General features: G+C 49.9%; 38 protein-coding genes, 1 other RNA gene and 5 pseudogenes (2 of these 44 running past the window's edge). 4 read left to right on the forward strand and 40 right to left on the reverse strand.

Annotation, left to right across the window (positions count from 1 at the left end; all coding sequences use genetic code 11):
- A protein-coding gene (locus tag V2546_RS02590; protein WP_329751488.1) for a tyrosine-type recombinase/integrase crosses the window boundary here: on the forward strand, positions 1-666 show its 3' portion. It extends 570 nt beyond the left edge of the window; the window shows 666 of its 1,236 coding nt (coding positions 571-1,236); the start codon falls outside the window, past its left edge; its stop codon occupies positions 664-666.
- A gap of 26 nt (positions 667-692) precedes the next feature.
- Here the strand turns inward: V2546_RS02590 and ssrA are convergent.
- Together ssrA and V2546_RS02600 are read right to left on the reverse strand one after the other, a co-directional pair.
- Positions 693-1,036: a transfer-messenger RNA gene (gene ssrA, locus V2546_RS02595) on the reverse strand.
- 341 nt (positions 1,037-1,377) lie between these two features.
- Entirely contained in the window at positions 1,378-2,523 is a 1,146-nt protein-coding gene (locus tag V2546_RS02600; RefSeq protein ID WP_118529667.1) for an iron-containing alcohol dehydrogenase, read from the reverse strand.
- A gap of 773 nt (positions 2,524-3,296) precedes the next feature.
- Between V2546_RS02600 and V2546_RS02605 the strand changes: the two genes are divergently transcribed.
- Positions 3,297-4,172, forward strand: coding sequence for a phosphoribosylaminoimidazolesuccinocarboxamide synthase (locus tag V2546_RS02605; RefSeq protein ID WP_329751490.1), 876 nt, complete (start codon positions 3,297-3,299; stop codon positions 4,170-4,172).
- A 157-nt stretch (positions 4,173-4,329) separates the two neighbouring features.
- On the opposite strand, the gene V2546_RS02610 is transcribed toward V2546_RS02605, so the two are convergent.
- The 16 genes and pseudogenes from V2546_RS02610 to V2546_RS02685 form a co-directional block, all read right to left on the reverse strand.
- Positions 4,330-5,421, reverse strand: a complete 1,092-nt coding sequence (locus V2546_RS02610) for a M42 family metallopeptidase (protein WP_117504016.1) — start codon at positions 5,419-5,421, stop codon at positions 4,330-4,332.
- A gap of 81 nt (positions 5,422-5,502) precedes the next feature.
- On the reverse strand, positions 5,503-6,351 hold the full coding sequence (locus V2546_RS02615; RefSeq protein WP_329751491.1) for a response regulator: 849 nt from the start codon (positions 6,349-6,351) through the stop codon (positions 5,503-5,505).
- 40 nt (positions 6,352-6,391) lie between these two features.
- Positions 6,392-8,119: a sensor histidine kinase gene (locus tag V2546_RS02620; protein WP_329751492.1), complete on the reverse strand. Its 1,728-nt coding sequence runs from the start codon at positions 8,117-8,119 to the stop codon at positions 6,392-6,394.
- On the reverse strand, positions 8,116-9,150 hold the full coding sequence (locus V2546_RS02625) for an ABC transporter substrate-binding protein (protein ID WP_329751493.1): 1,035 nt from the start codon (positions 9,148-9,150) through the stop codon (positions 8,116-8,118). The genes V2546_RS02620 and V2546_RS02625 overlap by 4 nt, the downstream gene beginning before the upstream one ends.
- A gap of 263 nt (positions 9,151-9,413) precedes the next feature.
- Complete coding sequence (hgdB, locus tag V2546_RS02630) at positions 9,414-10,565, reverse strand: (R)-2-hydroxyglutaryl-CoA dehydratase subunit beta (RefSeq protein ID WP_118529658.1); 1,152 nt, start codon at positions 10,563-10,565, stop codon at positions 9,414-9,416.
- A gap of 3 nt (positions 10,566-10,568) precedes the next feature.
- Positions 10,569-12,011 (reverse strand): (R)-2-hydroxyglutaryl-CoA dehydratase subunit alpha, encoded by a 1,443-nt coding sequence (gene hgdA / locus V2546_RS02635; protein ID WP_118529657.1) that lies wholly within the window; start codon positions 12,009-12,011, stop codon positions 10,569-10,571.
- 146 nt (positions 12,012-12,157) lie between these two features.
- Positions 12,158-12,949: a (R)-2-hydroxyglutaryl-CoA dehydratase activase HgdC gene (hgdC, locus tag V2546_RS02640; RefSeq protein ID WP_118529656.1), complete on the reverse strand. Its 792-nt coding sequence runs from the start codon at positions 12,947-12,949 to the stop codon at positions 12,158-12,160.
- A gap of 124 nt (positions 12,950-13,073) precedes the next feature.
- Positions 13,074-14,843: an acyl-CoA carboxylase subunit beta gene (locus V2546_RS02645; protein WP_118529655.1), complete on the reverse strand. Its 1,770-nt coding sequence runs from the start codon at positions 14,841-14,843 to the stop codon at positions 13,074-13,076.
- A 93-nt stretch (positions 14,844-14,936) separates the two neighbouring features.
- Positions 14,937-15,746 carry a glutaconate CoA-transferase subunit B gene (gene gctB, locus V2546_RS02650; protein ID WP_329751494.1) on the reverse strand — a complete coding sequence of 270 codons (810 nt, stop codon included), beginning with the start codon at positions 15,744-15,746 and terminating at the stop codon, positions 14,937-14,939.
- Between the two features lie 21 nt (positions 15,747-15,767).
- Positions 15,768-16,868, reverse strand: a complete 1,101-nt coding sequence (locus tag V2546_RS02655; RefSeq protein ID WP_486463549.1) for a CoA transferase subunit A — start codon at positions 16,866-16,868, stop codon at positions 15,768-15,770.
- Positions 16,869-17,013: 145 nt separating this feature from the next.
- The gene (locus V2546_RS02660; RefSeq protein WP_182426733.1) at positions 17,014-18,156 is read right to left on the reverse strand and encodes a sodium ion-translocating decarboxylase subunit beta; all 1,143 of its coding nucleotides are present in this window, start codon (positions 18,154-18,156) and stop codon (positions 17,014-17,016) included.
- Between the two features lie 16 nt (positions 18,157-18,172).
- Positions 18,173-18,610 (reverse strand): acyl-CoA carboxylase biotin carboxyl carrier protein subunit, encoded by a 438-nt coding sequence (locus V2546_RS02665; RefSeq protein ID WP_118322455.1) that lies wholly within the window; start codon positions 18,608-18,610, stop codon positions 18,173-18,175.
- 82 nt (positions 18,611-18,692) lie between these two features.
- On the reverse strand, positions 18,693-18,974 hold the full coding sequence (locus tag V2546_RS02670) for an OadG family protein (RefSeq protein WP_118322395.1): 282 nt from the start codon (positions 18,972-18,974) through the stop codon (positions 18,693-18,695).
- Between the two features lie 471 nt (positions 18,975-19,445).
- A pseudogene (locus V2546_RS02675) lies at positions 19,446-19,709 on the reverse strand (SDR family oxidoreductase); the annotation flags it as partial.
- A gap of 119 nt (positions 19,710-19,828) precedes the next feature.
- Positions 19,829-20,665: pseudogene (kduI, locus tag V2546_RS02680) on the reverse strand (5-dehydro-4-deoxy-D-glucuronate isomerase).
- A 109-nt stretch (positions 20,666-20,774) separates the two neighbouring features.
- Positions 20,775-21,974, reverse strand: a complete 1,200-nt coding sequence (locus V2546_RS02685) for an MFS transporter (protein WP_118529651.1) — start codon at positions 21,972-21,974, stop codon at positions 20,775-20,777.
- Positions 21,975-22,345: 371 nt separating this feature from the next.
- Between V2546_RS02685 and V2546_RS02690 the strand changes: the two genes are divergently transcribed.
- On the forward strand, positions 22,346-23,281 hold the full coding sequence (locus tag V2546_RS02690) for a ketopantoate reductase family protein (protein WP_118529650.1): 936 nt from the start codon (positions 22,346-22,348) through the stop codon (positions 23,279-23,281).
- A gap of 250 nt (positions 23,282-23,531) precedes the next feature.
- Positions 23,532-26,267: a heavy metal translocating P-type ATPase gene (locus V2546_RS02695; protein ID WP_329751495.1), complete on the forward strand. Its 2,736-nt coding sequence runs from the start codon at positions 23,532-23,534 to the stop codon at positions 26,265-26,267.
- 189 nt (positions 26,268-26,456) lie between these two features.
- Here V2546_RS02695 and V2546_RS02700 read toward each other — a convergent pair whose 3' ends face one another.
- The 22 genes and pseudogenes from V2546_RS02700 to V2546_RS02805 all read right to left on the reverse strand — a co-directional run.
- Positions 26,457-26,723, reverse strand: coding sequence for a coiled-coil domain-containing protein (locus V2546_RS02700; protein WP_243022216.1), 267 nt, complete (start codon positions 26,721-26,723; stop codon positions 26,457-26,459).
- Between the two features lie 199 nt (positions 26,724-26,922).
- Positions 26,923-27,930: a galactose/methyl galactoside ABC transporter permease MglC gene (locus V2546_RS02705; RefSeq protein ID WP_118529647.1), complete on the reverse strand. Its 1,008-nt coding sequence runs from the start codon at positions 27,928-27,930 to the stop codon at positions 26,923-26,925.
- A 19-nt stretch (positions 27,931-27,949) separates the two neighbouring features.
- Positions 27,950-29,482: a sugar ABC transporter ATP-binding protein gene (locus V2546_RS02710; protein WP_118529646.1), complete on the reverse strand. Its 1,533-nt coding sequence runs from the start codon at positions 29,480-29,482 to the stop codon at positions 27,950-27,952.
- A gap of 117 nt (positions 29,483-29,599) precedes the next feature.
- Positions 29,600-30,718 (reverse strand): galactose ABC transporter substrate-binding protein, encoded by a 1,119-nt coding sequence (locus V2546_RS02715; protein ID WP_118529645.1) that lies wholly within the window; start codon positions 30,716-30,718, stop codon positions 29,600-29,602.
- 247 nt (positions 30,719-30,965) lie between these two features.
- Entirely contained in the window at positions 30,966-31,979 is a 1,014-nt protein-coding gene (locus tag V2546_RS02720; RefSeq protein ID WP_182426732.1) for a galactose ABC transporter substrate-binding protein, read from the reverse strand.
- 12 nt (positions 31,980-31,991) lie between these two features.
- The gene (locus V2546_RS02725) at positions 31,992-32,963 is read right to left on the reverse strand and encodes a substrate-binding domain-containing protein (protein WP_142410453.1); all 972 of its coding nucleotides are present in this window, start codon (positions 32,961-32,963) and stop codon (positions 31,992-31,994) included.
- Positions 32,953-34,752 carry a sensor histidine kinase gene (locus tag V2546_RS02730; RefSeq protein WP_329751496.1) on the reverse strand — a complete coding sequence of 600 codons (1,800 nt, stop codon included), beginning with the start codon at positions 34,750-34,752 and terminating at the stop codon, positions 32,953-32,955. Before V2546_RS02730 ends, V2546_RS02725 begins: the two co-directional genes overlap by 11 nt.
- 31 nt (positions 34,753-34,783) lie before the next feature.
- Positions 34,784-36,430, reverse strand: a complete 1,647-nt coding sequence (locus V2546_RS02735) for a response regulator (RefSeq protein WP_118529642.1) — start codon at positions 36,428-36,430, stop codon at positions 34,784-34,786.
- A gap of 139 nt (positions 36,431-36,569) precedes the next feature.
- Positions 36,570-37,130 (reverse strand): annotated as a pseudogene (locus V2546_RS02740) (site-specific integrase); the annotation flags it as partial.
- A gap of 217 nt (positions 37,131-37,347) precedes the next feature.
- Positions 37,348-37,911 (reverse strand): annotated as a pseudogene (locus tag V2546_RS02745) (type I restriction endonuclease); the annotation flags it as partial.
- Positions 37,883-38,485 (reverse strand): annotated as a pseudogene (locus V2546_RS02750) (restriction endonuclease subunit S); the annotation flags it as partial. The pseudogenes V2546_RS02745 and V2546_RS02750, both read right to left, overlap by 29 nt.
- Positions 38,486-38,527: 42 nt before the next feature.
- On the reverse strand, positions 38,528-39,019 hold the full coding sequence (gene ybiA, locus V2546_RS02755; protein ID WP_329751497.1) for a riboflavin biosynthesis intermediates N-glycosidase: 492 nt from the start codon (positions 39,017-39,019) through the stop codon (positions 38,528-38,530).
- Complete coding sequence (locus V2546_RS02760; RefSeq protein ID WP_182428279.1) at positions 39,019-39,435, reverse strand: hypothetical protein; 417 nt, start codon at positions 39,433-39,435, stop codon at positions 39,019-39,021. Before V2546_RS02760 ends, ybiA begins: the two co-directional genes overlap by 1 nt.
- Positions 39,436-39,440: 5 nt before the next feature.
- The gene (locus V2546_RS02765; protein WP_329751498.1) at positions 39,441-39,842 is read right to left on the reverse strand and encodes a DUF3990 domain-containing protein; all 402 of its coding nucleotides are present in this window, start codon (positions 39,840-39,842) and stop codon (positions 39,441-39,443) included.
- 124 nt (positions 39,843-39,966) lie between these two features.
- Positions 39,967-47,685, reverse strand: coding sequence for a Cna B-type domain-containing protein (locus tag V2546_RS02770; protein WP_329751499.1), 7,719 nt, complete (start codon positions 47,683-47,685; stop codon positions 39,967-39,969).
- Positions 47,678-49,474 carry a hypothetical protein gene (locus V2546_RS02775; RefSeq protein ID WP_329751500.1) on the reverse strand — a complete coding sequence of 599 codons (1,797 nt, stop codon included), beginning with the start codon at positions 49,472-49,474 and terminating at the stop codon, positions 47,678-47,680. Before V2546_RS02775 ends, V2546_RS02770 begins: the two co-directional genes overlap by 8 nt.
- Before the next feature lie 465 nt (positions 49,475-49,939).
- Positions 49,940-50,881 (reverse strand): translation elongation factor Ts, encoded by a 942-nt coding sequence (gene tsf, locus V2546_RS02780; RefSeq protein WP_118297872.1) that lies wholly within the window; start codon positions 50,879-50,881, stop codon positions 49,940-49,942.
- A 101-nt stretch (positions 50,882-50,982) separates the two neighbouring features.
- Positions 50,983-51,708: a 30S ribosomal protein S2 gene (rpsB, locus tag V2546_RS02785; RefSeq protein ID WP_147557269.1), complete on the reverse strand. Its 726-nt coding sequence runs from the start codon at positions 51,706-51,708 to the stop codon at positions 50,983-50,985.
- 526 nt (positions 51,709-52,234) lie between these two features.
- Positions 52,235-53,017: a GTP-sensing pleiotropic transcriptional regulator CodY gene (codY, locus tag V2546_RS02790; RefSeq protein ID WP_118296924.1), complete on the reverse strand. Its 783-nt coding sequence runs from the start codon at positions 53,015-53,017 to the stop codon at positions 52,235-52,237.
- Positions 53,018-53,414: 397 nt separating this feature from the next.
- Positions 53,415-55,517, reverse strand: coding sequence for a type I DNA topoisomerase (topA, locus tag V2546_RS02795; RefSeq protein WP_329751502.1), 2,103 nt, complete (start codon positions 55,515-55,517; stop codon positions 53,415-53,417).
- Positions 55,518-55,538: 21 nt separating this feature from the next.
- Positions 55,539-56,672, reverse strand: coding sequence for a DNA-processing protein DprA (gene dprA / locus V2546_RS02800; protein ID WP_243022214.1), 1,134 nt, complete (start codon positions 56,670-56,672; stop codon positions 55,539-55,541).
- Positions 56,673-56,721: 49 nt separating this feature from the next.
- Positions 56,722-57,671, reverse strand: partial view of a YifB family Mg chelatase-like AAA ATPase gene (locus tag V2546_RS02805; protein WP_329751503.1) — the 3' portion only. Its footprint extends 586 nt past the window's final position; 950 of the gene's 1,536 nt are visible here — the last part of the coding sequence; the start codon falls outside the window, past its right edge; its stop codon occupies positions 56,722-56,724.

Consider the following 57,671-nt stretch of genomic DNA (forward strand, 5'->3'; position numbering starts at 1 on the left):
GCAAAAACTGTGCTGGAAATCATTAAAGATACGGAAATCGAACTGCCGTGTCTCCTGGCCTGCTGGCTCAGCTACTCTATGTCTGAGATCCGTGGAATCCGTGTTCGAGATATCTCTAACGGGTACATTACCCTGGACCGTGTTATCGTTGACATCGGACAGACTCCAACGGTAAAGGAAAGCGGTAAAGCGGAAGCCCGTCTGCGTAAGCATCACATCCCGAATTATATTCAGGCATTGATCGACAAGAATATCTCTGGGAAGAAACCAGATGATCCTTTGATCACCCTGAGCGGACATGCAATTTACATGCGTTGGGTATCTCTTTTAGAGCAGCATGACCTACCTCACATGACATTCCACGATCTGCGGCACCTTAATGCATCTGTAATGGCAATGCTCCGGATCCCGGATAAATATGCGCAGGAACGCGGCGGATGGTCTTCTGATCGGGTTATGAAAAACGTATACACACATACATTTTCAGAGGAACGAGAAAAGGTCGATGAGACCATAGACAATTATTTTAACTCGCTTCTGGATGGAAGTGCTTCAGAAAAAGAGAAATCAGCCATTGAGATTATAAATGCACTTCGGGAAGCGGATCCAAACGGCTGGTACAAAGCTCTGCTAAATATGCAACACGAAATGCAACACAAAAACTAAAAAGCCGCGTAAATACGCGGCTTTTGTCGTGGACCTGAGGGGAATCGAACCCCTGTCCGAAAACCAATCCCCTGTTCTTCTACTATCATAGTCTGTTATTTAAAATTCCCTCCCGCGCCCGAAAGCAGACATCCTGACTCGTTTGGTAGCTTCATGATACGCCCACGTGCGCAAAGCTTTGCACGTGTCGTTTCCTGCTTTAAATGATGCCGGTGACTTAAAATGCAGGTCTTCTAAGGCCGACAGCTGCCTAAATTAGGCTGCGTATGCTAATTCGTCGTTAGCGTTTATATTTAGGTTTGCCATTTAACGCATTGCATGCGGATAGCTTCACCAGCTTCAAAGTCCCCGTCGAAACCAGTACAAGCCCTTACTGGCACTCTCTTCGGAGTTAAGCTGTGGCAGAGTCTGTCTGCAGTCTCTGTCGCACGGCATTGTTTTTTCTGGGCGACCCCGGACCAAAAACTACACCCTTATGTAACCCAAATCCTATCATCATTTCTTCGAATTGTCAAGTGTATCTTTGCAAAGTCCCCTGCAGTTGTCATCACGCACGGATATTTCCCGCCTGCACACTGCAGACAGATCCTGCCGGTTCTTTCTATTATAGAGCCGCAGGATCTGTCCTCAGCCGCATCTTTCAGCATTTACAATTCAGAAAATTTTCTGTCCATCAAGATCCGCTGCCGTTGCCGTACGCATTTCCGGCATTTACATGCACTCCATCAGGATCTGATAGATTTCTTCGCGATCCAGTTCACGCGGATTTGTCTTTATGATATTGCAGGTATCAGCAACTTTCCGGAGTACCTCCGGTGTGATCTCCACATTTGATCCCAGCTGGCTCATCTTCGTCGGAAAACCGCATTCTTTCACAAATTCTTCCAATGCTTTTATTCCGCCCTCTGCTGTATCAGCGCCAAACACTGCTTTCGCAAAACGTGTGAATTTTTCTTCTGCGTCTTTCAAAATATGACGATAGTAAACCGGCTGGATCACCGCAAGACCCTGTCCATGGTTGCAGTCCGTATAAGCTCCAAGCTGATGCTCGATCTGATGAGCCTGGAAATCGGTCACACGGCCCACTTTCAGGATTCCATTCTCCGCCATCGCAGAATCCCACATCAGATTGCCTCGCGCCTGAATATCATTGATATCCACAAGAACGCGCCGCATATTGACAACCGTATTTCTCATGACTGCTAATGCCACATCATCGGAAACATTGTCCTGATCGGAAGTCCCGAGATATGTTTCCATCGCATGGCTCAATGTGTCAAATGCGCCGGAGAGCACCTGCATCTTCGGTACCGTCATCGTGTAGGACGGATCCAGGACCGCAAATGATGCCGCAGTGCCAAAGATCGGTCCCTTCCACATTTTTTCCTCACAAGTGATCACGGACCCGGCATTCATCTCCGCACCTGTTCCGGATGCTGTGACAACAGCTCCCATCGGGATCCCGGTCGTCGGGAATTTTCCCTTACCATATTCCATGTCCCAGATATCCTCATCAAGAACTGCCTGCGCAGAGATTACTTTGCAGCAGTCAATGACACTTCCGCCGCCGACAGCCAGGATAAAATCTACTTTCTTTTCCCTGACAAGAGCTGCACCTTCCTGTACCTTCGCGTATGTAGGATTCGGCATGATCCCGGAAAAATCCACGATCTCCTTCCCTGCTTCCGTGAGCAGAGATCTCATTTCGTCGTAAACTCCCGATTTTTTGATCGAACCTCCGCCGTATGCAAGCATCACAGTCTTTCCAAACCTTCCAAGTTCTGCCGCGATCGCCTTTCTTGCCGCGCCTTCTCCAAAATATACCTTCATTGGATACGAATAAACAAACTCCTTCATGATAGTTTCCTCCTTCATATTGTCTGATCCTATTACTTTTTTTCAGCCGTATACTCTCATGGATCTTCCGCTCCTGTCCCTGCTGCCGGATGCAAATCTCCCGGCGCACAGAACACGCCCGATTTACGATCCTGTGATCCGATTGTTTCTATCGGTTGTTGCCATTGATTATAGGATTCGGTTGTAACTACCGGTCAAGGGGTTTTTGAAATTTTTTACATAAACCACCAGAATCCACAACTGCATGATACAGGTTCTTCAGCCCGGAAAATTCCGTTTACAAAAAACGGCAGTCAATTCTTATAAATGTTTTCTTATATATTAGTACATCTCTCAATGCCTGAATCGCCTTGTGTTTCTCTGCCGCTCCGATATATTAAGTCAAGGAACTTTTCATTACTTTTCCCGGGTAGGAATTTTCTGAACGGAAAATTCCGTATGATACAGTTGTGGCCGCGAATTTTGCCGATTCAAAATGCGAAGCATCGGAAAAATCCGATTCCTTTGCGCTTTCCGTTTCTTATAAATATCTCGTTTTATATTAGTATGCCTTATTTATAATTATTAGCAAATCTTTTAAGTATTCAGTCAAAAACTTTTGAAATTGCAACTATTCTTCAATTTCCAAAACATTTATTTTTTCTTATGTAAATATTGTGCAAATTGAACATTGACAGAAACCGCCATTTAATGGTAACTTTACTGTAAGTTCGCTCAGCGTTTTCATGATACGACAAACGCTGTATAAGAAAATATAATGAAGAGGTGTAGACATGCAGGAATTAAAACCGATCAAAGAAGGAAAAGTACGCGAAATTTATGACAATGGCGACAGCCTGATCATGGTTGCCACCGACCGTATCAGCTGTTTTGACGTGATCCTTCACAATGAGGTTACCTCCAAAGGTGCTGTTCTGACCCAGATGTCCAAATTCTGGTTTGACCTGACAAAGGATATTCTCCCGAACCATATGATCTCCGTTGATACAAAGGATATGCCGGAGTTCTTCCAGCAGAAAAAATTTGAGGGCAAAACCATGATGTGCCGCAAGTTACATATGCTCCCGATCGAATGCATCGTCCGCGGTTATATCACAGGAAGCGGCTGGGCAAGCTACAAGGAAAACGGTACCGTCTGCGGAATCCGTCTTCCGGAAGGCTTAAAGGAATCCGATAAGCTCCCGGAGCCGATCTATACTCCGTCCACAAAGGCTGAGATCGGTGACCATGACGAGAATATCTCCTTCGAGCAGAGCATCAACCATCTCGAGAAATACTTCCCGGGAAAGGGCCGCGAGTATGCGGAGCTTCTTCGTGACAACACTATCGCTTTATATAAAAAATGTGCAGAGTACGCCCTCACAAAGGGAATCATCATTGCCGATACAAAATTCGAATTCGGTCTTGACGAGGAGGGCAACCTCGTGATCGGTGACGAGATGCTCACACCGGACAGTTCCCGTTTCTGGCCGGCAAAAGGCTATGAGCCAGGTCACGGTCAGCCGTCCTTCGACAAGCAGTTCGCCCGCGACTGGCTTACTTCCCATCCGGGCAACGACTGGACACTTCCTCAGGAGATCGTCGATAAGACTATCGCGAAATATCTGGAAGCATATGAGATGATCACCGGGAAAAAATTAGAGGCATAACCCCCACAAACCTCTGCCTTTGAGTTTTCCTATTTAGTTCCTCATTTTTACGAAAAAAGCGTCCGGAATCCATCTCTATGGATCCGAACGCTTTTTTCTGTTGTTCTGTCTTCACCCGCCTGAGGGACACTGCCGCTTTCAGGTCCCTGTGATCTTCTTATTTTAAAATATCCTGTCTGCAGATATGGCGGATCTTTTCCGCGTCAAGTCCCCGGATCACTTCCACAGCAAGATCTGCTGCCGCTTCCAGATCAGATTTCGCACAGAAATTATAATGGGTATGAACATACCGGCTCGGGACGCCGAGAACCAGGACCGGAACCGCCTTTGCTGTCAGGCTGATCTTTCCCGCGTTCGTGCTTCCGCCACGGCGGACCGTCTCCTGAAATGGGATTCCGAATTTCTTCGCAAGCTCTTCCGCGTACTCGATAAACACCGGATTGGAAATATAGCTCTTATCCATCCTGCGGATCTGGACACCGCCCCGCATATGCCCCTGAGTCTGGGCTGCACTGAAATAGAAATCATCCGACGGGGAGCCCTCAAAGACAATCGCCAGGTCCGGACGGACAATCTGGGATGTGACTGTGGCACCTCTTGTTCCAACTTCCTCCTGAGCCGCAAACGCTCCGGTCACCCGTACCGCCAGCTGATCCTTCTCCCCGCACAGACGGGTCATGGTGTCGATAATGCATGCACAGCCTGCACGGTTATCAAACGCTTTTCCAAAGCAGAGGTCACGTTCCTCATCGTAGGAAAATGAAACTTCGGGGACTGCCGGATCTCCGATGGAAATGCCGAATACTTCTGTCACTTCTTTCCTGCTCACCGCGCCGACATCCACGCTCAGCGTCTCAATACTCAACGACTGGGAGGCCCGCTCTGCCTCAGTCATAAAATGGATCGGCTTGGACGAAATAATTCCCCGCACAAGTTTCCCACTTCTGGTCCGGATCATCACTGTGTGTGCCGGAAGGTTCGTGAGGATCACTCCACCGAGCATGAGGATCTCCAGGCTTCCATTCTCTCTGATGCTCTGTACCATAAATCCACACTCATCCGTATGGGCATCCAGCATCACGACCGGTTTCTCCGGATCCTCACCGGGCATACGCGCATAAAGGTTATTCATCGCGTCATTTTCCAGCTCCAGACCTTTGCAGTACTTCGCAACCGTGCGGATTACATCCTCCTCAAATCCGCTCGGTCCAAACGCATCACAGATCTCCCCAAACATCTTTACATTCATACTGATTCCTCCTGTATTTTCATTTTAATTCTTACCTTTTCCATTGACGGTCTCCAACGGCCTGTTTTTTCAGGATCATGATTATTTTTCCTGTATCTCCGATGGAGCAACACCCGCAATTTTTTTAAATGTGTTAGAAAAATACGCAATATCTTTATATCCGACTTTTTCCGCCACCTCGTATACCTTGTTCCGGTGGTCTGAAAGCAATTCCACTGCCTTTTTCATCCGATACCGCGTGAGCCACCCCATCACCGTATATCCCGTCTCTTTCTTGAAGCAGTGGCTCAGGTGGCCTTCGCTGATCCCCACCGCACCTGCGATCTTCGCCACATTGATCGTACTTTCCCCGTAATGAGATGCCATGTAAAGCACCGCGTCCCGGACGTATCCGGTAAGTCCAGCGGTATTCTCATCGAATGGAAGACAGAGCCGGATCGCCGTGGCACTGGTCTCCGGTCTGTCACCTTCCAAAGTGTCCGGATATTGTTCCTTTACTGGTGTCTTATCCGGGACAGATCTGATCAGACCGGTATCTCTTCTCTTCTCCCGATCCGTCTCGATCCGCTCTTTTGCCCTTAGGATCGCGCTTTCCAGTTCTCCGTCCTCAAAAGGCTTTAACAGATAATCAAATGCGTAAAGCTTCAGCGCCTCTCGGGCGTAGGAAAACTCGCTGTATGCGGTCAGAAAGATCACCTGTACCGGATTTTTCTCTTCCCGAAGCTTCTTTAACATCTCAAGACCGTTCATCTTAGGCATCCGGATATCACAGATCATCAGGTCCGGATTCTTTTCATGGACCAGCTCCAATGCGTCCAATCCATTTTCCGCCTCACCGACAACCTCGCATCCCAGCGAGCCCCAATCCGTCTCACCGACAATGCCCATCCGGACGAACCGCTCGTCATCTACAACGATCACCTTTATCATAACAGCTCCCCCCTTCCTTATTTCCTTTCCCTATTGGTCATCAGGATCTGTTTTCCATACCGGGATCCGGCTGTCCATAGCCATTCACCGGTATTCTTATCGTTACCTTTGTTCCTCCTGCAGCCAGCCGCTCTGCCCTGAGACCGTAGTCTTTTCCATAATGAAGCCGGATGATCGTATCCACATTGTAAAAGCCGATGTGGCCATTCTTCTGTTCCTTGTCCCGGTTTCCGAGCCGTCGGATCACTTCATCACTGATCCCGCATCCGTCATCTGAAACCTCGATCACAAGCTCCTTCCTTTCCAGATACGCCCTGACAAAAATATGTCCCTCATCCGCATCCGCCAGCCCATGAATCACCGCATTCTCCACGATGGGCTGAACGATGAGCTTTGGAACCAGGATCTCCTCCGTCTCAGGAGCGATCTCATAGCAGAAATCAAACTTTCCGTTAAACCGGATCTTCTGGATCTTTGCATAGCTTTCCACCAATGTCATCTCTTCCCGCAGCGTGATAAACTGGGCGCTTGAGATGCTGGTCCTTAAGATCTTCGCAAGCTTTGCCGCCAGCGTCGCGATCTCTGGAATATGGTTCGCCTTCGCTACCCACTTCATCGTATCAAGGGTATTGTAGAGAAAATGCGGGTTTAACTGGGACTGCATCATGGCGATCTGGGTCTCGTTCAGCTCCTTTTCACGCCGCACACGCTCCTCCATGTAGGATGAGATCCTCTTTGTCATGATATTAAAATTTTCCGCCAGCTCCCCAAACTCGTCCTGACGTTCCATGTCCACATGGGTATCCAGATTTCCCTCCTGAACCTCATCCATGGCATCATGAAGCACATGGATCGGCTTGGAGAGAAAAGAGCTGATCCCGATCGCGACACCAACACTTAAAAGAAAGCTTCCCGTGGCCATGAAAAGAAGAACTGTATACATGGATCTCGTGGTATCACTCGTAAAAACATGGGGACGGATCAGGACACTGTAAAGTCCTGTGTTACCCAGCTTTGAAACGTAAATACTATTGTTGTTCCAAACCTCCGTCAGAGATTCTCCCTGTAGAAAACGGCTTCTCAGAACATCTCCGACCGTCTCCCCCGATGCCGTGCCTACGCTGTACACGGTCTCCAGGAATCCATTAAGAATACAGATTCCATCCTGACCGCTGTATGTGCCGGAGAGCGCCTTTGCGAAATGCTCCGCCGTCATTGTGACCACAAAATATCCGGAACATTCCTCTGAATTTCCGGTCACCGCTCTGGCAAACCGCAGGATCTCATCACCGCCAATCTCCAGATCACTCCGGATGATCAGGTCATTCGGGTGGGCATGAGCCTCTCTCAGGATCCCCCAGTATACCGGCAGCATCTGTCCGTAGGTACGGTTTCCCGTAGAATACAGGCAGGAGCCGTCCGCATTGTAGAGATGAAATCCCGCCATCTCACGGCATGCAGCGGTCGCCCCGTACAGGCTGCGGTACACTTCATTTTTCTTTCCAAAGCTCTCCTTTTCCAGCGCCTCGGCGACCAGCGGATCCGTACACAGTTCCTCCGCCGCGTCATGGTAAGCGTCAAACAGCGTCATCAGCTGCTGCTCTACCGCACCGGCAAGCTCCATATCCTTTTTCTCAAAATCTCTTCCGACCTTCACCTTAAACATCTGAATCAGAAACACACAGCACACGATCAGTGGAAGAACAGACACAGCGAGAAAACTCACAAGAAGCTCACGCCGGAAAGATCTCTGGATAAAGTTCTTCATGATCCACCTCCGTTTCCTGCCATGAGCGCCGCCCATGTTTCCAAAATGGATTTCTGGTTTTTCACCGCCCATCCAAGATCGAAGTCCATGATCGAGCCCTCTTCCTTCTGATCCGGGGTAATATCATCGCGGACCGTCCGTCTGTAAAGCTTCTCGACAGCCAGTCTCTGGACATCAGGACTCACGATAAAATCCACAAAAAGCTTCGCGTTTTCTTCATGCTCCGCACCCTTGATCACCGCGCATCCGTCTGCCACCGCGCTGGTTCCCTCCCGCGGATAGACGATCGAGATCGCCGCGCCGCGGTCGATATACTTTTTCGCAGTTTCCTCCAAAGTCAGACCAACCAGATATGTTCCCTCTGACACCTCATCGAGCACGGCGCCTGACCCCGCCGCCATCCGGCGGCCGAGCACTCTGGCAAACTGTTCCAGGACCTCATTTTCACGCATCGGCAGGACCTGAATCATCGTTTCCAACATCGTGCAGCTGCTGCCGGATCTTCCCGGATCCGCAAAGGACACCTTTCCGTCCCAGTTCCCGTCAAACAGATCCTCAAATCCCCGCGGGGCGGAAGCCGCGTCCACCAGCTTATTGTTGTAGATCAGAACAATGGGAAGCTCCGTAAACGGAGTCCAGACATGATCCTCAGTCCGGTATATACTCTCGATATGATCGCTCTGGGTACTCTCGTATGACACGAAGCAGTCCTTAAAGACCTCATAGCTCTCCACACCTCCGCCAAACATCACGTCACAGGATCCCTTTTCCCCCTCTTCCCTGATCCGCTCCAGAAGCTCCGTCGTTCCCCCGGGAACCACTTCTACCCAGATTCCGGTCCGCTCCTCAAACTCCTTTATGATCGGCGCATAAACCTCCTGCTTGTGGGAAGTATACACCGTAAGCCTCTTCTCCGCACTCACCTTCTCCGGTCCCTGACCACTGCTCTCCCCTGCGCCACAGCCTGCCGCACTCATCGCCGCAACTGCAATTCCAAGGAACAACGCCCATACGTTTCTCTTTCCCTTCACTCCCCGAAATCCCCCTTTTGATTCCGATCCGATTGAATTTCTATCGATAACCCTTTTCCTGTAATCCCATTCTGTTTCGTCGCTCTTTTCAGTCTATTCTAACATATTTTCCCGAAAGAAACCATAACTTTTGTATAATAAAAAAACCGCCGCACCTCCACGATCTCCCCAAAAGGAAATCATGTTCGGTACGGCGGTTTTTCGCCTGACTCTGCGTGAACACTAAGAAACAGGAACGCCTGCCCCTATTTATTATGAATTATTTACTTTCTCATCTCAAGAACATCTGCAAATGCCTCGATAGCAGTTGCAGCCTGTCCGAAGTCTCTCATCTGCTGGTCAACACCAAGTTTGATGTGCGGGATACCTGCATTGTCGAGAGCTTTCTTGAGGTACGGATACTCCATCTCCTCCGGATCGCAGAACTGCTGCATGAAGAGTACAAGACCCTGAGCGCCGCTCTTCTTAACCATGTCAGCTACGAACTCGCCACGGCGGTTCTTGGAAGACTGCGGATCGTAAAGAAGGACATCGTAGTCCATGTTTGCAAACTGTTTTGCAAGAGCTCTAAGAGCATCCTGCTCGTCCTCCGGAACGTCTGTACGGAAGGAACGGCTCTCATGAGCAACATCATCAGCTGCGATCGCGATGTTGTTGTTCTCGAAGATCTCAAGAAGCTTCGGGTTGTCAACGATGATACCGGATGTAACAACCTTTGTTCCCTTCCAGTCACATACCGGAAGAGCTGCGAGCTCTTTGTTTAACTCTTCGAGTTTTGCAGTGTATTCCGGTTTCTCCATGAAGAAGAATGCCTTTAATACTGCGGAACGCTTTGTAGGGGTTACAACGTCGCAGTGCTCGTTAGCGAGTTTTACGAACTCACGGCGAGCTGCACGGCTCTTGTTGTAAACCTTGATTGCGTCAAGGATCGCATCGTTGGTGATCTCGTGGCCACATACTTCCTCGAGGTCAGCCTTAACGTTTGCGTACTCCTCCTCACAGAACTTAAGTCCGAACTCTTCGAAACGGTTCTGCGGATGAGCAAGGAAGATAACTTTCATCTTGTCGCCCATAGCAACACGGAAGTTCTGGCTCATCGGACGTAATGTATCACAGATTGTTGGTGTGATGATTCCGTCTAACTGATCCATAGTTCCGTCAAGAAGCATCTCAAGTGCGAGCTGAGCGATTGTGCAGTAGAAGGTTGCACAATACTCTTTTGCACGGCTGATTGTCTTGTTGTTGGAGCCCCAGATTCCCATCGGAACCATGCCTGCAGCATATACAAGCTCTTCCGGAGCGTAGTACGGGAGAACGCCGATGACCTTCTTGCCCTGTGCTTTATATTCAGCAAGCTGCTGTTTCGGAGTTGCAGCTTTTACTTTAAATTCGTCAAATAATGCGTTGATACTCATGGTCTATTTAGCCTCCTTTGCCTGGATGTTTGCTTCCATAGCCTCAACAAGACCCTGTACTCTAGTCTCGTACTGAGCGGCATTGAAGTTACGCGGGTCAGCCTGGTCACCATCGAATCCTGCGCACGGGATGCCAAGATCCTTAGTGAAGCGACGCTGCATCTCAGCCATGTAACCGGACCACGGCTTACAGCTTCTGTTGTAGTGAACGAGAACGCCATCTACCTTGTTGTCGCGGCAGATGCCTTCACGCCATGCAACACCCTGCTCGATACATACAGAGTTCGGTGCTTTGTAGTAAGCACGTGCCATCTCATCCAGACCATTATATACGAAACCGAATGCCGGTGCGTATACAACTGCTGTTACGTTGACGCCGTTAGCCTTTAACGGTTTGAACAGTGCCGGAAGCTTCGGCCAGCACGGAATACCCTCGAACATTACACGGTATTTCTCCGGGAACGGAGTTGTTGTCTCGCCCTTAGCGATCGTCTCGTCAAGGTCTTTTTCTAACTGCTCAAATGCCTCAGCAGCCTCAACTCTTGCACGTGCGGTTACAACGTCAGCCATATGGTTGAACAGGTCGAAACCACTGTACGGAGCCGGTTTGTACTGTAAGTAATCACAGACTTTTAACCATGCCTTTGCTGTACGGTTTGCGTTCTCACATGCATGCTCGAACTTCTTCTCGTCGAACTTCTTGCCTGTAAGCTCCTCTAACTGCTTGATTGCCTTGTCGAACTGTCCACGAACATAGCGAACATTCTGATCAGCAACATCAACAGAGTTGTTGTACGGAATATCGATCATGATAAGCGGAATGTTGCACATACGAGCGATGTTCTCATACCACTTTGTCATACAGTTACAGATGTTGTTGCAGCAAAGAACAAAATCCGGCTGCGGGATCTGCATCTGACGGATCGGGGAGATTGCTGCGATGCGGCGCTCTTTATCCGGTCCATCCGGAAGTTTTTCAAGCTCAAGAAGGTTTACAACCTCAAGATACGGAGTCTGAGTCTTCGGATCTTTCTTCGGCTTGCCAGTTGCCTCGTCGATCACTACGTTACCGTCAGCATCCTTTAACGGCTTACCTGTGCTCGGATCGATGATGTATTCACCTGTCTCCGGGTCAAACTTACGAGCAACACGGACACCAGCTGCATATGCAAGGCTGATACGTGCATAACCGCAGATATCGTTATCGTAACCCATATCCTCAGCTGCCTGGCACATAAGCTCACCGTAACGGTTTGCTGCGATACCAGCTGCCTGGTTCTCCGGGTACATAACGTTTAAATCAAATGCTGCTGCGAGCTCGCACGGGAATTTGGAAGAAGACCAACCAACTAACTCGCCTCTCTTTTTGGCTTCGCGCGCGTCTTTATGAACGTCATCTACGACTTTACGCAGCGCAAGAACACCAGGGCTAACCTGCTTTGCCATAATAAATATCCTCCATTTCTTATCAATCATGACCGACCGCGGCTGTGGGACAATCCCGCAGCTGTTTTTCAGCCATAAAATTGCATAACCTAATTCTGTTTCACCGATCCATGCAGATTTGCATGGACGATAAACATCAAACTGTCTTATGCGCGGCGGCTTGCTGCCTGATATGCATATAAGGCTGCACCAAGCGCACCGTTATACTGTGTCAGAGGAGATCTGTGGATCTCACATCCAAGCTCATTCTGAAGAGCTTTGACAACACCGTCGTTCTGTGCGACACCGCCAGTCATGACGAGTGCCGGAACCACTCCGATCCGGTGTGCGAGTCCAGTGACACGGTGAGCCACGGAGCGGTGGATACCTGCGATAATATCACATTTGTCGGTTCCCATCGACAGCTGGCTGATAACCTCGCTCTCCGCAAATACGGTACATGTGGAGCTGATCTCGACTCTCTTTTTGGAGAGGGAATCAAGATGACCAAGATCCTGGACCTTTACTTCAAGAACGCCTGCCATTACGTCGAGGAATCTTCCGGTTCCTGCAGCGCACTTGTCGTTCATCTGGAAGTTGGTCATTGCACCGTTGTCAATATGAAGAACCTTAACGTCCTGACCGCCGATATCAATGACAGTGTGAACGTCAGGGAACAGGAAGTAAGCCCCCCTTGCGTGGCAGGATAACTCACTCATCTGTTTGTCTGCAAAATTCATTAAAGAGTTACGACCGTATCCTGTTGCCAGGGTAAAAGCCACATCCTCTTTTTTCATACCTGCGTTTTCCAGCACTGCATCGATCGCGCGCTGTGGGCCGCTGGTACCTGCACCTACATCGATCAGGGATTTCGCTACGATCTCCTCGCCATCCTTCAGCATGATGCATTTGGATGCCGTGGATCCTACGTCGATTCCCAGGGTGTAAATTGCACTCATAATAACCTCCGGGTATACTGAAAATGTAAAATGAAACTGGCTTTGTTATACCAGTATATCCAGGCCAGAGAAAGTACTCCCCTGGCCTGGATACGTATCATTTTACTCTATCCTTCAGTCAGAATCAAGCTTTTTTAAATGTGTTCCACTCACGGATCGCACGCGGTGTTACCATCTGATGGAACGGGCAGATAGACTCCGGATTCTGGTAAGCAGACTCTGTGAATGCCTGGATGTACGGACGGATCTCTGTAAGATCAACGATCTCGTCAGCCATACCCTTGATTGTGCAGTATTTCGGACGGGACTTGTCGTGGTACATCTGGATCATGTCGTTCATCTTGTCGATGATCGGCTGGAGATCCTCGCCGGCCTTCTTAGCCTTAACAAGTTTTCTGGAGTACATAGCGTTTGCTGCTGTCTCACCCGGCATTACATAGTACTCAGAAGCGCCTGTTGCAAGGGAGAATACGTTTGTATCGTTGCCCTGCGGTCCGCCAAGTACGTAGTGAGCAGCTGCGGATGCCTTACGAAGTGTAACCTCTAAGGACGGAAGCTTGGAGTTCTGGATGGAGTAGATCAGAGACTGACCAAGACCAAGAAGCTCAGCCTTCTCAGCGTCATCACCTACATCGATACCAGTTGTATCCTGTAACCAGATCAGCGGGATTCTGTCACGAGCGCAAAGTGTTACGAACTCGTTCATCTTGATCAGGCCCTGACGATATAACTTTCCGCCGATACCAACAGAGTTCTGTTTGTACTCCGGATAGTTCATAAGGAGACCCTGAACGTTTGCTACAACACCAACGAGAAGTCCGTTTACTTTAGCAAGACCTGTTACAACCTCCGGGCCGTAACCGTTCTTGTACTCAGCGAACTCACTGCCGTCGAAGAGACGGCCGATTACATCGTAGATATCGTACGGACGTTTCTGGTTCATCGGGATGATGCTGTAAAGGTCCTCTGCCGGAAGAGCCGGTGCCTTCGGATCATCAACACGGAAGAACTCGAGGTTGTATGCCGGAAGGTAGCTAACGTACTTCTTGATGCCCTCGATTACGCCGTAATCGTTTTCATATACTTCACGGAAGAAACCAGTCTCGTCGTAGTGAACCGGAACGGAACCCGGAGCCGGAACGTGCTTCTTGCCGTTTTCGATCTGTGCTGCGATGATCTGCTCAGCAGACTCTTCGTCAATATATCCCTTCGGGTTCATACCGGAAAGAATACCAGCGCCGCCTACTGCCATGTTTGCCTGGCTGTGTGCGATAAGGATTGTCGGGGAAATGCTGTGGTATCCGCCGCCTGCCGGGTTTGTTCCGTAGATACCTACGATAACCGGAACACCAAGCTGGTTTAACTCAGCGTTACGGAAGAACGGTGTACCGCCGCCGCGTCTGTTCGGGTAAACCTTATCCTGGTTCGGGAACTCAACGCCGGAGCAGTTTAACAGATATACGAGCGGAAGGTGGAGCATCTTAGCTGCATCGGAAGCACGCAGAAGGTTGTCTGCCTGTCCCGGTACCCATGCGCCGGCCATCTTCTTGTTATCGGAAGCGATGATGTAAACCCATTTTCCGTTTACACGGCCAAGTCCGTTAAGAATGTTTGTTGTACCGAACTTGTTGCCTTCCGGGTTGTAAAGGCTGTTTAACGGGCACCATGTTCCCTCATCAATGAGAGCGTTGATACGCTGCATTGCGGAGAGCTGTCCGCGCTCGTTTAACTTCTCTTCTGTTGTGATACCAGCTGCAAGAGCTTTCTCGATGGACTCATGGATGTCAGCCTCTACGGCTTTGATCTCTTTTGCGTTCTCGTCATTTACATTTACCAGCTCTTTACCAACAGTAGGCATTTCCTGGAAATATTTCGGCATGGAAAAGTAACCCATGTTCTTCCTCCTTATATATACGCGATCGCTGCGGTCAGCGGTTTTTGCCAGTCACTGACCGCGGCATGATTATATTTTAAATGATCGTTTCGATTACTTTGTTTCCTTCGGAACTTTGATGAAAGCCTGACCTGGGTCGATCTCTTCACGAATTACGCGAATGATCTCCGGATCCGGACCTTCCATAAGCTGAGCTCTTGTGGTATCGATCTCGAAACCTGTGTTCTCCTGAACCATTTCCGGAGAGGAGAATGGATAGTAGTAAGCAAGGTACATTCTCTTGGTCTCTTCGTCGAACTTCATGATACCAAGATCTGTAACTACCATCTGCGGTCCGCGGTTGCCCGGAAGACCTGCTCTCTCACGTCCGCCAGGGCCGTCCATCCAGCCGCAGCTTGTGATGTAGTCAACATGCTCCATGAATCTTCTCTTCTGGTGCTGCATCATAATGATGGTGTTGCAGAATGTAGCGATACCGTTAGCTCCGCCGGAACCTGTGAAACGTGTTGTCGGCTGAACGTAGTCGCCCTTACCGAAGATACATGTGGAGTTAACGTTACCATACGGGTCGATCTGAGCGCCGCCGATGAAAGCGATCATACGGTCAACGTCATGAAGCCACTCATTTGCCTCGAAGCCTACGAAACGAACGTTCGGCCACTGTACTGCACAGTGAGCCATGAAACGGTTATCACCTACGGAACGCGGTACCTCTACCGGTGAGCAGTCCATAAGTCCGCTCTCTACGATCGGGTGGCAGCTCGGGCAAACCACACGCTTCGCAAGGGAAGCACCGATTAACGGAAGACCGGTACCAACGATAACGATCTGGTTCTCTTTAATGTTTTTTGCGATGGCATAAGCCTGCATTTCCTGCTTTGTATACTTTGTATAATCAGCCATTTTTGAATTTCCCTCCCTCAATTAGTGTCTGGTAGAATAGCCAAGATGCGGCTCATTCTTAAGGTTCATGAGGCGAGCGCCGCCAAGGACATTAAGAAGATCATCCTGATCCTTGCAGCCGTATACATATTTCTGGAGGTAATCCTTGAAGGTCTCCGGAATCTTTGTGCCATTAGCAGCATCCTCTGCAGCCTGTTTTGCAACTTCTGCAGCCTTTGCAAGCTTCTCGTCTTCCGGTTTAGCAGCAGCAGCCTTCTCAGCCTTTGCAGCAGCCTTTGCGAGCTGTGCCTTAGCATCCTCAGCATCAAGGTACTTGGAAGCCTTATCGTACTCCTTAAGTCCCTTATCATCATCATCATAGTAGCCATAGCACTGTGCCGGCCATGCACCGTACGGAGCACGAACAACAGCGTCTACGCACTCGCCGAAGATTCTTGTCTTTGTAGGATCACGGCGGATGTACTCGTCACTTACGATCTCCTCGCATGTAACGATCGTGCGTTTTGCAGCGATAGCGATATCAACATCGTGGAACTCATCACCATCGATAATACAGGTTCCATCCGGAGATGCCTGCTGTACATGGATGATCGCGCAGTCAAGCTTCGGAACCGGAACAGCAAGAAGTTTCTCGCCCGGCTCAAACGGGTTCTCGATATCTACGCATTTGAGGTTGTCAACGCCTTCCATTGTTTTTCTCTTCTCTTCGCTGATGCCCCAGAATTTAACAAGGCCGGAACCCTGCATCATTCTTACCGGGAGATACGGAAGACCAAGAGAAGCTGCGTGAAGCTGTAACATAAGAACGTCCTGGGAGTAGTCCTCATATGTAAGCTCACCTTTCTCGATTGCAGCACGGAAACGACGTGCAACGTTTGTATACCCAGAGTTTGCTGTGTAGCAGTTGATGTAAGCTCTTACACGACCCTCACCGATTAAGGAGTCCCAGTCTCCGCCTGCCGGGCCGGACCAGCCTACAAAACCAGTTTTACCCTGACGAAGGATCTCGTAAACAGCAGCATACGGTTTACGGTTTGTTGTAAATCCGCCGAGGCAGAGTACATCGTTATCATGTACGTACTTCTCTACGGCGTCGTGTAATGACATAACTTTATTAGCCACAATAAAGCCTCCTTTATTTATATTTGCAGTTAAAAGGCCTGCCTGTTCTCTTCAGACAGGCCTGAACTGCTTTTTAGTTCCTGTAAAAATATACCATGTTATGAAACGGATTTCAACTTCGATTCCATTTCTGGAATGGATTTTATCAAGATTTGAACATCAGCATGAAGTAACCGGCTGCTACTGCAGAACCGATAACACCAGCTACGTTCGGGCCCATAGCGTGCATCAGAAGGAAGTTGGTCGGGTTCTCTTTCGCACCAACTGTCTGAGAAACACGGGCTGCCATCGGAACTGCAGATACACCTGCGGAACCGATTAACGGGTTGATCTTACCGCCTGTGATCGCGCAGAGAACTTTACCAAGCAGGATACCACCGACTGTCGCGAAAGCGAAAGCAAGAAGACCCATAGCGATGATGGCAAGTGTCTGGACACGAAGGAAGATCTCACCATTTGCTGTAGCACCTACGGTTGTACCGAGCATGATCGTAACCATGTTGCAGAGTGCGTTCTGTGCAGTATCGGAAAGTCTTCCGGTAACGCCGGACTCACGGAACAGGTTACCGAGCATCAGCATACCAAGAAGCGGTGCTACGGACGGAAGAAGCAGGGAGCAGAACAGAACAACGAATACCGGGAAAACGACTTTCTCGACTTTGCTGACTTTTCTTAACTGCTTCATAACGATCTGACGCTCTTTCTTTGTTGTGAGGAGCTTCATGATCGGCGGCTGGATCAGCGGGATCAGAGCCATATAGGAATATGCGGCTACAGCGATCGGAGCTACAAGATCCGGAGCCAGGTTGTTTGCGATATAGATCGCGGTCGGGCCATCGGCACCACCGATGATACCGATTGCTGCGCACTCACCCGGTGTGAAAAGTCCGGTTGCATTTGCGAGTGCAAATGCAACATAGATACCGAACTGAGCGGCTGCACCGAGAAGAAGGCTGACCGGGTTCGCGATCAACGGACCGAAGTCTGTCATCGCGCCGACTGCCATGAAGATCAGGCACGGGAATAAGCTGGACTTAACGCCCATGTACATAATTCTTAACACACCGGACTGATACCAGTGATCTGCCTCATTCATAAGACCTGCAAGCGGAAGGTTCGCAAGGAACATACCGAATGCGATCGGGAGCAGAAGGAGCGGTTCAAACTGCTTCTTGATTGCAAGATATAATAAAACGAAGGATACAAGGAGCATAACACCCTGCTGCCAGGTGATTGCGGCGAAACCTGACTGAGCGAGGAGCTCCGAGAAAACTGAAAGTATATTCACGTGTGGCACCTCCCGCTTAGTTTAAGGTAACCAGAACTGCACCTGTCTCAACGGAATCGCCTGTGCTTACATTGATAGCTGCAACAGTTCCTGCTGCCGGAGCAACGATCTCTGTTTCCATCTTCATAGCTTCCATAACGATTACGCACTGACCGTAGCTTACTGCGTCACCGACTTTAACCTTGATGTCAAGGATCTTACCTGGCATCGGAGCTTCTACTGTCTGTCCACCTGCGGACGGAGCTGCTGCCGGTGCTGGAGCCGGAGCCGGTGCCGGAGCTGCCTTCGGTGCCGGTGCTGCTGCCGGAGCCGGAGCTGCCTTCGGTGCCGGTGCTGCTGCGAGGATCGGTGCCGGTGCGCTTACCTGCGCGCCTCTGTCAAGCGGTCTGTACTCGTCTACTCTCTCGATCTCAACTTCATACTTTTTTCCGTTTAATGTTGCAACGTATTTCATTTCTTTTAATACATCCTTTCCTTTTTTTGCGTGCAGCTGATTCATATTCGCATAGCTGCTTTTACTTTTACATTTGGGTCTTTTACAGTTCCTTGATACTTACTACACGGAACTCTTCCCCGGACAATCTTGCTTCCTCACTGACTGCCGCGAGAAGCACTGCATAGGATTCCTCATCGATAGCCGGAGCCGGTGCTGCAACTGCCGCAGCTGCCTTTGGCGCACTCTCCTTAAATAATGTACCGATGACCTTAGAGATAATGATAACCGCGATTGCGAGCACTGCAAGTGCTGAGAATACGACTAACAATCCAACGAGTGAAATGACAATCGAATCCGCAACGGTCATACCGCCTGTCCACATATACTTACCGCACCTCCTTCGTTTCGTTTCATTTAAGAAACTTTTGTTGGTTAGTTATTCCGTATTGTGAAATGCATTCCACATTTTTCTCGACGCATAAGGGTACTTGACAAATCAGCACCCATAATCACCTTGTTTCTATGCAGTTTTCACAATATCGTAATTTGAGTATATCAGCTTTCTGCGCAAATGTCAACAAAGCCGATTGAAAAAAATATATCAAATATACTAATTCAACGTGATATAAAGACAAGTACAGCTTATGTCCTTATATCGGCAAACCTACTCTGTTAGTACTGTTTTCCAGTCCTGACCGTTCCGTTTTCACTGCTGTCCCGGCACATTCCTGCGCCGGAGTACTTCGCTTGCGACAGTCTTCAGCTTCGTGCGAGTTCGCAAAAACCGCCCGTCAACTCCTGCATGATATGCATGAATCGACGGGCGGTCACAGTCTCAGATATGGTTCCCGATTTACGGCTGTTTTCCAATATAAGCAAGGATTCCGCCGTCGACGTAGAGGATATGTCCGTTCACGAAATCAGATGCCTCAGATGCGAGGAATACCGCCGGTCCCTTTAAGTCCTCGACAGTCCCCCATCTCGCTGCCGGTGTCTTCGCGATGATGAACTGGTCAAACGGGTGACGGGAGCCGTCCGCCTGGCGCTCTCTTAGCGGCGCCGTCTGGGATGTCGCGATATAGCCAGGTCCGATGCTGTTGCACTGGATGTTACCAGAGCGATCTTTCCTTCCAGGGAAAACATGTTTTTCTTATCCATTTTGTCTGTTTCCTTTCTCTCTATAAATAATAAGGTATCGATCATCCTGCCGTCATCCGTTCTTTCGTTCAGGATATCTTATTTTAAATCTGTAGGAGTGATCGTGTCCATATCGTCAAACTCCTGGTTCTCTCCGCCCATCGCCCAGATGAAGGTGTAGTTGGAGGTTCCGGCTCCGCAGTGGATGCTCCATGACGGGCTGATCACCGCCTCCTCATTCTTCATGACGATGTGTCTCGTCTCCGTCGGCTCACCCATAAAATGCATGACCACCTGGTTCTCCGGAACTTCAAAATACATATAGATCTCCATGCGGCGCTCATGTGTGTGGCACGGCATGCTGTTCCAGACACTGCCCGGTTCCAGGGCCGTCATTCCCATGGACAGCTGGCATGTTTTTAAAACGTCCGGATGGATAAACTGGTTGATGACTCTCTTATTGGACGTGTTAGAGTCACCGAGCGGACGTTTCGCAGCATCCTTTAAGGTGATGAGTCTCGTCTCGTAAGATGTGTGGGCCGGCGCACTCACCATATAGAATTTTGCCGGAGCATTTTCATTGTCGCTGGCAAAAATCACTTCTTTCGTACCTTTTGTGATGTAAAGGCAGTCTTTATAATCAAGATGGTACTCCACCCCATCGGCTGTGATCGATCCGGAACCGCCGATGTTGAAGATCCCGATCTCACGGCGCTCTAGGAAGTAATGAGTCCCGAAGTTTTTCCAGCAATCGATCCCTTTTTCGATGGAAACATGTTCTTTCACCGGCATGCAGCCCAGTGTCACCATGCGGTCTACATGAGAGTAGACAGATACCACCTCGTCCGGGCGGTAGAGATCCTAGATCAGGAACTCATTTCTCAGTTCTTCTGTCGTGTAGCGTTTTACATCTCTCTGATTTGCGGAATAGCGAATATGATATTGTGGTCAGAAGTCCGCTCCTATCTCCGCAGACAGACCTACAGAAAGCATCGGAACTCCTGACCCTGACAGCATTCTATGCAGAACGACAATTTTTGTCATCCTATCTGACTTTTTTCACGGCGTACCGGAGTGCTCCGACGCCAAAAAGTGCCAGAAGGAAAGCGTCCAGCACCAGGAACATGATCGCCGCCTGGAAGCCCAGCCTGTCCGCAAGGACTCCGATCACCTGCGGGGTCAGGATCCCGCCTAGGGAACCGATCCCCGTAAACACCGACATTCCAAGCGGGGAATTTCCCATGAGATCGCCGGTAAAGGCCGTCGTTGTCGGGAATGCGCCCGCCATGCCAAGACCGAGAAGAACCAGGGCTGCCACCGCCATCGCCGTATTGCCTGCGAATACAAGGATCAGCACCGAGGCAAACTGAAGAACGGAGATCACAGCCAGGATCTTTGCCGGCGGCACATTCTTCGAGATCGAAGCGATCACGATCCTGCCGATCATGATCATGATCCAGGTTACAGACACCATAACGGTCGCGAGACTTGCGGACATAAATCCGGTGCTCTTTAAATAGGTAACAAACCACCCGTTTACGGAGTTTTCAAGTCCCATATAGAAGAACAGTGCGCCGACTGCCAGGAGAAATCCTGTATTTTTTAAGAACCAGAGCTTGTCCTTCTGTCCTGATGCCGGACCATTCTCCTCTCCTGCCGGTTTCTTTTCTTCCTTTTCGATCTTGCGGTAATCCATCGTCGCATAAGAAACAACGATGAGAACCGTGAGGACTGCAAGAAGCTGTAAGATCGTCTTCCAGTTCATCCCCGCACCCATAAGGATCATGGTGACAAACGGGGACAGGAACGCGCCCACCGCATACCACATGTGGAGCAGGTTTAAATATTTGTTGGAGCTCCCCGTCACCTGACGGATCGCGTGGTTATTGATGATCGTGATCATTCCCTTTGTAATACCGATGAGAAAGATCATCACATAGAGAACCGGGACCGGAAGTCCGAATGTAAATAAAAGCAGGCAGACCGGATACGGGATCGCGAGGACCACGACAGCCATCTTCTGGGACATCATCCCGCAAAATACCGGGTAGACCAGGCTGGAACATAAGTTTCCGATCGCCAGGAACGACAGCAGACCGCCCGCCGCCGTAAAGCTCAGGTTTCTCTCTTCGATCAGGTTTGGCAGGATGACTCCGAAGATCAGGATGACCATTCCGCTGATAAAATAAGCCAGATAACAGTGATCGATCACCGACCGCCTGTCTTCTCTCGTGATTTCCATCATATGTGTTCTCCCCCAAAAAGCTTCTGAAAGGCGCCGCAGTGACCGGATCCTCTCCGCTTTATTGTTAATTTTTCTCCATATTTTTCCATCATATCACCTTTTTTCCGTCAAGACAAGGAGGATTTCCCCTGATATTCCATCTTGTGGAATTTTTATACTATTATTTTGTAAGAATTTTCCACTCCGAAAATTCCGCAGGATACTTTTCGCTGTGGATTTTCTGGTCTGAAAATCCGTAATTCGTTGACACTCTCCCCGACTTACTATACAATAAGAGGAAACAGTGTCTGCCGCCTGCCATTTCCGGCAGTTTCCGGCAGTTTCTCCCGTCTCTGCGGAGAGGGGGCAAAATAAGGAGGATAAAAGGTATTATGAAGGACATAAAGAAGGTGACGTTGATCGGTCTCGGCGCGATGGGGGTATTTTTTGCGCCGCGTATTTCAGAAAAACTTGGGGCTGATTTCCGGATCCTCGCGGATGGTGCGAGAAAAGAGCGCCTGGAGCGAAAAGGTGTGACCGTCAACACGATCAATTATCGCTTTCCGATCATCACCCCGGATGTAGAGGGAGATCCGGCAGATCTCGTCATCATCGCGGTAAAAGGATATGATCTGGAGCAGGCGATCAAAGATATCAGAAATCAGGTCGGAAAGGACACGATCATCCTCTCCGTATTAAACGGTGTCGAGAGCGAAAAGCAGGTTGCAGCTGTCTATGGAGAAGAACATGTCCTGTATTCCTACATGCGGATCAGCATTGTCATGAAGGACGGAAAGACAGAGTTCGATCCTCACAAGGGTTCGATCCACTTCGGGGATCTGAAGAATGATCCGGAACACTATTCCGAGAATGTTCTCGCAGTAAAGAATCTGTTCGATCTCTGCGGGATCGACTATAAGGTCGATGCAGACATGTTAAAAGGCATCTGGTTCAAATTCATGTGCAATGTCGCCGAAAATATGACCTGTGCAATGTTCGGCGTTCCGTTCGGCGCTTTCCAGAAGAGCGATGACGCCAATTATTTCCGTCACAAAGCCATGTGGGAAGTGATCCATGTCGCCAATAAACTTGGAATCGACATTGGTCAGAACGAGATCGACCGCCAGGAGCACACGATCGGACGTCTTCCATATGAAAATAAGCCGTCCACACTCCAGGATCTGGAAACCGGAAAGCATACGGAAGTCGATATGTTTGCCGGTACCGTTGTACGTCTCGGGAAAGAACTCGGCGTTGAGACTCCGGTCTGCGAGTGTTTCCTTCATGGGATCCATCTGATCGAGGACCGGATGTTCGGAGTTATCTAAGTCTCATACTTCTGCATGTTTAAAGCTGTCCGCTGTTTGTTTCTGCGGACAGCCTTTCTTTTTGTTTTTCTCTTTTCTGCTTCTTTTTCATCCTGTTTTCCCGGCAAAACCTTATTTTATTAGTTCTTTGGGCAATACTGAAAACAACCTTGCATTTCCCGACGGACTGTATTATATTAAACATATGAACGATGGTTCATATGTTTATGTATAAATAGATTGCAAATATAATTCTTAGGAGGCCGACTCTATGGATGAATTAGAAAGAACCAAGCAGGAACCGGATGAGCATGAAGCTGAAGAATGCTGCTGCGGACACCATCATCACCACGATGAGGACCACTGCTGTGGACACGAACACGGCGAGCATCATGACGCACATCACGACGAGCACCATGAACACGAACACTGCGGCTGCGGACACCACCATCACCACGATGGCGAGGACCACTGCTGCGATGATGACGATGATGACGATTGCTGTGGACATGAGCACGGCGAGCATCATAACGAGCACCATGAACATGAACAGTGCAGCTGCGGACACCACCATCACCACGATGGCGAGGACCACTGCTGCGATGATGACGATAATGACGATCACTGTGGACATGAGCACGGCGAGCATCACGAAGGTCACGAGGAACACCACCACGCTTCCACTCCGAAATCTGAGTGCATCGTCTACGTGATGAAAAACATCGACTGTGCAAACTGTTCCGCAAAGATCGAAAAAAAGATCCAGGAACTCCCGGAAGTCGATGACTGTATCCTAACGTTTGCGACAAGGCAGCTCCGTGTCTACTCTTCCGAGGGCACCAAACTTCTCCCGAAAATGCAGGCGATCGCCGATCAGATCGAACCCGGAACCATCATCGAGGTCCGCCCGAAGAATCCAAAGGCTGTCTGCACAGTCTATGTGATGAAAAACATCGACTGCGCGAACTGTTCCGCAAAGATCGAGAAAAAGATCCAGGAACTCCCGGAAGTCGACGATTGTATCCTGACGTTCGCGACAAGACAGCTCCGTGTCTACTCTTCCGAGGGGACAAAGCTTCTCCCGAAGATGCAGGAGATCGCTGATCAGATCGAACCTGGAACCGTCATCGAGATCCGTGAGGAAGGAAAGCCGTCCTCCGACACCCACGACGACAAACACGACCACGATATTCCGGAGCTGCTCGCCGGAGCTGCTTTATTTATCATCGGTGAGCTTCTCTCCCATTCGATGCCGCCGGTATCGATCGGCTGTTTTGTGATCGCCTATCTGATCCTCGGACGTGAAGTCCTCCTCACCGCACTCAAGAACATGAAGTCCGGCCATGTCATGGACGAAAACTTCTTGATGAGCGTTGCAACGATCGGTGCGTTCGCGATCGGTGAATTCGGCGAGGCGGTCGGCGTTATGCTCTTCTACCGTGTCGGTGAAGCGTTCGAGCACCGCGCAGTCGAGAAGAGCCGCAGTCAGATCATGGAAGCCGTCGATCTCCGCCCGGAGACTGTTCTTCTGGATGAGAACGGCACTGTCCGGGAGATCCCGGCCGGTTCTGCCGCCGTTGGAAATATCGTGCAGATCCGCCCCGGCGACCGCATCCCTCTCGACGGAGTCGTTGTCGAGGGCGAGAGCCGCATCGATACCTCCCCGATCACCGGAGAGCCGGTTCCGGTATCCGTAACAGTCGGAAGCACCCTGACCTCCGGCTGCGTCAATACCTCCGGTCTCTTAAAGATGCGCGTGGAAAAAGAGCTCTCCGAGTCCATGGTCACAAGGATCCTGGATTCTGTAGAGAACGCTGCAGCCAGCAAGCCACAGGCGGAACGCTTTATCACAAAATTTGCACGGGTATACACCCCGTTCGTCGTTGCTCTCGCAGCAGCGACCGCGATCATTCCGTCCCTGATCACCGGAAACTGGTCCCACTGGATCTACACAGCGCTTACCTTCCTGGTAATCAGCTGTCCATGTGCCCTCGTTTTAAGCGTACCGCTCGCATTCTTCTCCGGGATCGGCGCCGGATCCAGAAAAGGGATCCTCTTTAAAGGCGGGATCGCCCTGGAAACACTGAAAAATGTAAAGACCGTCGTCATGGATAAGACAGGAACCATCACAAAGGGCAATTTCATTGTCCAGGACATTGTTCCTTCCGCAAATTACACAGCAGCCGAAGTCCTTCAGGCTGCAGCTGCATGTGAGACCGCTTCCACCCACCCGATCGGCACAAGCATCCTTCTCGCAGCAAAAGAGCAGGATCTGAGCCTCGAAAACCCGGCACAGCTTGAAGAGATTTCCGGAAAGGGCATTCATGCCAGACTTTCCTGTGGAGATGTCCTCTGCGGAAACAGAAAGCTCCTGACCGAGTTCAACGTGGACTGCGGTACTTACGATGAAAACGGAGCCGTCACCACCGTTTATGTAGCGATCAATGGTACTTTCGCCGGAACGATCCAGATCTCCGACACGATCAAGCCGGAGGCAAAGGATGCGATCAGGACATTAAAATCCATGGGGATCCGCTCCGCAATGCTCACCGGTGACGGGGAAGCCGCTGCCGAAGCTGTTGCGGATGCTGTCGGGATCGACCATGTTTATGCAAAGCTTCTCCCTGCCGACAAACTGGAAATCCTGCAGAAACTCCGCGCCGAGAGCGGCAGCGCGATGTTCGTCGGCGATGGGATCAATGACGCACCGGTTCTCGCAGGCGCCGATGTCGGAGCTGCGATGGGCAGTGGTGCGGATGCCGCGATCGAAGCTGCTGATGTCGTATTTATGACTTCCAGTATGGATGCGATCCCGACCGCGATCAGGATCGCAAAGAGCACCGGCGCGATCTCCAACCAGAACGTTGTGTTCGCACTCGCAGTAAAGGCACTCGTCATGGTACTGGGACTCATGGGAATCGCCTCCATGTGGCTCGCCGTGTTCGCCGATACAGGAGTGGCGATCCTCTGCGTATTGAATTCCATCCGGATCCTGTACAAAAAATAAAGCAGGAAATTCCATCTGGATTTCCCCCTAATCATTAAAAAGCTCTGAAGAACCTTTTCACATTGTTCTTCAGAGCTTTTTCTTATGCCCGATCATATTTTCACATCTTCGTCTGGTTTCAGGCAGATATCTTTCACGGTCCGGACTTTTTCACGCAGTCTCCGCTTCTTCGCCCGGATCTGCACTCTTCTATTTCAGCATTCCCATCACCACGACTGCCACAAACAACACGCACATGCACCCGATAAAGATATCGATCGTCCGGACCGACACGTTGATCTTATCGTACATGCGCTCCTTGATGGATCTGTTTTTCAGCCTCTCATTCTCCTCCTGAAGCCGTTTATTTTCTTCAGCGAGTTCTTCCAGGCTCTTTTCCTTCAAGGTCTCCACAGCCTCTTTGGCGGCCTCAGCCACAGTCTCAGCCTCCCCCATCTTCTCCATCTCTTCTTCCATCCTCTCACCTCCAGCTTTTTCCGGATTCACACAACAGCAACAAGTGAAAACACACTTTGCGAGTTTCCCCTTGTTATCGCGACAGTCGCTAAGGTCCGCGCAAGCGTGGACTTTGGCTCGTTGTTCGCGTAAACAAAGAACGGGCTTCGGAACTCATCCGCCGCCCGTTCTCTCAAACTGCCTGACAACAGTTTCTTTATTACTTCTTTGCAATGTACTTTCTGATATCGAGTGCGATCGCAACTACGATAACGATACCCTGTGCAATGTACTGGTAGTTTGTATCTACTCCTAAGTACTGTAAGCAGGTCTTTAAGATCTCGAATACAAGGACACCGATGAGAACACCGGAGATACGTCCGATACCACCGTTTACGGATACGCCGCCGATGGTGCAGGCTGCGATAGCCTCAAGCTCCCATCCGTTACCCATGTTGACGGAGGAACCACCGGATTTCGCTCCTACAAGGAAGCCGCCCAGTGCGTAAAGAGCTGCAGCTGTCATGTAGATGATGATCTTTGTCTTCTTTGTGTTGACACCAGAAACCTCTGCGGACTGCTCGTTGCCGCCGATCGCATACATGTATTTTCCATGAGGAGTCATGTTGTAGATGAACCACATAACAAGACCAACCGCAAGGGCGATCAGGAACAGGTACGGAATCGCACCAAAGAGTTTACCTTTTGCTACTGCTGTGTATGCGTTGTGATAACCGCCGATCGGGGTTGCGTTTGTGTAAACAAGGCAAACACCGTAAACGATAAGCTGCATACCAAGAGTTCCGATGAAAGCCGGAACCTGTAAGTAGGAAATTACGATACCATTGATGAAACCAAAAATACAGCAGACTGCAACGCAGATCAGAAGAACCGCGAGAACCCATAACGGCCATGCGTTTCCGAAGTCCGGAAGGTTCTGGAAAAACTTACCGCTGTAATCCGGTTTCTGAAGTAATGTACCTGCTAAGCAGGCAGAAAGACCAACCATACGTCCTGCGGAAAGATCTGTACCTTTTGTAATCAGGCATCCGGAAACGCCGCAGGCGATGATGAATCGCGGCGCTACGTTTAACGCAATATTGATCAGGTTGTTGCGTGTGAAAAATGTAGGCTGTTTGATTGCAGTAAACACTGCAAGTAATAAAAGGACGACGATGATTCCATTATTGATAAGGAAATCTTTTGCATTTATTTTTTTCGCTGTCATGACTGAACCTCCCTGTAATCTACTTGTTTTCCTTGCCGCTTAAAGTAAACTTTGTGGCGAAGGACATGATCTTCTCCTGAGTTGCGTCTTCTCCTTCCACCTCACCGGTAATGTGACCGTTGCACATTACGATGATTCGGTTGGACATACCGATCAGCTCCGGCATCTCCGACGAGATCATAATAATGGATTTGCCCTGTTTTACGAGATCGATCATGATCTGGTAGATCTCATACTTGGCTCCGACATCGATTCCTCGGGTCGGCTCATCCATGATCAGGATATCAGGATTGTTTGCAAGCCATCTTGCGATAATTACTTTCTGCTGGTTACCACCGGAGAGAGACTGGATCAGGGTCTTTCCGCTCGGTGTCTTGATCTTTAATTTCGCGATGCTGTCCTTTACGACCGCGTCAACTTCTTTCCTGTTGATCTTGCCCATATGGGTGTAGTTTTTGTAGGAAGCCATCGCCGTATTATCATTGATGCTCAGGCATCCGAAAATACCGTTACCACGGCGGTCCTCTGTAATCATTCCCACGGAACTGTTGATCGCATCCTGCGGTCTCTTGATGTGGGCCTCTTTTCCGAGGATCTCAACGGTACCGCTCTCAATGTGGCGCATTCCGAAGATCGCTTCCATAAGCTCTGTTCTCTGTGCGCCGACAAGTCCGCCGAATCCTAAGATCTCGCCTCTCTTTAACTCGAAAGAGCAGTCCTTAAAGGAATTCGGTAAGATACTTGTCAGGTGGCTGACCTTGAGCACTGTCTCATCCGTCCGGTAATCTTCCTTCGGCGGATAAACGTTGTTTAACTCACGTCCAACCATCTGTTTTACGATCTCCTCATCGGAGATATCTTCGATCGCCCAGGTTCCAACGTATGTACCATCTCGCATGATCGTGATATCGTCGGAGATCTGGCGGATCTCAGCCATCTTGTGGCTGATATATATCATAGAAACACCTCTGGACTTCAGATCTCTGATGATCCGGAATAATGCCTCTACCTCGTTATCAGTCAGGGAGGACGTCGGCTCATCCAGAATTACAAGATTTGCGCTCTGGCTGACCGCTTTTGCGATCTCTACTGACTGCATCTGTCCGATTGATAATGTGCCGAGTTTCGCTTTCGGGTTAAAATCCATCTTAACGTCCCGAAGCCATTTCTCAGCTTCGCTGTTCATCTTCGCGTGGTCAACGACCTTGACCGGTCCGAAGTTTTTCATCGGATAACGTCCAAGATACATATTCTCAGCAATGGAGCGTTCCGGAATCGGCTGAAGCTCCTGGTGAACCATGGCGAGTCCCTTTTTGAGCGCGTCATCCGGGTTTGCGATCTCCGTCTTCACTCCGTCGATATAGACTTCGCCTTCATCCATCTTGTAAATTCCGAAAAGACATTTCATCAGTGTCGATTTACCGGCACCGTTTTCTCCCATCAGTGCGTGGACCGTTCCGGGGCGGACCCGTAAGTTTACTCCGTCAAGTGCTTTAACACCTGGGAAGGTTTTTTTGACTCCTCTCATTTCGAGTCTGTACTGTTCTGCCATCCCAAAACTCCTTTCAGATACACTCCCCCGCATCTCCGGGTGGCATATTTTTTAAGTTTTAAGTTCAGAGAACCGGGTGTGCCAGACACACCCGGTTCTCATTTGTTACAGTATCAATTACTTTAACATATCAAGGATTTCCTGAGCGTTATCCTGAGTAACCTTCTCGTAGTTGACCATGTTGACAGCATCAACCTTCTCGCCGCCTAAGAACTTAACAGCGATATCGCTTGCAGCCTGAGCCTGTGCGAAGTGGTTATTGAATACAGTACCTGTCTGTTTGCCGTCGATTACGTTCTGAACAGCCTCTGTAAGAGCGTCAACGCCTACAAGGTAGATATCCTCGTTAACTTTACGTCCTGCTGCTTCGATTGCCTGTAAAGCACCAAGTGCCATAGCATCGTTGTTGCAGAAGATAACCTCGATCTTGTCGCCGTACTGAGTTAAAGCATCCTGTGCGATCTGCTGAGCCTTAGCCTGATCCCAGTCACCACGCTGTTTTAAGAGTTCCTCAACTTCTACGCCTGCATCTGTAAGAGCCTTAACAGAGAACTCTGTTCTGTACTGAGCATCTACGTTCTCCGGATCGCCCTGGATCATGATGTAGGAAACTTTGCCGTCGCCGTTGATATCGCCCTTGTTTGCTGTCTCAAGGATCTCTTCGCCCTGGTATGTACCGGACTGTCTAGCGTCGCAGCCTACGTATGTAGCGTTGATGCCTTCAGATTCCCATCTCTGCTCTTCTGCCTCATCCGGCTCACGGTTGATGTAAACAACCGGGATACCAGCTTCGTTACACATATCTGTGATCTCCGGTGCGGAAGAAGCCTGTACAAGGTTTAAGATCAGAACATCATATTTCTGTGTGATGAAGTTCTGGATCTGGTTTGTCTGCTCTGCCTGGTCACCCTTACCATCCTGAACAACTACGTTCTCAGCCTTGAATCCAAGGTCTTCTGTTAAGTAGCGGACTAACTCTGTTCTGTAAAGAGTCATGAAGTTATCGTCGAACTTGTAGATGCTGATGCCGACTTTCTTGTCTGCTACATCTACAGTTCCAGCTGCCTCAGCTGCAGTTGTTGCTGCTTCGGATGCTGCCTCAGAAGCTGCTGCGGTTGTAGCTGCCTCGGTAGCCGCTGCTGTTGTTGCTGTTGTGGAAGAGCTTCCGCATCCTGCTAAAGACAGGGCCATCATGGAAGCCAGTGCCATTGCTGTTACTTTCTTTGTCATTCTCATGTTTTTGAATCCTCCCATTCAAAAAATAATTTTGACCGTTTAGGCATTTTCCCTTAACGACAAGTTAATTATAGCTTGTCTTTGTGCATTTTTCCATACTTTTTTTTATGATAAATTATTGAAATTCTTTGATTTATGTAAAAAAACCACAATTTTTTGTCATATCACGGCAGAAAAACGCTTAATTGGCACTACCAGTCCCGGATCCAGGGCTGCTTTTCCATCAACTTTTACAAATGGATCCGGATCAGTTTGCGACCATATGCTGCGGGCACCAGAAGTATTTTTCCTGTGTGACCTCTTTTCCCATCGCCAGTTCCTCCGCCGTGTCAAAGATCCGCTTCGCATAAGCCTCCCTGTCCGATTCCACCGTTCCGAAAAGTTTTCCCTCGCGGAATGCCTCCTGACCGGCCGGAGTCCCGTCGATCCCGACGAGTTTGATCGTCCCGGCCATGATCCCCTCCCGCTCGATCGCATCGATCGCCCCGAGCGCCATATCATCGTTGTTGCAGATCACAAGTTCGATCTCATCCCCGTAATCGGAAAGCCATTCTTCCATGAGTGCAGACGCCTGGTTTCTCTCCCAGTTCGCGATCCCGCTCGTGATCCTCCGGATCGGGACACCGCCGTCCTTTAAGGTCTGGACCGACCACTCCGTCCGGATCAGGGAATCCTGGTGGTTCGTCTCCCCCTCAAGAAGGACGTATGAGACGACCCCGTCCCCATTCCGGTCAAGGGATGCCGGATTCTTCCGGTAGGCATCAACGAGGATCTGCCCCTCAAGGACCGCCGACTCTTTCGCATCCGCCCCAACATAATAGAGTTTTTCCCAGCGGTTCATATCCTCCGACACAGGTTCCCGGTTGAAGAACACGATCGGGATATCCGCCTCCATCGCTTTGTCGATGACACCGGAAGCTGCCGAGCGGTCAACCATGTTCACACAGAGTACATCACAGTTTAAGCCGATCATCCGCTCCGCCTGGCTGTTCTGGGTCATCTGGTTTCTCTTCGCATCCCGGACATCCAGGGTTACCCGGATCCCCGTCTCCTGTTCATACTCCTTTGCATCCTGCTCCATGGAACTCCGGAGTGTCCCGATAAACGTATCATCCCCGCGGTACAGGAGAACCCCGATCCGGAGAGAAGTCTTTTTTTCTTCCTGCGCACCGTTTTCCAGAGCGGCCCGCCACACGGTGATCCCAAGCAGTGCTGCCGCCGCAAGCGCGACCGTCATGACCGGAAATCTGTTCTTTTTCATTCTGGCATCCTCCTATTCCATCGGATACAGCAATTTCTCATAGGTCCCGCTCTTTAAGATCCCATCATCGATATATTCCGGCGTCAATGTGATCTGTTTCTCATTCCACTCTCCGCCTGCCGCCTGTACGGCTTTTTCCACGCTTAAGTATCCTTCATCAAAGCGGTTCCACGCCATAAGACCGGTGACGATCCCCTTGTCCATCTGGTTTAACAGTTTTGTCGTACTTCCGATCCCGTAAAGCGCTGTTACATGTTCCCGGTACACGCCGCTTCCCTCCAGAATATCCGCGAGATCCGACAGCGCGCCTACATCCATGCCGACTGCCATAAATTTTCCGTTTTCCGGGTACACGGTCCCCTCGATCGTTTTCCGGTAAGTGTCCTCATTTCTCTTCTCGATCAGACTGACTGAAAAGCCGGCCTGGTCGAGCACAGAACGAAGTCCGTCATATGTATCGGTATTTCCCGTGTAGGAAAGTCCTTCCGTAAACAGACAGACCGGAATCTCCGGTGTCTCATTTTCCACGATCTTCTCGCCGAGGCTCCGCCCCATCTCGTAGCGGTCCACCGAGATCGAACATGCGACCGAACTGCTGATCGTCGAAGCGCCGAGAAAGATCACCGGACATCCCGGTGAAATCTCGTCCAGCTGCATGACCGTGTGATCCTCCCGCACCGGTGCGAGGATGATCGCGTTCGTTCCGTCCTTCACTTCGCGCACGATGAGCTCATCCTGCTGTTTTTCATCATTTTCTGCATACAGCGTGATAAAATTCACATCCGCCTGATACTTTTTTTCCGCCATGTTCATGCCTTCGCGGAAATTTCCGTAATAATTGTCGTTCACCTGGTCGACGATCACCGACACCCGGAAGATCTCCTTTTTCTTCTCCTTGATGATCAGATCTGTCGAGGACAGCAGATACAGGATCACCAGCAGGATCACTCCGGCACACCAGCCGATCTTTTCTTTATTTGACATTGATCTTTTCCCCCTCTGCCGTCTCCGAGTAAGGGATCGCCTTCATGTGGATCGTCACGGTCGTCCCCTCGTCAAGCTCCGACTCGATCGAGAGACCGTAATCCGATCCAAAATACAGGCGGATCCTTTCATTGACATTCCGGACGCCGATCCCGGAGCCGCTCTTTGAGGCCACATGTTTTTTTTCGGAGAACATGTTTTCGATCTGCTCCTTCGTCATTCCGAGTCCGTTGTCAGAGACCTTCATATAAAGGTCATCGCCATCCCGGTATACATGGATCCGGATCTCCCCGTCCCCGTCCATGAACTCCATGCCGTGATAGATCGCATTTTCCACAAGCGGCTGAAGGATCAGCTTTACACTCGCAAGATCCATAACCGACTCATCCGCCTCGATCCCGTAGGTAAAGCGATTTTTAAAGCGCATATGCTGGATCGTCAGATAATTTCTCACATGTTCGATCTCATCCCGGACGGTGATGATGCTCTTTCCACGGCTCAGGCTGATCCGGAAAAATCTCGCCAGCGCCGTCACAACCTTCACAGCATCCGCCTGTTTTTCATTCTCGATCATCCAGACGATGATGTCCAGCGTATTGTAAAGGAAGTGCGGGTTGATCTGGGACTGCAGGACGTCGAACTCATTCTTTCGCTTTGATTCATGCTCCGCGACGATGTCATCCATCAGCCGCCGGATCTGGGTCGCCATGTTCTGAATGGATGTGCCGAGATGGCGGATCTCATAGGAGCCGCCCACATAGACATCCGCATTCAGGTTTCCCGCCTCGATCTCGTTCACGGACTTCTCCAGCGCTTCGATCGGGGTCGTGATCCTCGTGGAGATATAGGCGTTGATCACCGCGAGAAGGAAGGCAACAAGCACCACGATAAACGTGATCAGAAGACGCGTCTTCAACGCATTCAGGGTGACTCCGCCCATCGGCGCCGCCCCGATGATCTTCCATCCGGTGTATCCGACCGTCTTGACAGTCACCGCCCGCTTTTTCCCCTGGAACATCTCCTCGTGGATCCCGTCGCGGTAGCCGGCCGCCGCCTCGAGGTTTTCCTCTTCCAGCCCGGAATACAAAAGCTGGGCTTCCGGATGGTAGATCAGATCTCCGTCCGTTCCCATGAGATAGACATAGCCGCCGTTCCCGAGCGTAATCTCATCGAACAACTGTTCCAGACTGTCATAGCGGATATCGATCAAAAGCACGCCCTGTTCCGTGGAGGAACCCTCCGTGATCTCGACCACGCGGGCCGCCGAGATCACCCAGCGGTACTGGTTTTCGCTCACATCAAAGACCCGCTGGACGTGGGGAACCGAAAAATGAAGGTTCTCCGTCTTGCTCAGTGCCGCCCGGAACCACGATTCCTCCGTCGGATCCACACCGGTCTTCAGGCGGGAAGCGGGAACTGCCTCCAGAAGCTCCCCGCTTCTGGAAAACAGGGCGATATTCTCCACATTGTCCTGGTTATTGTCGTAGAGCAGCATCATCTCCCGGTTGACGCGCTCGTTCTCCAGATCCGCATTTTTGATCACGTCGTAATACAGGGAATCGGAAAGCTTCATGATGCCGCGGAGCCACACATCCACCGAGCGGTTCACCTGGTCGATCAGGATCTGATTTTCCTCCTGCATCGTGTCGGACATCTGTTTTGACATCCGGCTGTACAATGACAGTCCGATAAAGATGCTGGCCGCAAGTGCCGTCACCGTAAAGTACACGAAGATCATATAGCGGATACTGGTCCGTTTCAGAAATCCGTTCTCGTTTTCTGGTTTCATACTGCTCTCCCCTGTTTTTATTCACCGCCCTTTAATTTCCGGGTCTGCTTCCCCTGAATTTTGTCGGTGAGACGCCGAATTTCTTTTTAAAAACGTAACTGAAGTAATTCTGCTCCTGATATCCGACCTTCGCGGCGATCACATATGTCTTGTCATCCGTCATGTTCAGAAGCTCCACCGCCTTATTGAGGCGGACGTCCGTCAGATATCCGATGTACGTCTGCCCGGTTGCCTTCTTGAACATCGTTGAAAAATACGCCGGGCTCATATGAAGGATCCGGCAGATCTGTTCGACCGAGAGATCCGGATCCTGATAATTTTCCATAATATACTGCTTGGCGCGTTCCATGCTCTGTCTCGTCGTGTTGTCGCGCTCCTTATTCATCGCGCCGTTGATCTTTAACGCTGCCCCGAGGAGCCATTTTGAGAACGTCTCCCGGTTCATGACCTGGTGGATGATCGTAAACGGATCCGCCCCCACCTTTGAGTCAGCAAAAAGCTCGTCCATCTCCAGATCATACTGCTGGATCAGCTGGACCAGGCAGTTTGCGACGCTCAGGATGTAAGTCTGGTATTGTCTCGCGTGAACCTTCGCGTCCGACATCCGTCCGATGATCCGCGCGGTCACTTCCCGGATCTTTTCCTCCGGCCCGAATTTGACTGCCTGGATCAGTGCTGACTCATCTTCCGAAGTGAACTGAAGTTTTCCGGTGTTCATCGGCTCCACGTCGTTGATATAGATCGTACTGCCGACACCGACGATCGCGCGGTATCCAAGCGCGTCGAGTGCTGACTGGAAAGATTCACAGATCAGTCCAAGCTCCGTCCGGCTGTGACCGATCCCGATCGTGACCGGAATCATTAAGATCTTCCGGATCTCCTTGCAGATGTCGCTCAGGATATCGATCAGTCCGGTCTGGGAGTTTGTCTCATCCACCGCGACGATCCCTGCGATCTCCGCATCCGCCGCCCCCGAGAATGAAAACAGGGAAAAGCGGCAGTAATTTTTCAGATTTTCCTCCAGGATCTGCATCACGGAGATCGGGATCAGGTCCCGCTCCTCATGAAGCGGCAGGATCACCTCGCCGGAGACAGCCGAAAGCTCCGCCTTGACTGCGATCGAGATCCATTTTTTCGCACCTGCCAGCGGGATATCATACTGTTCCAGGCGCTCCGCCACCGTCATCTCATCCATCTGTCGGCTCACAAGATCCTTTAAAAACTGCTCCCTGAGGATCGGCAGACTGCGCTTGTAATTTTCCCGCAGAAGACTCACGTCCCGCTTCTGCTCAATCTCCTCGTCGAGACTCGCCTGGATCTTCTTTAAGATCGCCGTCAGCTCCTCCACATTCACCGGCTTTAAGATATATTCCGTCACATTTAACTTGATCGCCCGCTTCGCGTACTCGAAATCGTCATATCCGGAAAAGATCACAATCTTCATCGACGGATATTTCTGGCGGATCTTCTCCGCAAGCGTAAGACCATCCATATATGGCATCCGGATATCCGTGAGGACAACGTCCGGCTCCAGATTCTCGATCTTCTCCAAAGCGTCCTCTCCGTTCTCCGCATCGCCGACCACGGTAAAGCCTACCGACTGCCAGTCGATCTTTCGGATAATGCTCTTTCGCACTTCTTCCTCGTCATCCACAAGGATAATTCTGTATAAATCCATTTCCTGCTGCTCCTATCTGAACCGGCGGGATTCTTGCGCCGGGTCGTTTTCATGCCTGTTTTCATTTTACTATAGATCCGCACTGTTTGCAAATGGTTCGCTCCCTGCCAGCGCAGCCGGGATCTGTTTCTTTTTCGTTTTAGTTCAGACTGGACAGAGATCTCATGACAAGGTCAATATCCTTATTTTCCAGTTCCTGAATAATATGCAGGTATGTCTTCTGCGTTGTTGTCATACTTGAATGGCCAAGTCTTCTCGCCACACTTGCGATCGAGACACCGGTAAACAACAATAGTGAGGCATGTGTATGGCGCAGACCATGGATCGATATGACCGGGATCTTACACTTTTTGCAATGCCTGCTCAGGATATCATTTACCGTTGAATTGTACACCTTTGTTTTTGCGAAGATCGGCTGATCCTCCGGTAAATTTTTTACCAGCTCTGAGAACTGGATCACCGTCTGCCAGTCGATCTGGATCTTCCGGACAGATGATTTGTTCTTTGTCGGCTGGAATCCGCCGTCACCCTTATAATTCCATGTTTTGCTGATCGACAGTGTCTGATGGGAAAAATCAAAATCCTTCGGGGTCAGGGCAAGTGCCTCCGAAAAACGCAGCCCTGTCTTTGCGACCAGAAGAATAAAATAATCCCAGTTGACCTGGTCCTTCAGATCCAGCGAAACAAGCAGCGTATGCATTCAAAATCCCATCCGCATCATCTGCAACCGTATAAAAACCAATCAGCTGATGAGCCATCGGGATCGAGAGCAATGACGATGCGATCAGCTTCCAGTCGTTGATCGGTTCATTGTTGAAATCAGCCCAATGAAAATAATAATCCGGATTGAATCTTCCATCCGGTCCCGGATTTGCGAAATATAGGCTCTCATCCGGATTCATCGCGACAAATACCTGCACAAGGGAAAACAATCCCGTGAATACACCCTCATGTGCGTATTTTTCAATCTGATTGCATGCCTGGCTCACCGGAACACCGCTGCGTTTTAATTCGATATGGATCACAGGCATCCCGTTGATCAGAAGAAGCAGATCTCCCCGTCTGTCATTCAACAGTCTGGATTTTCCACGGAATACCGGCTGTTCTACGATCTGATACCGGCTCTGTCCCGCTGCGATCTCCAGACGGTCATAAATTTTCAGGCTGATCTCTTTACCAAAATGTACTTTATCCTCCGGATTGTCACGTTTTATGGATACTGTTTTCCCGTTGATAAATCCGTTCAGCTTTAATGGTGTCCGCAGTTCCGTGATCTGCTCGATGATCTGCTGCATTTCCCCATCTGTCAATGGACAGTCTCCCAGTCGGTCAATCCCACGGTTATTGTCAAAAAGGATTTTTGCCCAGTTTTTTAACAGATCATCCTCGGTCGGATACTTTAAGATCTGATCCTCCCATCCCTTTGTAGTCAGAATCTGGATCAGGGCATTCTCAAAATCTGATTCTCGTTGAAACATCATCGTTTTTTGCCTCCTTTTTGCGTGTGTTTGGTCGGGAAAACAGGGATTTTGGGGATGGGGAGTGGGACTTACGCTGATGAAGGGTGATAAGACGGTCGAGTTGTTCTAAGTATTGTCCTATTACTCGCTGTTCATCTATCTTGGGAATAGTTACAACTGTATTTCCAACAAGCTCTTTGTTCAGGTTGTTTACAGTACTTCCGGCAGCAAGTGACCTATATTGATTCAGCATTTGAGGAGTGCCAAGCAGATGACAAAGGAATGTTAAATCAAAAATATTGTAGGTGTTTCTGATAAGCAGCCAACCATCGTGAATACACCCATCAATGCCCATTATATAAGGTTTTCCGAAGCTCATCGAATTGGATAAAATCAAATCACCCGGATGAACTTCTCTCGTTTTTGATAAACCTTCTGGTCTGATTTTTTCAGCGGTTTTTATAATGCGATTTCCTTGTGCAGGAGCGTCGCCAATCTTAACCCAATTTAGTCCATCTGGCGAATCAGTAATGAAATCGTCAATCGGTCGTGGTGAGCCTCCACGCTCAATTTGCACTAAATCAGAAACCTTACGCTGTTCCCAAGCATCCGTCTTTTTCGTCCATTTTCCTGTCTTTTACTGCCCGGAATGATGCCTGATCTGATCCCGCACCATCATTAACGCGTATCCAAGCAGATTTTGACCTCGCCACTGGGACGGATCAAGCCGTTTTGGATCGTCCATCGCAAGTCCAATTCCCCAGATCCGGTCTTTGACAGCACATTCTGCTAGAATCGCATCCCCGGTATTCAATAATTGTTCACAAAGTTCCGAATTTTGTGAAAATTTTTTGATCAGTCCTTCATATACCACCATCTGCCGGATTCCACTCCAGATCAAATCCTCATATCCGGCTACCATCCGCCCGAGTTCCTTGATCCTCGCAGCGTCCTCCGTTGCAAGGATCTTCTCCGCAATCTCATGATCCTGAAACCACACGGCTTTTCGGTACATCATAAACTGCTCCATCGATGTGAAGCAGATTCCGTCCGCAACAAATTTTGATGGATACCAGTTGCTGAAAGCTCCATACTCCTCATCCGGATTGTGAAATCCTATCACACGCATCAGACCTGCCCCACTTTCCGGACTGCAAGCTCCAGTTCCAGGTCATGCAGTCCATAGTACGCCTTTTCCAGGAAGTCCAGAGGGATCTTTTTCACTAACTCCGCACTCGGGATATTATAATACCACTGATAATATGCATAAAATTCGCCGATCCAGTCCGGCATAAATCCACCGATCGACTTTCCCGGCTTCATCCGGTACTGTTCTGTCTCCGTAAAATAATCCCAGAGTTCTCTGGCATCCATGGTATTGACATATGCCTTCGCCTCGTCGATACTCTTTCGTGTTTTACTGGACATATACGCCTTAATAAAGTCTCCTGTATCTTTGTCTGGAAACGACTGTGCAACAAGATCAAACAGTTTTCCTTGATTTTCCACTACATCTTCCAGATATGCATCGGAATATGCCCTCATATCCATCACCTCTCAAGCAGCGTACTAAATACGTTTGTTACCGTATTTGCATCCGAATTTACCAGATCCCGCATCTTTTTTCGTGCCATAATATCTCTTGCGTTATATCGGTCATTGAATTCTGTGTACTCGACGGTTTCCAGCTCATCTTTTAATTCATGCAGTCCGGCATATGCCCGCTCTGTCTTGATACAGTACTGGATTCCGAGACCGCCGGGGGATAACAGTTCTTCCAAAATATCAACATCGATATTGTCACGCATAAACTCTTTCGCGATGTAAAAGTAGGACGCATTCGCTCGCCAGCCTTTGATCACGTCGTACGTTTCCGTGTCGATTCCATATGTCGATTCATCCCTTTCTCTCACTCCCAGTAAGAGTGCAGACTGCTGTGTCCAGTATACCATACGAGCGAAAATATTCCAAATAAAAAGAATATGCCTCGACACATTCCAAAGGAACTTCCTACAAAAAAGCTCCCCCGGACCGCCAGAATCTCTCTGCAGTCCGAAGGAGCTTTTTCATTTTCTGCTACTTCATATGTTCTTCGTTCTCGTCATCTTTCTTCACCCTGTGCAGCATGATCGCACCGAATGCGGAGAGGATCATGAGAACCGCCCATATCCAGGTATGGGTGGAATCCCCGGTTTTCGGGTTATCCCTGTCATCATGATCCGGCTCTGTGCCGGATTCTGTCACGGTTTCCGCCGTGGCAGTTTCTTCGATATTGGTTTCGGTCTCCAAAGAGGTTGTTTCCGTCCGGCTTTCCGCAGTCTCATCCGGTGAGGTCGTACCTGCCGGATCTGTCTCTGTCACAGTCTCCGTTGACTGCCCGGTCGGCATCTTCGGAGGACGTTTCGTCGGATCCGTCTCCTCCGGGTCATCGGAATCATGATGCCACGGTCTCGTCGGAGTGACAGGTGTTGTCGGACCGGACGGATCTGTCGGTGTCGTCGGCTGTGTCGGAACCGTCGGATCTTCATTTTTCCGGTTCTCAAACGCAGCTTCCACCGTATCTCCCGCCGGGATCGTTCCGGATGTTCCGGTTACTGTAACCGTATATCCGTCCCGCAAAGCGTCATCTGCCTCGGTCACTGTGTAGGAAAATCCTGCCGGGATCTCCTCAAACCGGTACTCTTCCCCGTCCTTTAAGGAAATCTCTGAAACTCCGTTCTTGAAATTTCCATCCGTGAATGCCGCGGCATCGATTCCCGTCTGTGATACACCTGACAGTGTGATCGTGAATAGGAATTTCCTGTTCCGCTCTCCGCGGTTTCCGGATACCGTTTTTTTCACGGCAAGACCGCCGCGGGCCACATTGGTGATCCTGCCGCCGTTTTCGGCACGATCACCGGAAGAGTAAACCGTGTCATATCCATTCACCGGATCCTCGGTTACCCAGTAGGTGTATGCCCGTCCATCCGCATCATAGGATGGAAGATCCTCGTAGGTATATGTCCAGAGATCACCGTTCTTGACAACCACCGGCGTCACTCCGTCAACCGTTTCCTGTGACGTTTCTGCCGTCTTCCGGCACAATCTGACCATGATCTGTTCCGGTCTCTGTGACGTTCCGGCGTCAGTCCAGACCTTATCAAACACAAAGGTGTGCTCTCCGATCTTCGTATTGATGATCGTATCACGGTCTCCCGCATAAAGCGCATTGCTTCCCGTATAGACTGCATGGTAGCCTGTCACCGGCTCCTCAGTCACACGGTACTGATACTTCTCTCCTGCTATGGAATAAAGGTCGAGTCCGTCAAAACGGTAGGTCCATTGATCCGGATCCGTCGTCTGGTCCCATGTCAGGGACACAGTCGAACCGTCCGCATCGATGTCCACTTTTTTCCATGCGTTCGAATCGGTACTGCGCTCCAGGATCAGACCGACTGTACCCGGACGCAGACCATCCGCATTCTTCTCATCCTTCCAGACCTTTGTGCCTGAAACAGATGTCAGCGGAATGTTGTAGATCGTCTGCTTCCATGTTCCGTCCGCCGCAGCTTCCACTGCGCCGTACTCTGCGCGGTATCCTGTCGCAGCCGGATCATTTACTTCTTTCGCATAGTAGCTGTAAACATCACCATCAGCGGAAGTTTCCGGAAGATCCTTCCACTCCGCCTCAAAGTGATTTGCCTCGTTCAGCTGGACCGTTGTTCCATCCACCGGTTCCTCCGTTTCGTTCTCTCCGGCTTTCCGGTATTTCCTGTGGAGACTCACGGTGACCTCAGCGGCACTCGGACTCGATCCAACCCATTTTTTCGTCACTTTGAAGGAAGTTTTCTTCGCATTTACAAAGGTAAACAGGGATGTATCCTGTCCGGTTCCGTTCGGATCGAATTCTGTATCCGTGATCATCGTTTCCGTATGTGCCACCTGGATAAATCCATCCGGCACGACCTCGATGACGCGGTAAGAGATTGCCTTTCCGACCCGGAATGCCGGAAGATTCGTGATCTTAAACTTCCAGGAATCAAACTCCCAGTATGCTCCGTTGCCGGACGCATCCGCTGTTCCATCCATCGCATACGTCTTTGTCCCGACATCTGCCCACTTGTCCTCGTGGAGCTGATGATCTTCGTTGTCTTCTGCAACCTGGTACTGGAGTTTCAGGGTGATCGGAGCATTTTCTGTTCCTCCCCACGTTTTCTCTACATAGAGAGTGATCTTCTTGGCCCCGTCATCCGGATCCGGATTCGTTTTCAGCGTGTTTGTCACCGTCGTTGAATCCGCCTGATCATTGTAGCTGACCTGGTAATCCATTCCGCCTGTGAAGGTTCCTCCGTCATCAATCCAGGTCGATCCATCCCACCCGGTCAGTGGAAGTTCCCGCATCCGGTACTCGTACTCACCCGGGAGACCGGAGATCGATGTGCTCCAGCCATTACTCTCCGAAAGTGTCACAATGACCGGATTTCCACTGATCGTAAAGAGCTTCCAGGCTCCGTTTTCTCCTGCCCGGAAGAACAGGATCATCTGTGTCTGTACCGATCTCGTTCCGTAGGCATTGTCATTGTCTCTCCATACCTTGGAAACTGAGAAGTCCTTCAGGTTTGTCTGGTTTGTGATCGTACTCGGTCCGGATGTCACCGTATCTGTGACAGACTGTAAAAGACCGGTTCCGGTAATCTGATAACTGCCGTTTGCCTGTCTGGTCACTGTCTGCGTAGCTGTGTCCGGTGTCTTACCGGGAACTGTATAGCTCACACCTGTCTCCACATACCGGTAATGCAGATAAACCAGTGTGCCATTTTCTTTCATGGCCGCCGGGAGCTTTACCGTTTTCCCGTTTTTCCATACAGCAGCATTGATCTTTCCTGTAAGTGACGGTGCTGCGATCCGCTCGCTCCAGTATGCAGACTGATTTTCTCCGTTTGCATTGAGGATCGCTGATCTCGCATTTTCATCCGTAAACAGAGCATCCGCATCCATCCAGGAAGCGCTTCCGGCATCAAACGAAGCATCACTGGACGTCGCCGCCTGCAGCTTAAAGGAAGCTGTCAGGTCATATCCGAGATAGTCGTTCGTCACAGTTTTTCCTGCCTTGTCCGTCCACTGCTTCGTGAATTTTGCAGTCGTCTGTAAGGAGTTCGTGATCTCTGCTGTCTGGAACGGATTTCCCGTGCTGCCAAACTGGACACTGCCGTTTCCTGATGCCTGATAAGCCGCTGGTTTTTCCTCGCTGACGCGGTAGATCCACGGCATCCCGTTCGGCGCGTAACGGTCGAGTCCGCTCCAGTTGTACTTCCACTGGTTGGTCACAGACTTATCTTCCGTCAGCGTACTGTCCGTCACCGTTTTCCAGTTGATCGCATTCGACTGTCCAGGCTGTGCATCCGCTCTTCGCTCCAGTGTAAGATCCAGCGTATCCGGTCTTGTCCCGAATTGATTGTTGAAGTCAGCCCAGTTTTTTGTTAAGACAAGCTGTACCTTGTCCTTTCCATCCTCCTGAGGCGTGTTCCATTTCCGGTTTGCAAACGTTGCTGCTGCCGGAATTTCTGTGTTTCCTGCACTGCTGCGTCCGAAAAGTCCTGAGATCACCTGTCCGACTTTTGCCGCCAGAGACTCTGTGGTCATCCCATTTCCGCCTGACGCATTGGAGGCGGTCGCTGTTACATGCTCCACCTTGGTCCCTGCGTTCGAAGCAGTCGCAACCTGGTCAAAGGAAGTATAATCCCCCTTTACTGCCCAGGTGTCAAAGCCTTCCAGGAATCCGTCCTTGAGCTCCGTCACCGTGTACAGATAGTCCGTTCCGTTCGGCGCATAAAGATCCAGGTTGTCGAAGACACATTCCAGAGAAACCGTGGATCCTGTCTTCTTATAGGCATCCTGCACCTCCTCGGAAGAAATGGTTTTCACCTGTTTCGTGAAACCTGTGTCCTCCACGACCTTCGGGGTACCATCCGCATAGGATGTATAGGATCTTGTCAGCTCAAACTTCACGGCCGGGAATGTCCCCTCAGCCTCATTTTGGGAAAGTTCCATGAGTTTCCGGACCTTCAGTTTTCCCTTCGGACCCTCGTAGGTATTCGTGATCACGTGGGAAGCTGTCGTGTTGCCGTCGTCATCTCTGACATAGAGCCCCATTCCTCCGACTGCTGCGTCTGCAGCCCCGACAAGCAACTCCTTTCCGTCGGCACCTTTCACACTCTTCTCTCGCAAAACGTAGGTATATCTCTCTCCGTTTTCATCGTAACGCGGGAGTTCCTCCCCGTTTCCCGGAGTCTGGTCTTCAGAAACCGGAACAGTTTCTCCTGTGTTTCCGTCAGCAGCAAGCTGATACACATATTTTCCGATTCTGCTGATCTCGATCGGATAGGAACCGTCTGCGTTTTTTGTGATAGTTGTCCAGTCTTTGACGGTCAATTCTGAAATATTCGCCCGATCAGGGGCTCTATCCGGCCCCGGAGTTCCAAGATATTGGTCGAGCACAAACGTGATCTCCGGATAGTCTTTTGCCGGATAATTGTTTGGCAGGCTCTTATAGCTCTTGGATCCGAGAATTCTCGCATCTTTTAAGAGTGAGTTAATGATCGTTCCTTCCTCGACAACCGCATATTTTCCGGCATACTCCGGAAGTCCGGTTCTGCCGCTCTGATCGATCGGATTTAATACTACCCGAATATCATCCGGACTATACGGCGCATAGCTTTCATCTCCCGGTTTTCCGACTCCTCCTGATGTTCCGATGATATCGGTCTTGTCCGGGTTGCTGGCGCTGGCAACCGCATACTGCGCGATCGCATAATCGAGCGCATTGGAATCTACCTCCGTCCGCTCGAACGCATAATAATAGATCTCGTATCCTTGTGCATTGTACTTTGGAAGATTCCTGATTGTTGCAGTCCAATGCTGTTCATCTGAATCCTGATCGGTCTTGACCCACCGGTAATCCTTTACCACGACATCAGACGGGCTCAGTTCCTTTTTCAGATTTCCGTCTGCATCCGCTTCACGTTTTAAGATCGTCAGATAAATATCCGGGCGGGTATTCTGTTCTCTGGAATATGCATCATTCCATTGTTTTTTCCAATGAACCGTCTTGACTCCGGAAAGGCTGTTGCTAACGGTGACAACCTGATGGTCATTGCGCGTAACCTCCTGATTTTCCGGTGCATCCAGCGCAACCGTATATGTTTCCGAAGTGGTCCGGAGATATGTACTCCAGAGATCCCACAAATTGGATTCTGTCGCACCGGTAACAGGATTCTGAGCCGGGATTGCCTCAAGGATCGACTTTACATCTGAAACCTTCTGGTATACCGGAGTTCCCTCTTCCGTCACCTTTGTTACCCACGCTTCCTTTACCTGATACCGGATAACCTGCCCTTTTGCATTGTACTTTGGAACCCCATAAAATGCATAGTGGTCACTTCTTATCACAGAACCGTCATTCTGATGGCTCTCCAGCGACATCGTCTGGACAGATTTTGCCGATTCCCGGCGATCTGAGTCGTAGATCGTTTCGACGTTGTGTCCATCCACCAGGATCGTATCTCCCGCATTTCCCGCATTTCTCGTGATCTGCCCATCGGAAGCGGTTCCGGCCGGATCATCAAAGTCAAGATACATGGACAGTTCCAGCGGAGCATCTGTATGCTGGGCATTGTATGTATCCAGTGCTTTTTTCATTGCATCTCGGAGCGCACCGCTTCCATCATTCCAGCGTTTTTCCACATCAATATCAATTTGAGCGATACGGCGGTTCTTCACAACAAATACTGGATCTTTTCCAATCTTTGTCTTTTTATAGGAGACTTCATAGCGGTGGTGCTTCAGGTCCACACTCCCGTAAGCTCCGTCGTAATCGGAAACACTTGAGATCCGTGGGTTTGTCACTGTAAACTGCGTCTCTTCCCCACCCGTTCCGTAAATCTCTGTTTCCAGAATGTAGACCTCATCTGCATGGACTGCTCCCAGATCCACATAGGTATACCAGATAGATCCCGGTCCGAGGATGACAGGTGATCCCACCGATTCCCCGGTTCCGTTCCGGTATGCCTGCACCGCAACATTTCTCCGGTGCTGGATATCTCCGTCATCCAGCCATTCTTTCATAACGAGGATGCGGTTATTATTTCCTGTTCCCACCGCATTTGTCAGCGTACTTCTATAATCCAGGTTTCCGTTGACCTTTTCCGTCCGGATGTCCGCTGCGTGATATCCATCCGGCTCTTCCTCAATCAGCATATATTCATACTGATGTCCGGAACGGTCAAATTCCGGAAGACCGTAGATCCGCACATGACTCCATGCAGACGTGTCCGCCTGTTCCGGCACACAGATCCCGATATTTTCACTGCCCTCATCGGTCGGAAAATCCGTGATCCTCCCGCCGTTTTCGGTCACTTCAAATGTCAGGTAAGCATTTCCCGCTATCATATCTGCAACCGATGTTCCGCTGTAGAAACGATACAGGCGGAATTTCAAGGTTGCGCCCGCGGGTGGATTTCCCTCCCAGTTCTTGACAACATCGTAGTCGACCGTATCCTTGATCCGGTTTACGATCACCGTTCTGTTTTCCGCATCGGAAGCACTTGCAGTCTCACAGATCGACTCATATGCCACCTGGCGGCCATTCTGAGTGAGGGTAAACGTTCCGTTTTCAGAGCCTTCCGGATATTCGATCTCCCGTCTGATTCCATTCTGGGTGATCTCCCGCTCCACAAAGCGGTACTCCAGCTCATTTCCGTAAATATCATATTTCGGCATGGTTCTGCTTCCGCTTCTGGTGACATTGACCGCATTGAAACCGTCCAGTGACAGCTCCTCTCCCGGAACTTCCGTCCACGCTCCGGCAGGCGTCACCGTATTTCCAGCCGGGTCTTTCTGCTCTTTGATCCTGGACTGCAGTCCAAACGTTACCTTTACGTCCTGGAGGTTTTCCTGGAATGCGGCCGCTTCCCATGTTTTGGATACTGGCACTGTGACAGTATCGATTTTACGGTTATAGAGCGTTCCTCCATCGTAGAGATAAATGTTATTGACATCTGCACGTTTTCCGTCTTTATTTTCCGTGCTTACCCTCGTTCCGTCTCCCTTGATAAATACGTCGTCATAATAACCAGTCTGGTCATTGTACGCTCCGAACAGCTGTTCATAGCCTCTGCTGTCATCATTTGTGAAATATTCTTTTGTAACATACGCATAAGCATATCCGTCCGTATCATACTTCGGAAGTGTCTTTTCACCATTTTCCCCATAGCCGAACCGAATCTCCTGGGTATTATTTTCCGGATGTCGGTCCAGAGGCAGGCTCATTGTCTTTCCGTCTTCCCCATACACCGGAGCTGCTTTCGTGTAGTCTTCATGTCTTTGCGGATAACGCCAGAGTTCAAACTCTCCCTCCGGTCTCTCGTTCTCCGGGACATCCGTACGATTTTCCGACCAGATCTTTGTCGCCTCGTATCCTCTCGTTCCGGTAAGTGTCAGGACCAGGGTTCCTCCGCTGTAAAGCCTGTCGGTCCGCTCCTGATATCCCACAGTTGCAGAGTTGTCGTAGGAGATCTGGATATAGTCTCCCTCTTCCATGCCATCCACACGGAAACGGTTTAACGGATTTCCGTTCTCGTCGGTATCTCCGGCCCACTCGATCGTATACACAAATGGATTCCCATCCAGGTTATACCGCCAGCCCATATCGATCACATATTCTCCGTCACCTTTTGCATTCCTGTCTCCGATCAGTTTCAGAGTTCCGTTCTCCAAAAGGTCGTCAATCCTTACGACTTCTACCGGATTTTCACTCACCTGAACCTCCGGAAGTCACTTGATAAATGCACAGTTTAAAGTATCTTGCCGCTTCATCCTTTGTGATATCGTAATAATCGGTATATCCCTGGCGGATATCCGTCTTCAATATGACGGTCCTGCGGATCAGATAGTACCATCCGCACTGATCAACGGTCCCCTCATACTCACCAATATTGTCGTCATTGATTTCCTTCCGTTCATATCCGTCAACGGCAGGCTGCGACCATTTCCAGAGTACCCGGTATTCGCTTCCGTTTTTCACAACCGTGCTCGGAAGATTGCTGTATGAAATCTGCCAGGTGCTGTTCCCTTCATTTTTTGTGATTGCAGGCTGCGGCATTTCTGTCAGTCCGACACCCGCAAGAGATGCCCCCGGCTCCAGTTTTGTTCCGTCGCCGTCTCCCCAGTCCGCATCCTGCGCAACCAATTTATAGGAGAGTTCCGGCATGATTTCCGAAGGCCGGATTCCTTCATCGTTATTTCCGTTGTCGATCCAGAATACCGTCTGCGGACCGAGCCCATCCCGTCTCTGGAGAACGGTCACACCCCCTCCGGCAGCTCTCGAAATCCGGATCACAGCCTCTGCGTCTGCTCCGCCTTCCGCACCGGCGCGGAGCGTGATGCTTCCCTTTAACACTTCTGCATCTTCCGTTGCCCGGAGACGTTCTTTTTCATTCCCCGTAAGCAGTTCCAGAATTCCCTGCTTCTCCTGCTTTTTTGCCCAGACCAGACTGTCCGGATCGATCTTCAGCTGAAAATCGACCGTCTTTTTCACAACCGCGATTGAATCGTCATCTCCGGTTTCATCGCTCTCCACAGACTTATCCGCTGTGTCTGAGACCGGAACGATCCGGAACTTCAGTGTATCTCCATCTGCAGAAAACTCTGTCACCTTCATTTCCGAAGAAAGTCCCACGATCTCTGCCAGTTTTTTCCCACTGTCATCTCTGTAAAGTGCATTGCTGGATGTCGCCGCAGCCTTTGGGAAGGAAAGATCTCCATTCAATGTCACGGACGCATGATACGTAAGGCCGGCATCCGGCAGCTTCATTTCAAAGACTGCATCCGGATTTTCGACTCCGTCCACACAAGCGAGTTTCTCCTGCGCAGCACTGACTTCCGGCACTGCAGTTTCCGTCAATTCTACCGCAAGAAAACGGATCGGTACCGTCTCGATACTGATCTTGATCCCATTCTCATCCGTCATGATGTTTTTCGTATTTCCCGATGCAGAGGAATTGGACGCTGTGCTCTTCACCGGATCTGAATCTGTATACCGGCTGTCGCTCTTTCCATTGTAGGAAAGGATCACATCTGTCTCTGAATCCACATCGATCGTCTGATCATCTGCTGATTTCGGCATGCAGACTGTAAATTTTTCCTCCAATGTGTGGCTTTCAACTGTTCCATTCAGGGAGAGAAGCCAGAAATTCCAGTCCCCTTCCGGTTCTTTTTCCAGTGTCCACACATGATCTCCATGTTCATAGGTCAGAACTCCGTCCTCATTCTTCGTGAACTCGACGAATGCCGCTGCCTCCTCCTCTGTCAGGCGGATCTGCAATCCTACATCTTCCACCTGCGCCGGATCAATTTCCACCTTTAGCGTTATCTCGCCATTCTCGCCGGAAGGCACCTCTTTCTTTTGAGGTTTCCAGCCCACTGTTATGGCAGGTTTTTCCGCTGCAAAAACCTGCATCAGCTCATCCACAGGCACAAGCGAAAAAACCATCAGAAATACGAGCAGAAGACTGATCCAGCGTCTGCCCATCTTTTGATAGATCCCCATCTTATTTTCACTCCTTTGCAAAGTATCTGCCTTTCTCTTCCCTTTGCAAAGCTTTTTCATTTCCCCGTAGCAACAGGCAGCGTCCTCTTTACAGACATTGCCCGTTTAACTTCTCTTATCATACTCTTTTCGTTTAAAAAAAGTCAACATCTTCTGTATGCCAAGAAGGATTTTTTCCGATATTTTCTTCATTTTTATTCGTATTTTGCCAGGTTTTCCGTGAGGCGTAATAAATTCAGTAAACCGCTTTCTATGACTGTCCGCATCTGTGCATACATTTCCGCTGTAATCAAACAAATGAAAGCAGCCCTCCATGGACCTGCCAGATCCATAGAGGGCTGCTTTATCATCTAAAAAGCCGTATGCCGTTCGTTGCCGGGTTTGTCCGGGAAAAAATAAGCCGCACAGTCCCGTATTTCAGGACCATGCGGCTTATAAACGTCTGTATCGGAATACAAACTTTTATTATTTGCCCATCTGTTTTGCAACTTCCTCAGCGAAGTTCTCTTCCTTCTTCTCAAGACCTTCACCAGTCTCGAAACGAACGAAGCTCTTGAGCTCGATGTTAGCGCCATTCTCTTTTGCAACCTGAGCTACGTACTGAGCTACGGACTGCTTGCCGTCCTCTGCTTTTACGTAAACCTGGTCTAGGAGGCAGATCTCTTTCATCTCTTTGTTGATACGTCCCTGGATCATACCCTGGATAACCTTCTCCGGCTTGGATGCTTCCTTCGGATCGTTCTGGATCTGAGCCATAAGGATGGATTTCTCATGCTCGATGAAGTCTGCGCTTACTTCATTACGGCTTGTGTATTTCGGATTAAGAGCTGCAACCTGCATGCAGACGTTCTTAGCCATCTCTTTAACAGCGTCGTTTACAACGTCTGTCTGAACGTCAAGAAGAACACCGATTCTTCCGCCGGCATGGATATAGGAAGCAACGAAACCGTTCTCCTCTGTAACCTGTTTGAAACGACGGATGCTCATGTTCTCGCCGATGATGGAGATCTGGGAGGAAAGAGCTTCCTTAACAGTAAGGCTCTCGTCTGCTGCCCACTTCTCATCCATGAATGCATCCATATCTGCTGCTGTTGTTGTAAGAGCCTGAGCTGCAACCTGAGCAACGTATGCCTGGAACTTTGCGTTCTTTGCAACGAAGTCTGTCTCAGCATTAACCTCAACGATAACAGCTTTCTTCTCGTCTGCTGTCATAGCTGTGTCAACGATACCCTCAGCTGCGATACGTCCAGCCTTCTTCTCTGCGCCTGCAAGTCCTTTTTCTCTTAAGAACTCAACAGCCTTGTCCATGTCGCCGTCTGTAGCTGCAAGAGCCTTCTTGCAGTCCATCATTCCAGCGCCTGTCATTTCTCTTAAATCTTTTACCATTTTAGCTGTAACTGCTGCCATGTTTCATTTCCTCCGAATCATATTAAAGAATCAAAATAAAACGTGTCTTTTCAGAAGAAGGTGCTGCCACTGACAGCACCTTCCGGATTCCTTATAACAACTTAAGCCTCTGCGTTCTCCTCAGCTGCTTCTGCTGCCTCAGCCTCGCCCTGCTTAGCCTCGATGACAGCGTCTGCCATCTTGGAAACGATAAGCTTAACGGCTCTGATAGCATCGTCGTTACCCGGAATTACATAGTCAAGTTCTTCCGGATCGCAGTTTGTATCAGCGATACCGATCAGAGTGATTCCAAGTGTGTGAGCTTCCTGAACACAGATTCTTTCCTTCTTCGGATCTACGATAAAGATAGCGTCCGGGATCTTCTTCATTTCCTTGATACCGCCAAGGTTCTTCTCAAGCTTCTCCCACTCTTTCTTTAACTCGATAACTTCCTTCTTCGGAAGAACGTCGAAAGTTCCGTCCTCAGACATCTTCTCGATTGCTTTTAATCTAGCGATTCTGGACTGGATGGTCTTGAAGTTTGTAAGCATACCGCCAAGCCATCTCTCGTTTACATAGTACATTCCGCAACGCTCAGCCTCAGCCTTGATTGCATCCTGAGCCTGTTTCTTTGTACCAACGAAAAGGATTGTGCCGCCCTCAGCTGCGATATCAGCAACTGCCTTGTAAGCCTCATCAACTTTACCTACAGATTTCTGAAGGTCGATGATGTAGATACCGTTTCTCTCTGTGTAGATGTACGGTGCCATTTTCGGGTTCCATCTTCTTGTCTGGTGACCGAAATGTACGCCGGCTTCCAGAAGCTGTTTCATTGAAATTACGCTCATGTTATTTTCCTCCATTTGGTTATTTACTTCCGCCTGCATCTCACTTCCACAACCACCTGAAAAACTCAGGCACCACTTGCAGAATCCGCAGACGTGCATAATATCAGCTTTTTCACTATATCATAAGTCAATTTCCCCTGCAAGTACTTTTTTATTATTTTTCCAACTTTTTTGTGTCTTTTTTTGCGTCTCGCGTTACCCAGCGGTGAGCTTCCGGGCTGGTGTGCATGATCCGGGGATCTGGCTTCCTCTTAGCGCGCAGGTGACTGCGTTGAAGAACAGGCAGCACTTGTCTGAGCGCAGCGAGTTGTGTTGCCTGTTCTTCGCCCTTAGCAGTCTCCCGGGCGCTTAGAGGAACCATCCCCGCATCCCCGGCACACCAGCCCGGAAGCTCACCGCGTACCTTTCGCCAAGACACCTCAAAAGACATTCTCCCCTATTCCACCCAAAAAAGAGGCGCAGCCCTAAATCCCGCCGCACCTCTTTTTACATCTTCTTCAATTACAACCAAAACCACTTCTATCAGCTATTTCGCATTAACCGCCTTCAACGCCTTCAGCTCATCAAACACCACATCATTCAAAACTTTAATGTATGTTCCCTTCATACCCGAAGACCTCGACTCGATAACACCCGCACTCTCAAACTTCCGGAGCGCATTCACGATAACGGATCTCGTAATACCAACCCGGTCTGCGATCTTGCTGGCAACAAGAATTCCCTCGTTTCCGTCAAGCTCCTCGAAGATATGGGTAATTGCCTCCAGCTCGGAGAACGATAACGTGCTGATCGCAGATTTCACGATCTGTACCTTTCTTGTCTCCTCCGCGTTCTCCTCATTTACAGAACGCATCATCTCAAGGCCGACAACCGTAGTACCGTATTCGCAGAGAATAATATCATCGATATCGTACTGCTCGTCGGATTTGTACATAAATAAAGTTCCAAGACGCTCTCCCGCAATATCGATCGGAGCGATGATCGCCTGGTATTTCTTCACGTTCTCCTCAGCGAAACCGAGAGTCGCAAGATTTACATTTTCCTTGGTGGAAAGGACACTTAAGAGGCGTTCGTTAAACATTTTATCGACATAGCCGCCAACTTTGTCCTCAATCAACTCATGGATCTCATCGACACCAGGACAGATGCTTACACCCAGGACTTTTCCTTTCTTGCTGATCACGAGAATGTTCGACAGCAAAATTTCGCTTAAAACTTTACAGATGTCGTTAAATACGACCTTGTGCGAATTGTTGTTGTGGAGCAGTTTGTTTATTTTTCTGGTCTTATCCAATAATTCAACACTCATTTCCGAAAACCTCCTTTACTTTCTGATATCGTACGAATAATATTTGATCGATTAAATTGTAACACGATATTTCCAGAATTTCAAGACTTTTTCGGATAATTAGGATAAATCGAAATAAATTGTCAAGTCCTTATCAATTTTTTGAAGTTCAAACTGTCTGAATTGTATCATTTGTAGCGATAATTGTGCAGTTCAGTGCATTTATCGGCAAATTTCACTGTCAGAAGAGACATTTCACCTTTCCACACCAGCTGACCCGATGCCTGCATCTTCTTCCAAACATCCGCCGTATGCAGGTTTGATTCACAGCTCTTACAAGAAACATCCGGCAAATGTGTCTCGCACATCCCGCCAGAGCCTTTTTATCACTGCCGTTCATCCTGTAACCGGCAGCAGATTATTCAGTTGCAGTCTTTTCCTCTTCCTTTTCCTTCATCGGCATCACAAAACCGCACTGCTCATTTGCGCAGACGAGTTTGTTTCCTTTTTCCACCATGTAGCTTCCGCATTCCGGACATTTCTCAGTGGACGGTTTCTGCCAGGACATGAAATCACAGTCCGGGTTGGCCTCACAGCCGTAATACTTTCTGCCTTTTTTCGTCTTCTTGATGATGACTTCTTTTCCGCACTTCGGACACGGGATGCCGGTCTTCTCAAGATACGGCTTCGTATTCCGGCACTCCGGGAATCCCGGACATGCGAGGAACTTACCGTGAGGACCGTACTTGATGACCATCCGTCTTCCGCATACCTCACAGATCTCATCCGATTCCTCATCTGCGATGTGGACCGTCTCAAGCGTTCTCTGGGCCTCATTCACCGCTGCCATGAGATCCGGGTAGAAGTTTCTGACGATCGTCTTCCACGGGGTCAATCCCTCTCCGACGCTGTCTAACAGGAACTCCAGATTCGCCGTGAAAGCGATATCCACGATGCTCGGGAAGCACTGCTTCATGATCCGGTTGACAACCTCGCCGAGCTCAGTCACATAAATATTTTTATTTTCCTTCACCACATACCGGCGTGCAAGGATCGTTGTGATCGTCGGAGCGTAGGTACTCGGACGTCCGATGCCCTGTTCCTCCATCGCCTTTACAAGCGATGCCTCCGTATAGTGGGCTGGCGGCTGAGTAAAGTGCTGGGCATTTACAAGATCGGCAAGCTCCAGCTCCTCGCCCTTTTCCAGCTTCGAGAGGATCTGATTCTTCTCTTCCTTCTCATCCGCCTCGATATAGACAGACATGAAGCCGTCAAATTTCAGTCTGGACGCTGTCATCGTAAATTCATTTCCGCCCGCCATGATCTTAACAGAAGTCGTCTCATAGACAGCTGCAGACATCCGGCTCGCGGTAAACCGCTTCCAGATCAGCTGGTAAAGACGGAACTGATCTCTCGAAAGAGATTCCTTCACCTTGACAGGTGTCAGAGAAAGATTCGTCGGACGGATCGCCTCGTGCGCATCCTGGATCTTTCCGTTATTCTTCTTTGAATTCTCTCCCGTTGACAGATATGCTTCCCCATAGTTCTCAGCGATGAATTCGCCTGCCATCTTCTCCGCTTCCTCCGCGACACGGGTGGAATCGGTACGCAGGTAAGTGATCAGACCGACCGTGCCGTGTCCTTTCACATCAACGCCCTCATAGAGCTGCTGTGCGAGACGCATCGTCTTCTGGGTGGAGAAGTTTAACGCCTTGGACGCCTCCTGCTGCATGGTACTCGTTGTAAACGGAAGCGGCGGCTTCTTCGTGCGCTCACCGTTCCTGATATCATTTACGATAAATTTCTGTCCCTTTAAGGACTCTAACAGGGCATCCAACTCGGCACGGCTCCTGATCTCTGTCTTTCCATCCTTATCTTTATGGAAATGGGCCGCTGCCGGCTTCTTTGTCCCCGGTGCTTTCAACATCGCATCGAGACTCCAGTATTCCTCCGGAATAAACGCGGAGATCTCCTCTTCACGGTCACAGATCATTCGGAGTGCCACCGACTGGACACGGCCGGCACTCAGTCCGCGTTTTACCTTTTCCCAGAGGATCGGGCTGATCTTATAGCCCACGATACGGTCCAGGATACGCCGCGTCTGCTGGGCATCCACAAGATTCATATCGATATCTCTCGGTGCCTTTAAGGACGCCTTTACCGCGTTTTTCGTGATCTCATTGAAGCTGATTCGGTATACTTTTTTATCTTTTACCTCATCGAGCTTCAGCGCTTTCATCAAATGCCAGGAAATCGCCTCTCCCTCACGGTCAGGGTCAGTTGCGAGATAGATCTTATCTGCTTTTTTCACTTCTTTCCGGAGTTTCGCAAGGATATCGCCCTTGCCCCGGATCGTGATATATTTCGGTTCATAATCATTTTCCACATCAATTCCGAGCTGGCTCTTCGGAAGATCTCTTACGTGTCCGTTGGACGCGTCCACCTCATATGTGCTTCCCAGGAATTTTTTAATTGTTTTAACCTTTGCAGGAGACTCCACAATCACAAGACTGTTCGCCATATTTTTCACATCCTTCTGCAATCATTCCGCTTTATAATATTGATTCCCGGTTCCAAAAACAAGTCCCGCAAGCTCCAGCTTTAAAAGGGCTTCCATACATTCTGTCACAGAGAGTCCGCTCAATGCGGCGACCTCTTCCAGATGTCTGGGGCGCGAATCAACCGAAGCATACACCAAATTTTCGTTCTTGGCAAGCCTATTTTGTGAAAATTTATGAATCGTTAATTTTCTTTCGTATTTCATCCCGAGGAATTCCAGCACATCCGACGGGCTCAAAAGCAGGCTCGCACCGCCCTGGATCAGGCGGTTGCAGCCCCCGCTCAACGGGTCATTTGCACGTCCCGGAAGGGCGAAAACCTCCTTTCCCTGTTCTAAAGCAAAATCCGCTGTGATCAGCGATCCGCTCTTCTCCCTCGCTTCTATTATTATGACCGCGTCAGCAAGAGCGCTGATGATCCGGTTTCTCAGCGGAAAGTTCATTGCCACAGGGCGGGTCCCCGGGACGAACTCTGAGAGGATACCGCCGTTTTCCTCCATGGCATGAAAAATTTTGTAATTTTCCCGCGGATAACAGATATTTACCCCGCATCCCAGAACCGCGTAGGTGGGTTTCCCGCGCTCGATCGCGCCCCTGTGGGCACAGCCATCCACTCCCGCCGCCATGCCGCTGATAATGTTGACTCCCGCATTGGCAAGTTCCCCGGCATAAAATCCGGCCGCCTCCTTCCCATATTCCGTGCAGGCTCTGGCGCCGACAATGGCAACCGCCGGGACCTCGTTTTCCGGAAGATTTCCCTTTACGAAAAGCGCCGCCGGGCGGTCTTTATATGGAAGGAAACGTTCCGGATAGTCTGTGTCTCCTTCCGCGATAAAGCGGATCCCCGTCCGTTCCAGCCCATAAAATTCCTTCAGCCATGCAGATTCCTGCTCTCTTGCCTGCAAAAAGACCGTCACGCGCTTCTCTGTGAGAACTCCCGCTTTTTGGATTTCCTGTTCCTTTGCCGTCCAGACCTCCTGATATGTTCCGAACCTTTCCCTTAACTTCCCGATCGTCGCACTGCCGAACCCCGGAACATGGCAGAGACAGTAAAACGCTTCCCGCTCGGTAAGTGTGTTGTAAGCCATGATCTTATGTACCCCTTTCCTTTCATTCATAGAACTGTTCCGCACCCAAAAAGTTCCGGACAAGCTTCGTTTTCAGGCATTAATTCCCCCAGAACTTCTCCCGGCTCTTCACATAGGACACCGCCTCGCACAGATCTGAAAGCCGGATTTCACTCGCACCTGCAAGATCCGCCGTCGTTCTTGCGACTTTTAAGATCCTGTCATGCATTCTGGCGGAAAGCGCAAGCTTTTCGAAGATCTCCTCCATAAAGGTCTCCTCCTCCTTCCCCAGAACGCAGTATTTCCGGATATGCCGCCCCGCCATCTCCCCGTTGCAGCGGATGTTTTCCTCCATAAACCGCTCTTTCTGGATCTCTCTCGCCTGCTCCACCCGCGCCCGGATCGCGCCGGAAGCTTCATTTTCTCCGCCGTCTCTGATGTCCCCGTAAGTAACCGGGGATGCCTCCACACAGAGATCGATCCTGTCCAGCAGTGGTCCCGATATCTTCTGTAGATACCGCGTGATCTGTCCCTCCGTGCACCGGCACCTCGCAAGGTCCGGAAAATGACCGCAGGGACATGGGTTCATCGCAGCCACAAGCTGAAAGTTGGCCGGATATGTCACCGTGGCCTCCACTCTCGAGACTGTCACCTCCCGGTCTTCGAGCGGCTGCCGGAGTGTCTCGAGTGCCGCTCTGGAAAACTCCGGCAATTCATCGAGGAACAGGATCCCGCCGGTGGCAAGCGAGATCTCCCCCGGCTTCGGTCTCCTCCCGCCTCCCGTCAGTGCCTGGACCGATACCGTGTGGTGGGGTGCGCGGAACGGCCTGATCTTTACAAGCGGCTCTTTCTCCGTCAGAAGTCCGCTCACACTGTAGATCTTCGAGATCTCGATGCTCTCCGCCACGTCCATTCCCGGCATGATCGTCGGCATTCTCCTCGCAAGCATGGTCTTTCCGGCCCCCGCAGGTCCCACGACCAGAAGGTTGTGCTTTCCGGCGGCTGCCACCTCCGCCGCCCGCCTAAGGAGCGGCTGTCCCGATAATTCCG

This window comes from Clostridium sp. CM74B_53 (genome assembly GCF_036318045.1).
In the GTDB taxonomy this organism is placed as follows: Bacteria; Bacillota; Clostridia; order Lachnospirales; family Lachnospiraceae; genus Pilosibacter.

Bases quoted from the DNA above. Each gene is read 5' to 3' on its own strand.
- V2546_RS02600 (WP_118529667.1), bottom strand. From the start codon at position 2,523: ATGAAGGAGTTTGTTTATTCGTATCCAATGAAGGTATATTTTGGAGAA.
- V2546_RS02605 (WP_329751490.1), top strand. From the start codon at position 3,297: ATGCAGGAATTAAAACCGATCAAAGAAGGAAAAGTACGCGAAATTTAT.
- V2546_RS02610 (WP_117504016.1), bottom strand. From the start codon at position 5,421: ATGAATGTAAAGATGTTTGGGGAGATCTGTGATGCGTTTGGACCGAGC.
- V2546_RS02615 (WP_329751491.1), bottom strand. From the start codon at position 6,351: ATGATAAAGGTGATCGTTGTAGATGACGAGCGGTTCGTCCGGATGGGC.
- V2546_RS02620 (WP_329751492.1), bottom strand. From the start codon at position 8,119: ATGAAGAACTTTATCCAGAGATCTTTCCGGCGTGAGCTTCTTGTGAGT.
- hgdB (WP_118529658.1), bottom strand. From the start codon at position 10,565: ATGAGTATCAACGCATTATTTGACGAATTTAAAGTAAAAGCTGCAACT.
- hgdA (WP_118529657.1), bottom strand. From the start codon at position 12,011: ATGGCAAAGCAGGTTAGCCCTGGTGTTCTTGCGCTGCGTAAAGTCGTA.
- hgdC (WP_118529656.1), bottom strand. From the start codon at position 12,949: ATGAGTGCAATTTACACCCTGGGAATCGACGTAGGATCCACGGCATCC.
- V2546_RS02645 (WP_118529655.1), bottom strand. From the start codon at position 14,843: ATGGGTTACTTTTCCATGCCGAAATATTTCCAGGAAATGCCTACTGTT.
- gctB (WP_329751494.1), bottom strand. From the start codon at position 15,746: ATGGCTGATTATACAAAGTATACAAAGCAGGAAATGCAGGCTTATGCC.
- V2546_RS02665 (WP_118322455.1), bottom strand. From the start codon at position 18,610: ATGAAATACGTTGCAACATTAAACGGAAAAAAGTATGAAGTTGAGATC.
- V2546_RS02670 (WP_118322395.1), bottom strand. From the start codon at position 18,974: ATGTGGACAGGCGGTATGACCGTTGCGGATTCGATTGTCATTTCACTC.
- V2546_RS02685 (WP_118529651.1), bottom strand. From the start codon at position 21,974: ATGATGGAAATCACGAGAGAAGACAGGCGGTCGGTGATCGATCACTGT.
- V2546_RS02690 (WP_118529650.1), top strand. From the start codon at position 22,346: ATGAAGGACATAAAGAAGGTGACGTTGATCGGTCTCGGCGCGATGGGG.
- V2546_RS02695 (WP_329751495.1), top strand. From the start codon at position 23,532: ATGGATGAATTAGAAAGAACCAAGCAGGAACCGGATGAGCATGAAGCT.
- V2546_RS02700 (WP_243022216.1), bottom strand. From the start codon at position 26,723: ATGGAAGAAGAGATGGAGAAGATGGGGGAGGCTGAGACTGTGGCTGAG.
- V2546_RS02705 (WP_118529647.1), bottom strand. From the start codon at position 27,930: ATGACAGCGAAAAAAATAAATGCAAAAGATTTCCTTATCAATAATGGA.
- V2546_RS02710 (WP_118529646.1), bottom strand. From the start codon at position 29,482: ATGGCAGAACAGTACAGACTCGAAATGAGAGGAGTCAAAAAAACCTTC.
- V2546_RS02715 (WP_118529645.1), bottom strand. From the start codon at position 30,718: ATGAGAATGACAAAGAAAGTAACAGCAATGGCACTGGCTTCCATGATG.
- V2546_RS02720 (WP_182426732.1), bottom strand. From the start codon at position 31,979: ATGAAAAAGAACAGATTTCCGGTCATGACGGTCGCGCTTGCGGCGGCA.
- V2546_RS02725 (WP_142410453.1), bottom strand. From the start codon at position 32,963: ATGTCAAATAAAGAAAAGATCGGCTGGTGTGCCGGAGTGATCCTGCTG.
- V2546_RS02730 (WP_329751496.1), bottom strand. From the start codon at position 34,752: ATGAAACCAGAAAACGAGAACGGATTTCTGAAACGGACCAGTATCCGC.
- V2546_RS02735 (WP_118529642.1), bottom strand. From the start codon at position 36,430: ATGGATTTATACAGAATTATCCTTGTGGATGACGAGGAAGAAGTGCGA.
- ybiA (WP_329751497.1), bottom strand. From the start codon at position 39,019: ATGCGTGTGATAGGATTTCACAATCCGGATGAGGAGTATGGAGCTTTC.
- V2546_RS02760 (WP_182428279.1), bottom strand. From the start codon at position 39,435: ATGAGGGCATATTCCGATGCATATCTGGAAGATGTAGTGGAAAATCAA.
- V2546_RS02765 (WP_329751498.1), bottom strand. From the start codon at position 39,842: ATGGTATACTGGACACAGCAGTCTGCACTCTTACTGGGAGTGAGAGAA.
- V2546_RS02775 (WP_329751500.1), bottom strand. From the start codon at position 49,474: ATGGGGATCTATCAAAAGATGGGCAGACGCTGGATCAGTCTTCTGCTC.
- tsf (WP_118297872.1), bottom strand. From the start codon at position 50,881: ATGGCAGCAGTTACAGCTAAAATGGTAAAAGATTTAAGAGAAATGACA.
- rpsB (WP_147557269.1), bottom strand. From the start codon at position 51,708: ATGAGCGTAATTTCAATGAAACAGCTTCTGGAAGCCGGCGTACATTTC.
- codY (WP_118296924.1), bottom strand. From the start codon at position 53,017: ATGAGTGTTGAATTATTGGATAAGACCAGAAAAATAAACAAACTGCTC.
- topA (WP_329751502.1), bottom strand. From the start codon at position 55,517: ATGGCGAACAGTCTTGTGATTGTGGAGTCTCCTGCAAAGGTTAAAACA.
- dprA (WP_243022214.1), bottom strand. From the start codon at position 56,672: ATGAATGAAAGGAAAGGGGTACATAAGATCATGGCTTACAACACACTT.